Raw genomic sequence first — 55826 nt, forward strand, 5'->3', positions numbered from 1 at the left:
TCGGCGATCTTGTCCTGCTTGAGATTGACCAGCTGGCCCTTCCGGGCGATCACCACGTCACCGCGCCAGATCTGGCTGATGAGCTCGGTCCCGCTCTTCCGGATCCGCGCTCTGATCACGCCGGTGTCGACGTCGACGTACGTCGTCTCGTCCTTCACCGCCACGGCTTGCGCGGGTGCGGCCGGCGTACCCGGACCGAGGCTGTAGGACTCCGCCGGTGTGTCCACCGCGATGGCGTGCGCACTCCACTTGAGCGACCCGTCCGGCCAGTACGCGGTCGGCCAGCTCTGCAGCGGTACGGCGCTGCCGTCGGCAGCCTTCAGCGCAAAGGACTGGTTCGCCGGTACGGCGCCCTTCGGCCACGGCGTACCCCAGGTGGTGACGGCCGCAGTGGTCGGCTTGCCTTCCAGCCAGGTGAGCTTCACTTCGTTGACGTCAGCCTGCTGCGTGAATGCCGCAGCGGCGGGGGAGTCCAGCAGGGACACCGCCGGTACGGCGGCCAAACCTGCTAGGACTGTTCTCCGCGAGACCTCCATGCCGTTCCACCTCTGTCATTTCGGTGTTCGGGGATCAGGGACAGGTTCTGGATCGCCGCGAGCGCGTACTGCGCCGCGTCGTTGGTGCTGACGAAGACGGCCTCGTCGACCGGCATGAGCGCGCCGTCGACGGCAGTCGTCTTCCACTCGGCCTCACGCTGCAAGGCGTTGCGGTTGAGCTGGTCGCCCTCGTCGAGGAAGAACTTGCGCCAGGCCAGCCGGGCCAGTTCCGCGTCGCCTGTACGTGCGGCGGCGTACGCGGCGAGCCGGCTGTGGGCCTGGACGAGTGAGATGCCTTCAAGGGCCTGCCCGACCTCTGCAGCCTGCTGCTCGGGCGGGAGAAGGTACAGCCGGCAGTAGTCCAGCCAAGCCTTCTCGAACCCTGGTACGTCCAGGTCCAGGTCGATGAGCTCAGAACAGATCTCCGGCAGGCCGAACACCGCGGACAGGTGTGACACCGACACACGGCTCCGGCTGGTGTCGAAGCGGCCGGTGGACAGATCCAGCAACGCCTCACCGGTCAGGAAGCCGTAGGGGAGGGCAGCGATGTCGGTCATCGTGCCGACCAGCCGCGCACGCGCCCGCTCGTCCCCGTGCCGCTCCCACCGGGTCAGCCAGGCCGCAGCGAGTGCACCCCAGTCCACGCCCAGACCAACGCCGAGCGCCTGCGGATCGGGAGTGTAGACATCGGTGCGTACCTTGCGCAGCGGGTCAACCGCCAGGAACGTCTCTTCGGCCGTTGCCAGCTCGTCCAGCAGGTCACCGGTCCGGTCGTCGGCGGTCAGGTAGTAGTAGAAGCGCCGGTAGATCGCGCTGGAGATGCGCAACTGCTTGCAGCTGCAACCCCAGTGCTGCACGTTGTGCCGCGATCCGAGCCCTTTCCACCGACCGAGGTGATAGACGTCGACCTCACCGGTATGGCGTGTCATCGCCTCGGCGAACCGGAACACGTCGGCCCGGCCGGTCCGGAGGTACTGGTACCACAGCCACAGATCGGGAGACAGCTCGGAATTGTCCCAGGCGTAGCCGCCGACGTCGTACCGCCAGGTGTGCCGGTCACGGTCGTAGGCATGCATGACGTCGCCGTAGTCCCAGAACCCGTACCAGCGACGTTGCTCGCGTTGACCGACGTAGTACTGGAACAGGAAGTTCAGCCGGGCCTCGATGTCCTGGTCGTCCGCGGTAGGCAGACTCCAGCTGCCGAACACGCCTGCCTCCAGGAGCCGGGCAGGTGAGACAGCCAGCAGGCCGGGAGAGTTGAGCAGGCCCGCGTGCTCTGCCAGCTCCTCTGCCGACGGTGTGGCGTCGTGGACCCTCAACGTCAGCTCGTGCGTCCGGGCGATGCCGTGAGGATTGCCGAAGCCTGGTTCGTAGTCCTCATAGGTGATCTCGAGGCCTTCGAGCTGTTCGGCGTGGCTGTCCTGGTCCATGCCGTCATGCCAGTAGCGCACGTCCATTGCCGGCGCACTCGGCGACCACATCCACACCGTGGCGGTGGCCAGGTCGGTGGCCGCGTTGCGGATGTCCAAGCGTGTCGGGTGCAGTTTCCAGAAGTCGCGCAGGCCGAACCCCAGTCCGCCGGCCGCACCGCCGACGTACCCGTACCCGGGCGACCTGGTGCCGGCGGGAATGGTCACCCAGGCGTGGCCGGGGCCGGTGCGTTTGCGCAGGGTGAAGCCGTCCGCGCTGGTCTGGTCGAGGGTGTAGTCGTTCCACTGTGGGATCAGGTGCAGGCGGTTCGACACCTCGGAGTTGGGGATCTCCTCGACCGCACGGCCGGCGACCTGCGCACGCCGTACCTCTTCACCTGGATCGCGACGCAGACCGGTGAGGCCGCGGACCGCCTCGGTGAGGAAGCCGGCTGGGCCGGCCAGGCGGATGTGCCGGTTGTGCGGCTCGTCGCGCATCACCACGTCGGCACTGAGCCCGAGCCCGGCGAGGAAGTCGCGATCCGGGTCGCCGTCCCAGACGAAGCTGTGCACGACCCGTACGTCGGTCCCACCGGCGTAGAAGTAGAGCCGGACACTGAACGGCAGCCAGTCACCGTGCTTGCCGTCCAGCTTCACCACGGCCCGCACCGGCCCGTCCTGCTCGACGGTGATCGTCTCCACGGTCGCAGTCGTCTGCTGCCGGGTCCGGTCGAGATCCTCGTCAGGAGCGTTTTGCCGCAGACTCACCAGTCGGACGTCACGCACGACCTCCTGGCCGCCGTACTCGATGGACGCGATCAGCCGCGGTGCCTTGAGAATCCAGGCGACGTCGCCGGTCGTCACCCGGATCTGGTCACCGACCTGTTCGACCCGCACCGGTTGCGCAGGCGTGGCAGGTGTCCCGGGGACCAGTTCGTACGACGATTCCGGTTGCGCCGACGGGCCGATCGCGTGGGCGGACCACTTGATCGAGCCGTCCGGCCAGGTCGCCGTCGTCCAGCTCTGCACCGGCGTACCGCCGGCCAGTGCGAAGCTGGTGCCTTCGGCAACGGTCCCGCGCGGCCAGGGGACACCCCAGGTGACGCCTTGCCGGCATGGTGTCTCGAGCCAGTGGACAGTCGTCATGCGGTGCTCACTCCTTCACCGATCCGATCAGCACGCCCTTCGCGAAGTGCTTCTGCAGGAACGGGTAGAAGAACAGGATCGGCAGCGTCGCGACCACCACGACCGCGAACTTCAGGCCCTGCTCCGGGAACGTCACCGTCTCCAGTTGCTGCAGCACGTTCGCCGAGTCGGCGTTCGCCGCGGTCAGCTGACGGACGATCACCTGCAGCGTCCACTTCTTGCTGTCGTCGATGTAGAGCAATGGCGACATGTAGTCGTTCCAGATCGCGACCGCATAGAACAGCGAGAACGTCGCGATGATCGGCTTCGACAACGGCAGCACGATCCGCAGGAACACGTTGAGCTCGTTGCAGCCGTCGATCCGGGCCGCCTCCTCGAGGGCCTCGGGCAGCTCCTGGAAGAAGCTCTTCACCACGATCAGGTAGAACGGGTTGATCGCCAGCGGCAGGATCAGCGCCCAGTAGCTGTTCAGCAGGCCGAGGTCACGCACGACCAGGTACGTCGGGATCATGCCGCCACTGAACACCAGCGTGAACACCACCAGGTTCAGCACCAGCGCACGGCCCGGCAGGAACCGCTTGGCCAGCGGATACGCCATCGTCAACGTGAGCAGCAACTGTACGGCCGTGCCGACCGCGGTGACACAGATCGTGGTCAGCAGCGCCCGGACGAACGTGTCGGTGGAGAAGATGTACTGGTACGTGTCGAGGATGAACTTCTCCGGCCACAGGAAGAACGGCCGTGAGCTGATCTCCGACTCGGTCGCGAACGACCCGGCCAGCACGTACACCAGCGGCAGCACCGTGACGATCGCGAGCCCGGTCAGCAGCACGATGTTCAGTACGTCGAATGCCTTGCTGCCGGCGGAGTCGTAGTACCGGACCGACTGCTTGCGAGGCTTTGTCAAAGTCATAGCCATGGTCGATCCCTTTCAGAACAGGCCGCGCTGGCCGAGGCGCTTCGCCAGCCAGTTCGAGCCGAAGATCAGCAGGACGCCGACGAGGCCCTTGAACAGGCCGACGGCGGTCGCGTAGCTGAACGCGCCCTGCGTGATGCCGATGTAGTAGACGAACGTGTCGAACACATCCGCGACGTCCCGATTCAGCGAGGTGGTCATCAGCCAGATCTGCTCGAATCCGGAGTCCATCAGGTTTCCGGAGGTGAGGATGGCCATCACCACCACGGTCGGCGCGATCGAGGGCAGGGTGATGTGCCAGAACTGCCGCCAGCGTCCGGCGCCGTCCACCCGGGCCGCCTCGTACAGCTGCGAGTCGACTCCGGCCAGCGCGGCCAGGTAGATGATCGTGCCCCAACCGGTCTGCTTCCACAGCAACTGCAGCACGATCAGCGGGCGGAACCAGTCCGCCTGCGCGACGTAGTCGGTCTTCTGCCCGCCGACCAGGCCGTGGATCCAGTTCGCGATCACACCGAAGTCGACCGAGAACAGCAGGTAGGTCAGCGACGCGACGATCGTCCAGGACAGGAAGTGCGGGATGTAGATCAGTGACTGCACCGACCGCTTCAGCACGTTGATCCGCAGCTCGTTCAGCATCAGCGCGACGACGATCGGCGCCGGGAAGACGAACACGACCGTGAGCAGCGCGAGCAGCAGGGTGTTGCCCATCAGCCGGCCGAAGTCCGGCCCGGTGAACAACGCCTCGAAGTGCTTGAGTCCGACCCACTCACTGCCCGAGTAGCCGAGGAACGGCACATAGTCCTTGAACGCGATGGTCAGGCCGTACATCGGCAGGTACTTGAAGATGGCGAAGTACACGAGGCCGGGCAGCAGCAACAGGTACAGCCACCGGTAGCGCATCAGGTCGCGCCACAGCGGCAGTCTCCGGGCGCGGCGCTTGGGTTTCGGGGCCGGTGGCGCAGCCTCGACGGCTGGGGGTACCACCTGGTTCGGCACCAGATCGGTGGCCACGGCGGCCTCCCTTCGGGCTGGGCGTGGGCCCGGGACAGCCCCGGGCCCACGCGCGTGGACTGGGGGTCAGCCGCCGGCCTTGGCGACGAGATCGTTGACCTCCTGGGCGATCTGCGTGCCGCCGCTGTCGTACCAGCGCTTGATCTGCGCCTTCAGCTGGTCCTCGGTGATCGCGCCGGACAGGTACTTGATCCGGGCGTCCGGGATGATCGTGTCGATCGTCTGGCCCTTCGACACCGCGGTCGGTGCGATCACGCCGAGGGCCGGGTTGAAGACCGCCGTCTTCAGGTCCTCGTTCATCAGCACGTCGAACTTCTCCCGCATCGCCCGGCTGGCCTCGTCGTTCGGCTTCAGCTTGTAGGCGCCGAGACCGACGCTGGCGCGGGTGCCCAGCTGGATGAACGCCTTGTCGACGTCGTTCTGGACCGTCTTGACCTTCGGGTCGTCCTGGTTGATCGGAACGGCGTACTCGCCTTCGACCTTGAAGTTGCGGCCCTCGATGCCGTTGGTGAGCAGGATCGAGCCTTCCTTCGACTGCAGTTTGTTCAGCGTCTGCAGCAGGTCGTCGAGCTGCTCCTCGGTCCGGATGCGCTGCTTGGAGATCGCCATCACCGAGTGGTAACCGGTGAACGGGTAGGAGAACTTCTGGCCGTCGGGGCGCTTCAGGTTGCCGACCAGGGTGACCTTGTCGAAGTCCTTCGGGTTCTTCTCCTTGAACATGTCGAGCAGCTGCGTCGCCCGCACGTTCACGTCGATGATCATGCCGCCCTTGCCCTGGACGAACGGGTCGTTCCAGTTCGCGGTGTCCAGGGTGGCGAAGTCGGGGTTGATCAGGCCCTCCGTGACCCATTTGCGCAGCCAGCGGTTGGCTTCCAGGAACTCCGGGGTGTCGAAGCCGGGAACCAGCTTGCCGTCGCGTTCGCCCCAGCCGTTCGGTGCGCCGAACCAGGTCTCGACGACGTCATAGGGGCTGGCGCTGGCGTAGTTGCCGGGCCACTTCGGGATGATCAGGCCGTAGGTGTCCTTCTTGCCGTTGCCGTCCGGGTCCCGCTCGGTGAACGCCTTGGCGACGGCGTAGAGGTCCTCGGTGGTCTGCGGCTCCTTCAGGCCGAGCTTGGCCAGCCAGTCCTTGCGGATCACGATGCCGGAGCGCAGCAGCGGCCGGACCCGGTAGATGCCGTAGGTCTTGCCGTTGACCATCGAGTTCTTGGCGGTCTGTTCGTTGGCGGGCTTGAGGTTCTCGTACTTGTCCAGCTTGCCGGTCAGGTCCCAGAACGCTCCGGCCTCGGCCGCCTTGACGAAGCCGGGGCTCTTCTCGTTGACCACCATCACGTCGGGAATGTTGTCGGAGGCAAGGACGACGTTGGTCTTGTCGCCGTACTCGGCGTTCGGCACCCAGGTGATCTTGAGCTTCTTGCCGATCAGCTTCTCGACGGCCTGCTGCATCTCACCGTTCGGATCCGGCGCGGTGCCGAACAGGTGTGCCATCACCGATATCTCGTTGCTGGTGGCCTGGCCTCCGTCGTTGCCGTCACCACCCGAACAGGCGGAGGCGAGCAGTGCCGTCGACGCAGCGACGGCGACGGCGATACGCCGTCGGGAGAAGATGGTCATGAGTTCCCTTTCAGGTGCAGGCGCGCCTCGTTCTCGGCGAAGAAGCGCAGGCAGAGCCAGGTGTCGATCTGAATCCAGCCGCCGGTGGCCAGCACGATCCCGAGGACCGGGAACTTGCCGGAGACATAGGCGATGGACACCGCGACGAAGAGCAGGACAAGGGACGACGCGGGCCGCGCCAGCGCGACCAACGATGCCTTGGGCAACAACTCGCGGACCCGCAGGTCGTAGTGCACGGCCATCGGGAGCAGGTAGGCGGCGATCACTCCGAGGGCGACCAGTGCGACGAGGCTGGCCAGCCGGAAGACCGACGCACTCGCGCCGAGCGACGCGAAGAACAGGTAGTTGCCGACCAGGACCACGGCCGGCACCGCCAGCGGCAGGACGACGAGCGAGCCGCGACGGAACTCGCGGCGGAACGCGGCCCGGAAGGCAGGCAGAGCATGAAACGATTCACCGAACGACCGACGTCTGGCCAGTGAATATGCTGCGAGCGTGGCCGGGCCGATACCCAGCGCGACACCGCCGAGAAGGGTGAAGACGATCCACAGGGCGTTCAGCTTGATCGCCCAGACGACTTCGTCCGCGGCGTCGTACAGCTTGATCGACCAACCTGGGGACGCCATCAGCGGCCTTCGATCGGCCGGCGGAGCGTGGGGGAGTGGCAGTGTTTCACGGTTGTCCCTGCCTTGTGACAGATGCGTTTCGGGCGAAAAGTGATGTGACCGTATGGTTGAATCGTCTCAATGTCAAGGCTTCGGAAAGCGTTTGTCAGAGACCGGTCACGAACTGCGGCCCGCCCGTTAGCGGACTGTCCGAAGTCGCGTCTACGGGTGTGAAATTCGCAGATTCGCGTACTCGCCGATGAGCGGCGCCATCTGGCGGAACCCGACCTTGCCGCCCGTCAGCGGCCGGTCGTCGGACCACTCGAAACTGGTCACGTCGTTGATCGCGAAGCTGATCCGGCCGTGGTCGACCGTGAGCCTGAGTTTGTAAGGACCTTGTGCGTCCATCACCGAGGGGAGCGGGTCGGGTCCTTGCGCGACGAGGTGGAAGCCGTAGCTCTTGCGCAGGTTGCAGGTGTGGAACGCGCGCTCGGCCGGCCACCGGCGGCGGAAGTAGGAGACGTGGTAGGTGTCCAGGTCGCCGTGGTGGTACTGCTCGTAGGGCCCGGTCCGCGGCGCGAGGTCGAAGAGGTCCTCACCCGCGCGGCCCTTGGCATGGAAGAACAGGATGCACAGGCCCGGCTCGCGGATCGGCCAGAAGTCCCACTCGACGGTGATGTCGGGCGGGAAGTCCTCCGGGCACCACAACACGACGTTGGCGTCCTGGCCGTCCTCGGGCGGGCGAACACTCTCGAGCCGGAGCCGCCCGAGCGGGAACGAGACGGCGCCGTCGCCTTCGAGGCGGAAGCCGTCGAGGTCGTCGGAGCACGAGAGCGGGTTCTCGTACAGCGTCTCGGCGGCTTCCTCAGGAGCGTTGATAGGCACTGGACTCCCTGACGATCAGGTCCGGCTGGAAGATGACCTGGCGGTGTCGATGCCGGTCGGCCGCCTCGACCTCCTCCTGCAGCAACTCCATCGCGGACCGGCCGAGCAGTTCGGCCGGCTGCCGCACCGACGACAGTGGTACGGCGGCCGCGCGGGCGAAGTCGATGTCGTCGTACCCGACGATCGCCATGTCGCGTGGAACCCGCAGCCCGGCCACGGCCATCGCCTGCAGGAAGCCCAGCGCCAGCAGGTCGTTCGCGATGAACGCTGCGGTCGGCCGGGAGCGTGGCGGCATGGCGGCGATCGTCTCGCCGACCGCGCGGCCGGCATTCACGCCCATCACGTCCACCTCGTACAACTGCAGTTCGACGTCGCCGGCCTGCTCGACGACCGTGGTGATCCCGGCCATCCGGTCGGAGACCTGCTGCATGCCGAACGGCCCGCCGATGAAGGCGATCCGGCGATGACCGGACTCGATCAGGTGGGTGCCGGCCATCCGCCCGCCGAGCTGGTCGTCGACGGACACCGAGCAGAATCCGCGGTCCGCGGCGCGGTCGACCAGGACGACCGGAGTACCGCGCTCGACCAGGGCGGACAGCCGTGGATCGTTGCTGTCGAACGGCGTGATCAGGATGCCGAGAACGCGTTGCTGCTCGAGCTGGTCGAGGTGGTGACCCTCGCGGACCGGGTCGGTCTTGCTGTTGCAGAGCATCACCACGGTGTCGTGCTCGTAGGCCAGCGCCTCCGCGCCCTCGGCGAGGTCGGTGAAGAACGGGTTCGCGACGTCGAGGACGACCAGGCCGACGGTCCGGCTGCGCCCGGCGCGCAGGTGCCGGGCGGCCTCGTTGCGGACGAAGCCGAGCGCGCGAATGCTGTCCTGCACGCGCTGCCGGGTGGCGGGGGCGACGATCCACGGCCGGTTGAGCACGTTGCTGACCGTGCCGACCGAGACGCCGGCGCGGTGCGCGACCTCTTTGATGCTGGGGGTTGCCATCGTCCTCGTGAAGCGGTCGCGGGCCGTCAAGGGACCGCCAGTCTATCGGCGCCGGATTGAATCGTCTAAATACGCCCGACACCGACGCGAGCCGTCGGGCGTGAAGGGCGGATTGCGGTGGCCGAAGGTGCTTCGGGAGGATGTCCGCCGTTCGCCGGTCTCACCGCGGCCTTCTGGCACATGACCATCGCTGCTGGGATCGCGTTCCTGGCCGCCGGCGTCGTGGCGCTGGGAGTGCACTCCTCGGGCTATGTGCACCTCGAGTACGACTCGAAATTCCGCCCGAAGTTCCTTCGCCGCAAGGGCCCCGAGGCCTGACCCACCCCGCCGCCCGGCGGGTCGTGGCTCCGCCGGGCGAGGTCTTCAGTGTTCCGCGCGGTCGAGGGCGGCGACTCGCGGACGGCGTCGGCGACGGCGCGGAAGTCCTTGCGCAGGATCGCGCCGTGGTTGCCGGCGACCTTCGCGCTCACCTCGATGTTCGGATTGCGCGTCGTTGCGGCCGGCCACTCGACGGGTATGTGACTGGCGGGTAACATCAGGGTATGGCGAGTCAGGTGCTGGGGTTGTGGGAGCGGCTGCGGGTGGTTCCGGGTGGGGACCGGGTGTTCTCGCGCGGGTTTACGTGGAAGGCGCCGTACTTCCGGTCGATCCGGCCGCGCTTCGTCCAGGTCAGCCCGAACTACGCGGCGCTGGTGCTGCCGAAGCGACGAGCCGTGCAGAACCACATCGGCACGGTGCATGCGATTGCCGTGTGCAACGGCCTGGAGGCGGCCATGGGCGCGTTGGCGGAGGCAACCATTCCGCCCGGGAAACGCTGGCTGCCCAAGGGGATGGAGGTCGCGTACCTGGCCAAATCCACCTCCGACCTCACCTGTTCGGCCGAGACCGACCCGGACGACTGGACCGCCGGCCCGGACGTCCCGGTCCGGGTCAAAGCCACCCGGTCCGACGGCACCACCGTCGTCGAGGGCACCATCCACCTCTGGGTGACCGAGAAGAAGTAGTTCGACCCCGTGCCGGGTGACCGGCCGGAAGTCGTTCGCGTGGTCGATCCGGGAGGACGTAGGGTCAGCCGCGTGAGTGACGCGTTGCGGTTTGTGGACATCACCGAGGACCAGCTGGACGCAGTGATCCGGGTGCGGGCGCGGTCGTTCGGTGTGATGGCGGCCGGCGACCGGGAGCAGTGGCTCAAGGACGCCAGGGTGTTCATCCAGGACGGCCGGTACGTCGGTGTGGCCGACGGTGACGAGGTGGTCGCGGCGGCCCGGTTCTGGGACTTCGAGCAGTGGTGGAGCGGTCGGCGTGTGCGGGTCGCCGGCGTCGCCGGAGTGGTCGTGTCACCGGAGTACCGGGGCCGTGGAGTGGGCAGCAAGCTCATGCGGGGTGTGCTGCAACGTGCGGTGGACAAGGGCTTCACGCTGACGGCGCTGTATCCGGCGACCACGGTGATCTACCGGCACCTCGGCTACGAGTTCGGCGGCGGGCGCTACCGGTTCTCGTTCCCCGCGGCGGATCTGCGTGCCCTGGGTGGGAGGGAGGTCGCCGTACGGCGTGCCCGTCCGGAGGACGCCGAGCGGATCCTGGAACTGGTCGGGCGATCGCACGAGCGGCTGCGGACGAACGGGCCGCTGGTGTGGCCGGTCAAGGAGATCACGGAGTGGCTCGCGGACGAGAGCAACTTCGCATACCTCGCTGACGACGGTTTCGTCGTCTACAACTGGTCCGGCTCCGACCTGTGCGTGGACGAGATCGTGGCCGGTTCAGAGGCGACCGCCCGCGCCCTGTGGTCCACTGTCGGCTCTGGTTCGTCAATAGCCGACACAGTGCAGGCGTACATCTCTCCGGACGACCCGGTTCACCTCCTGGTCGAGCACGAGGCTGCCAAGGACGTGCAGCATCAGCGGTGGATGCTGCGGCTGCTCGATGCACCTGCTGCCATCGCTGCCCGTGGGTTCGCTCCCGGCGCCGCTGTGGAGATCGACGTGCGGCTCGAGGATCCCGACGTACCTGCGAACAGTGGTGACTGGCATCTGTCCGTTGCCGATGGCGCCGGAGAGCTCACGCCGACCCAGGCGTCCGGTGACGTCCTGCAACTCGGCCCACGCGGCCTCGCCGGGCTGTACTCCGGTACGCCGCTCGCCACGCTGCGCGCATCGGGTCTGGCCTCGGGCGGATCGACGGAGGCAGATGCCGCCGTCGACACGGCCTTCGCAGGCGCCACGCCGTACATGCTCGACTACTTCTGATCGGGGAGCAGACCGACGCAGAACTCGTTGGATTCGGGGTCGGCGAGGACGGACCACCGGGTGCCGTACTCGGCGTGATCTTCGAGGCGGCGGGCGCCGAGTGACTCCAGTCTGCTGACCTCGGCCTCGACGTCCTCGACGAGGAGGTCGAGGTGTAGGCGGTTCTTGGTCGACTTCGGTTCCGGGACGCGTTGCAGCGTGAGCGGGATGCCTTCTGTGGAAGGCGGTTCGAGGAAGACGTAGCCTTCGATCGCGGACGCCCTCCGGCGGTAGTTCAGCGCCGCCGACCAGAACGCCGCCAGCGTCTCCAGGTCGTTGCAGTCCAGCGTCAGCTCCATCCGCATGACAGTCCATCATTCCTTTCCCCCCACCGCGCCGGTCTGTGTGCGCCGTGCGGCGCGTCGATTTCGGGCTGTCGGGACCGGCCGTTAGGGTTGTCGAACAAACGTTCGGAGGTGGTCCATGCGGGTGCTCGGCGTCGACCCGGGGCTGACCCGGTGCGGCCTCGGCATCGTCGAGGGGTCACCGGGCAAGCCGCCGTCGCTGGTCGCCGTGGGCGTGATCCGGACGCCGGCCGACTTGGACGTGTCCAAGCGGCTGGTCCGGATCGAGGCCGAGTTGGAGCAGTGGATCACCGAGCACCGGCCGGACTCGGTCGCGGTGGAGCGGGTCTTCGCGCAGCACAACGTGCGGACGGTGATGGGCACGGCCCAGGCCTCCGGTGTGGCGATGGTTGTCGCCGCCCGCCGGGGACTGCCGGTCGCACTGCACACACCGAGTGAGGTGAAGGCCGCGGTCACCGGCTCCGGCCGGGCGGGCAAGGAGCAGGTCACCACGATGGTCACCCGGATCCTGAAGCTGGCCGAGCGGCCGACCCCCGCCGACGCGGCGGACGCGCTGGCGCTGGCGATCTGCCAGGTCTGGCGCGGAGGTACGGCGTCTCGCCTGCAAGAGGCGGCCGGGAGCCGGGCGAACCTCGAGGCGCTGGCGCAGGCACAGTCCCGCCTGCAGGTGGCCCGGCTGCGTGCGGCGGTGGCAGCACAGGAGAGCAAGCGATGAGGGCGCCGCGGTGAAACGAGGAGGTTGGCGATGATCGCGTTCGTGCGGGGGCCGGTGGCGGCCATCGGGGTCGACAGTGCGGTGATCGAGGTCGGGGGAGTGGGCCTGCAGGTGTTCTGCCATCCCGGCACGCTGGCCGGTCTGCGCCCCGGGCACGAGACGCGGATCGCCACCTCGATGGTGGTGCGTGAGGACTCGCTGACGCTGTACGGGTTCGCCGACGACGACGAGAAGACCCTGTTCGAGCTGCTCCAGACCGCGTCCGGTGTCGGACCGAAGCTGGCCCAGGCGGCACTCGCCGTACTGAGTCCTGATCAGTTGCGGCAGGCGGTCGCCACCGAGGATCTGGCGATGCTCGTGAAGGTTCCGGGCATCGGTAAGAAAGGTGCGCAGCGGATCGTGCTGGAGCTGAAGGACAAGATCGGGGCGCCGTCCAAGACGGTGACCGGCCGGCCGCTGCAGAGCCAGGAGGCCTGGCGGGACCAGGTGCACGCCGGCCTGGTCGGGCTCGGCTGGTCCGCCCGCGACGCGGACGACGCGGTCACCGCGGTGTCGCCGCTCGCCGCCGACAGCCCGAACCCGTCCGTCCCCGACCTGCTCCGCGCCGCGCTGCGCGTGCTCTCGAAGGCGTAACCCATGGAGGACAACGTCCGGCCGCTGGTGTCCGCGGACGCGGTCGACCTCGAGGAACGCAAGATCGAGTCGGCGCTCCGGCCGCGCACGCTGGCCGAGTTCGGCGGTCAGCGACGGGTCAGCGAGCAGCTCGAGCTCGTTCTGCACGCTGCTCGCGGCCGCAACCGGGCGCCCGACCACGTGCTGCTGTCGGGCCCGCCCGGCCTGGGCAAGACCACGCTGGCGATGATCATCGCCAGCGAGTTGTCGGCGCCGCTGCGGGTGACCAGCGGCCCGGCGATCCAGCACGCCGGCGACCTCGCCGCGATCCTGTCCGGGCTGAGCGAGGGCGAGGTGCTGTTCCTCGACGAGATCCACCGGATGTCCCGGCCGGCCGAGGAACTGCTCTACATGGCGATGGAGGACTTCCGGGTCGACGTGATCGTCGGCAAGGGGCCCGGTGCGACCGCGATCCCGCTGGAGATCCCGCCGTTCACGCTCGTCGGCGCGACCACCCGGGCCGGCCTGCTGCCGGGGCCGCTGCGGGACCGGTTCGGCTTCACCGGTCACCTGGAGTTCTACGAGGCCGCCGAGCTGGAGAAGATCGTGAACCGGTCGGCCGCGCTGCTCGAGGTCGACATCACCCCCGAGGGTGCGGCCGAGATCGCCTCCCGCTCCCGCGGTACGCCGCGGATCGCGAACCGGCTGCTGCGCCGGGTCCGCGACTACGCCGAGGTCCGGGCCGACGGGATCATCACGCTCGCGCTGGCCAAGGCGGCGCTGGAGCTGTACGAGGTGGACAAGATGGGACTGGACCGGCTGGACCGGTCCGTCCTGGACGCGCTGTGCCGCCGTTTCGGCGGGGGACCGGTGGGACTTTCGACGTTGGCCGTTGCGGTCGGCGAAGAACGTGAGACCGTGGAGGAAGTGGCCGAGCCATTCCTGGTCCGGTCCGGCTATCTGGCTCGTACGCCGCGCGGCCGCGTCGCGACTCCCGCGGCCTGGCGGCACATCGGCCTGAAAGTCCCGAAGGGCGCCACGTTCGCGGACACGCTCTTCGACACAGATTGAACAAGGCCGCGGCGGCGGGTCGAGTAACGCAAACGTGACCCGGCGTCATGAGGTGATTCTTGCCACCCAGGGTTAGACTCCCCGGTGGCCTGACCTCAGGTCGATCCGCCGCGATCTGCACGCTGGGCAGAGCGTGCCGGACGCCCCGTACTCTCGATGACAAAGGATTCTGAGTCCCGATGCAACTGATCGCCGTACCGATGGCCTCTTCCGGGGGCGGCTCCGGCTTCACGCTGCTGCTGCCGCTGATCCTGATCGTCGGGATGATCTGGTTCATGAGCCGCACGCAGCGCAAGCAGCGCGAGCGGCAGGCCGCCACCGTCGCGGCACTCACCCCGGGCACCAAGGTGATCACCACCAGTGGCCTGGTCGGCATCGTCGAGGAGGTCGACGACGAGTACGTGACGCTGGAGATCTCCGAAGGTGTCCTGGTGCAGGTGGTCAAGCCCGCGATCGGCCGGGTCATCCCGGACGAGGACGGCGACAGCGCCGCGACCGAGCCCGTGACCACCGGCTCCGCCGACGACCAGGCCGACGCCGCCGAGCCGGCCGCGGAGCCCGCGAAGGACCCGGTCGACGTCCCGGACGCGGGGAAGGACAAGGCCACCGACAAGGCCGACGGCAAGGCGCAGGACAAGCTGCCGCCGACGCACTCCGAGAACTGACCCACCCGTCCTAACGGCCTGCGGCGCGCCGACCGGCGTCCATCAGACGATGCGGCGCGCCCAGAAGCACAGAGGTTGAATCTGACGTGGCAACGACGACGACATCCCGCCCCGGGCGGTTACTGATCGTCTTGGCGGTCATCCTGGTCCTGCTGTTCGGGATCATGGCGCTCACCAAGACGTGGGGACCCAAGCTCGGCCTGGACCTGCGCGGCGGCACGACCATCACGCTGACCGCGAAGTCCCTGGCCGGCGGCGGTTCGGTGACCGCCGAGCAGCTGGACGAGGCGAAGAACATCATCTCCCAGCGGGTCAACGGCGCGGGTGTCGCGGAGGCCGACATCACCACCTCCGGGTCGAACCACATCAACGTCGCGGTCCCCGGTGCCACGCGGGACAGCCTGGTGCAGCAGGTCGGCCAGACCGCGCTGCTCTACTTCCGGATCGTGTACGACGCCCAGGCCGCGGCACCGGTGGCAGCACCGTCGCCGACGCCGACCGGGACACCGAAGCCGAGTGCGACGCCGAAGCCCAGCACCACGGTCAAGCCGAGCACCACGCCCAGCGCGACGGTCAAGCCGAGCGCGACGCCGAACGGCCGGGCCTGGAGCAGCGTCCTCGGCCAGGCCGACCCGACGCCGACCCCGACGCCGAAGCCCAGCACTCCGGCGGCGACCACCCCGAAGCCGAGCACGCCGGCCGCGACGCCGTCGACTCCGGCCGCTTCGTCGGATCCGCTGCAGTACGTGCCGGACGCGGCCACCCAGACCGCGTTCGCGGCGTACAAGTGCGACGACAACCAGCAGGTCGACGACCCGAACAAGCCGCTGTTCGCCTGCGACCGCGAGGGGACGTACAAGTACCTGCTGGGCCCGGCGATCCTCAAGGGCACGGACCTGTCCGACGCCAGCGCGGGCATTCCGCAAGGCGGGTTCCAGTGGCAGGTCAACCTGCAGTTCACCGGCGAGGGCGGCGACAAGTTCCTCAAGGCGACCCAGAACATCGCCGCCCGGGGCCAGGGCCAGAACCTGTTCGCGATCGTGCTGGACGGCGAGGTCATCTCGACGCCGAGCGTGGAGCAGGCGATCCCCGGCGGTCAGGCGCAGATCACCGGAACGTTCACCGAGGCCGAGGCGCGCGACCTGGCGAACGTGCTGAAGTACGGCGCGCTGCCCGTCTCGTTCGACATCTCGTCGGTGGAGACGGTGTCGCCGCAACTCGGCGGTGACCAACTGTCCGCGGGGATCTGGGCCGGTATCGCCGGTCTGGCCCTGGTCGTGCTGTTCTCGTTCCTGTACTACCGCGGCCTGGGCATCGTCGTGGTGCTGTCCCTCGCGGCGGCGGCCGCGCTGACGTACGCGAGCGTCGTACTGCTCGGCAAGGCGATCGGGTTCACCCTGACGCTGGCCGGTATCGCCGGTCTGATCGTCGCGATCGGTATCACCGCCGACTCGTTCGTCGTCTACTTCGAGCGACTCCGCGACGAGGTTCGGGAGGGGCGCAGCCTGCGGTCGTCCGTGGAGACCGGCTGGGCCCGCGCGAAACACACGATCATCGCCGCCGACTCGATCTCGCTGCTCGCCGCGATCGTGCTCTACATTCTCGCGATCGGCAGCGTCCGGGGCTTCGCGTTCACCCTCGGCCTGACCACCCTGATCGACCTGGTCGTCGTGTTCATCTTCACCAAACCGCTCGTCACGCTGCTGGCCCGGACCGACTTCTTCGGCCACGGCCACAAGCTCTCCGGGCTGGATCCTGAGCACCTCGGCGTCGAGCGCCTGCCCGGGCAGATGAAGCCGTCGGCTCGTCCGGCCAAGCCGTCGACGCGCAAGCCGGTCGGAGGGGAGGTCTGATGTCGAAGCTCGGGACACTGGGCGCCAAGCTCCACAGCGGTGAGATCTCCTACGACTTCATCGGCAAGCGCAAGTTCTGGTTCGTGGTGTCGCTGATCCTGGTCGCCATCTCGCTGGCGGGTCTGTTCACCCGTGGCCTGGCACTCGGCATCGAGTTCAAGGGCGGCGTCGAGTACCAGGCGAACGTCCACGTCACCGGCAACACGGTCCAGGACTTCAGCGACGTCGTGAAGGCGACCAACGCGAAGGACCTCGGCGACCCGGTCGTCACCACCGTCGGCGCCGACAAGGTGCGGGTGCAGACCAAGCCGCTGGCCCAGGACGACATCACCAAGGTCCGGACCGCGATCGCCCAGGAGGCCGGCGTACCGGTCGACCAGGTGACCTCGCAGCAGATCGGCGCCTCCTGGGGTCAGCAGATCGCGAACAAGGCGATCATGGCGCTGGTCGTGTTCCTGGTCCTGGTCTTCGGTGTCATCTGGGCCTACTTCCGGGAACCCAAGGCCTCGATGGCCGCCATCATCGCGCTGGTGCACGACGTCCTGATCACGGTCGGCGTGTACGCGCTGGTCGGTTTCGACGTCACCCCGGCCACCGTGATCGGCGTACTGACGATCCTCGGTTACTCGCTGTACGACACGGTCGTGGTGTTCGACAAGGTGCGGGAGAACACCCGGGGGATCACCGGATCCAACCGGTTCACCTACTCCGACGCGACCAACCTCGCCGTCAACCAGACCGTCGTACGGTCGATCAACACCACGCTCATCGCGTTGCTGCCGGTCGGCTCGATCCTCGTCGTCGGCACCGTCGTCCTCGGGACCGGGCCGCTGAAGGACCTGTCGCTGGCGCTGTTCGTCGGTATCGCGGTCGGTGCGTACTCCTCGGTGTTCATCGCGCCGGCGCTGCTCGCGGCGTTCAAGGAGCGCGAGCCCGGTATGCAGGCGCTGAACCGCCGGGTGACGGCCAGGCGGGCCGCGTCCGCGGCCGCGTCGAGCCCGGGGGCGGCCGCCGGTACGCCGGTCGCGGTGGGAGCCGGTGCCGGTACGGCGACCAAGGCTCCGGCCGCGCCGCGCAAGCCGGACCGCGCGACGGGTACGGCGCCGACGCCGGCCGCCCGTCCGATGAAGGCGACCGGGGCCGGACGACCACAGCCGACGCGCAAGCCGCGATCGAAGCGTGGTAAGTGATGCGCTCGCTCGAGCAGGTGCTGAAGGACGGGATCCGCGACGTCCCGGACTACCCGCAGGCGGGGGTGGTGTTCAAGGACATCACGCCGCTGCTGGCCGACCACAACGGCTTCGCCCAGGTGGTCGAGGCGCTGGCCGCGTCCGGAACCGACGACGACGGCAGACCGGTCGTTGACAAGGTGGTCGGGATCGAGGCGCGCGGGTTCATCCTCGCCGCCCCGGTCGCGCTCGCGCTGGGCGCCGGTTTCGTGCCGGTGCGGAAGAAGGGGAAGTTGCCGGCGGCGACGTACGAGGAGTCGTACGCGCTGGAGTACGGCGAGGCGACCATCGAGGTGCACCAGGACGCCTTCGAGCCGGGTGACCGGGTCCTGGTCATCGACGACGTCCTCGCCACCGGCGGCACGGTCGAGGCCTGCCTCCGCCTGATCCGCCGCTGCGGCGCCGAAGTCACCGGCACCACGGTCCTCCTCGAACTCTCCTTCCTCCCCGGCCGCACCCGCCTGGCCAACGAACACGTCACCTCCCTCCTCACCGTCTGACCCGATTTCGGGCAAACCCTGCGCGACGGTGCGCTCACCCGGCGTGTTGTCCACAGGGGGTTTCAACGGGGCTGGGGGGTTCCCCCTAGACTGGTGGTCTGTCGGCGGAGGGACACAAACGTGGGCGAAGACCCGGCGATGACGTCAGCGGTGCCGAACGTTGTACCGCAGGAGCCCCCGCGCGCCCCGGTGCGCCCGGCTCCGTCACCGCCGCCTGCCGCCCAACCGCCCCGGATCGCGCCGGCCCGGGTCCGGGCTCGCCTCGCCCGCCTCGGCGGCACCCGGCACCCGAACCGGGCTCCCATGCTCGAGCCCTTGTTCCGCGTCGTCCGGGCGACCCACCCGAAGGCCGACCTCGGCCTGATCGAGCGCGCGTACCGGACCGCGGAGAAGTACCACAGCGGCCAGTTGCGCAAGAGCGGCGACGCGTACATCACCCACCCGCTCGCCGTCGCCACCATCCTGGCCGAGCTCGGTATGACCGCCCCGACCCTGTGTGCCGCCTTGCTCCACGACACCGTCGAGGACACGCCGTACACGGTCGAGGAGCTGACCCGCGACTTCGGCGAAGAGATCGCCATGCTGGTCGACGGCGTGACCAAGCTGGACAAGGTCAAGTACGGCGAGTCCGCGCAGGCCGAGACGATCCGCAAGATGGTCGTCGCGATGGCCAAGGACATCCGGGTGCTGGTGATCAAACTCGCCGACCGGCTGCACAACATGCGCACGCTCGGGTTCCTGCGCCAGGAGAAGCAGGAGCGGATCGCCCGCGAGACGCTGGAGATCTACGCCCCGCTGGCCCACCGGCTCGGTATGAACACGATCAAGTGGGAGCTCGAGGACCTGTCGTTCTCGACCCTGCACCCCAAGGTGTACGACGAGATCGTCCGGCTGGTCGCCGAGCGGGCGCCGTCCCGGGACGAGTACCTGGCGTCCGTGATCGACCAGGTGCACGAGGACCTGCGCGCGGCCAAGGTGAAGGCGACCGTCACCGGCCGGCCGAAGCACTACTACTCGATCTACCAGAAGATGATCGTCCGCGGCCGCGAGTTCGGCGACATCTACGACCTGGTCGGCATCCGGGTCCTGGTCGAGTCGGTCCGCGACTGTTACGCGGCGCTCGGCATCCTGCACGCGCGCTGGAATCCGGTGCCCGGCCGGTTCAAGGACTACATCGCGATGCCGAAGTTCAACATGTACCAGTCGCTGCACACCACCGTGATCGGCCCGCAGGGCAAGCCGGTGGAGCTGCAGATCCGGTCGTTCGCGATGCACCGCCGGGCGGAGTACGGCATCGCCGCGCACTGGAAGTACAAGGAGGACCCGACCTCGGCCGCGCCCGAGGTGGCCGGACCGCCCAGCACCGAGATCGGCGGGCCGAACGAGATGCCGTGGGTCCGGCAGCTGGTCGACTGGCAGCGGGAGACCTCCGACCCGTCGGAGTTCCTCGACTCGCTGCGGTTCGAGATCAACAACTCCGAGGTCTACGTCTTCACCCCGCGCGGTGACGTGATGTCGCTGCCGGCCGGGTCGTCACCGGTCGACTTCGCGTACGCGATCCACACCGAGGTCGGGCACCGCTGCATCGGCGCCCGGGTCAACGGCCGGCTCGTCCCGCTGGAGAGCACGCTCGAGAACGGCGACGTGGTCGAGGTCTTCACCTCGAAGGCGCAGGGCGCAGGGCCGTCGCGCGACTGGCTGTCGTTCGTGAAGAGCCCGCGGGCGCGCAACAAGATCAAGCACTGGTTCTCCAAGGAGCGCCGCGACGAGGCGATCGAGCACGGCAAGGACGCGATCGCCAAGCAGTTGCGCAAGGAGGGCCTGCCGCTGCAGCGCCTGCTGTCGCACGAGACGTTGACCGCGGTCGCGAACTCGCTGCGCTACCCGGATGTGACCGCTCTGTACGCCGCCGTCGGCGAGAGCCACGTGAGCGCGCAGGCCGTCGTACGGCGGCTGATCGAGACGTACGGCGGTGAGGAAGGCGCGGCCGAGGACCTGGCCGAGGGCCTGCGCCTGCCGGCGACCCGGGAGCGCCGGAAGCGGACCGCCCGCGGCGACGCCGGTGTCATCGTCAAGGGCGCGACGGACGTCCTGTCGAAGCTGGCGCGATGTTGTACGCCGGTGCCGGGCGACGAGATCATCGGCTGGGTCACGCGCGGCGCGGGCGTCTCGGTGCACCGGTCCGACTGCGCGAACGTCGAGAACCTGCAGAACCAGCCGGAGCGCATCGTCGAGGTCGAGTGGGCGCCGACCGCGCAGTCCGTCTTCCTGGTCGCGATCCAGGTGGAGGCGCTCGATCGGGCCCGGCTGCTGTCGGACATCACCCGCGTGCTCTCGGACTATCACGTGAACATCCTGTCCGCGGCCCTGACCACCACCCGGGACCGGATCGCCAAGTCCCGCTTCACCTTCGAGATGGGCGACCCGACCCACCTCGGCCACGTCCTCAAAGCCGTCCGCTCGGTCGAAGGCGTCTTCGACGTCTACCGCGTCACCCAGTAGTTGCCGTGGGTAACTGGTTCGGTGGCTCAGCCTCCGGGCCGGGCCTGAAGCTGTCCAACGGCGGGTCGGAAGTGTTCCTGGACGTGCTCGCGTTGGCCGCGTGTGAGCTGGCGGAGACGCCGTTCGAGCGCGGGTTCGCTTTGCTGCTGTGCAACTCGCGGATCGGCTTGGGCAACGAGGGCTTCGATCTGGACGAGCTACCGTGGTCGGCCGACTGGGAGGCCGAGCGCGCGTTCCTGCTCCGGGTGATCGAGCTGGCCCAGTCCCATTTCCACTGGGACTTCCTGAGCTACGATCCGCCGTACGCCGATCGGTACCTTGCCGAGTACGCCACACTGGTGCGGGAGTATCGGCCGCCTGAGGAGCCGGTGGAGCTGCCGCGCATGTGGGATCCGAGCCCGGTCGAGGCGGCGTTCAATCGTTGCCTGAAGCACGGGTTGTTCCTCGGTGACTACACAGACTGTCGGGTCTGCCCGTGAGCCGAGGGACATCAGTCGTCCCAGACGGTCGGCCGGCACCAGCGGTGTCACTCAGTCGAGGCTCTTACGGCGGACGCGGAGGGTGTAGATCAGGCCTTGGCGTTCGCCGTCGGGGGAGGGGCGGACAGACCTGCGCAGACCGCCGGTGGTCGCGACGTCCCAGCCCAGTTGGTCGCGGACCTGGCGGGCAAAGACTTTGAGGTCTTTGATCTCGCAGCCGCACTCCAGCGTCGTGTCGACGAAGACGTACGACGACGTCGGCTTCTGCTCGTCCGCACTGAGCTGCCAGCTGATCTGATGATCGTGGTCGGCCAATCCGGTGCGGATGGGGTCGTGCTGGATGCCGAGCGCCTTCTCGTAGTCGTCGAGGTCGTCGATGAGGAACAGGTCACTGCGGTACTTACCCGGCCATACGGCGTACAGACGGCTCTCGGACGCGCGGACACGAGCCTCGACACCGTCGGGTGGAGGCGAGTGAACCGAGCCGTCGGAGCGGACCTCGATGTAGCAGACGGTCGGCAAGGTGTACGGGAAGTCCGGCGAGTGACTGGCGTACCGCAAGGCGTCCCCTTTCCCCGGGTCCACCAGCTTATTCACCAGCGGCGGGGGAGGCGCGGCTGCTGGCAGAGGAAGGCGCCGACGGCGAGTTCGAGCGCGGGGTAGGACCCCCACAGGTCCGGCCGCCGAACCGGGATGATGTGCCACCCCAACGCTTCGAGTTCGGTACGCCGGTTCTCGTCGCGAAGCTCGGCCTTGTCGCCCGAGTGCCACCGGTCACTGTCGTACTCCAGCCCCAGCCACCGCCCATCCACCGCCCGATCCGGATACCCAAGATCGAGCAAGTACGTGCGCTTCGGTCCGTGCACGCGGACCTGCAGATCCGGCCGGCCGAAACCGGCATCGATCAGCCGAAGACGCAGCCAGGACTCGCCGGGGGACGCCGCCCGGCGATCGGCGTAGCGGAGGATCTCTTGGCCCTGGCGGAAGCCGCGCCGGCCTTCGTAGGCCGCGGACGCGGCCCGGAGGATCCATCGGTCGGCCCGGCCTGAGCGGAGGAACGCATCGACAGCCGACAGCGCGAACGGCCGCGGCAGATGCATTGCCAACTCGATGGCGGTGGCAATCGGGCTGGTGACCCAAACGTCGCGAACCTGGACCACGTCGGTGGCCTCGCGGGTCCAGCGCGCCTCGATGAGCTCCTCCGGCCCCAGTGCGGTGGTGTCGATGCCGTGAATCCACGCGGCGGTTCGCCCGCAGGCGGCCGCACCCGGCGGTATCAGCAGACTCGCGGCATCGGCTCGGAGTTCAGGCGAGTCGGGCACACGCACGTCGACGTACACGCCCTTCAGGACCTCGCGAACGATGCCGCGGGCGAGCAGCCAGGCGAGCTTGCGCGGTACTTGCCGGCGGGTGAAAGGAATGCCGCAGAAGTAGTAGGGCTGGTCGTAGGGCAGCATCCCAGCAGGATGGCCGATGGAGGGCTAGTCGTGCCGGGGGTTGTCCACAGGCGCTCCGAGGAGCTGCTGGTAGTGGTCGAGGAACGGATGGAAGGCGGTCAGGTGGGCGAAGGTTGTGCGGGCGGTGGTCAGGCGGCGGTGGGACTCGGAGTCGCCGATGGACTCGGGCCACTGCCACTGCAGACCGAGCAGCGGCAGGGCGGCGTTGACGGCTGAGAGGGCGCGGAGGGGTTCGGGCCAGTCGGGGAGGTGGTTGCCGTAGATTTCGGTGAAGTACGGCGAGGTGTATGGCGCGGCCGCGTGGGGAGTGCCGATTTCGACGGTGGCGTCCCAGGCGCCTTGGGAGATGAGGGCGTAGGCGAGGCCGCGGTTGTCCAGGTGGCAGGCGTGCCGGCCGCTCAGCTCGAGGGCGACGTGGTTCTCGTGAGCCAGTTCCTGGAAGCTGTCGGCGAGGTGGATCTTCGTCTGGTCGAGGTCGAGGCGGCCTGAGCGGAGGCAGCGGATGACGAAGTCGTCCAGCAGGGTGACGAGTTCGTACGGCACCGTGTCGATGCCGCCGTAGTAGTCGTACGACCCGTGAATGGGCAGGGCGAACGGGTGGTAGCCGGCGCCGGGCTGTTCCAGCAGGGGGATCAGGTACGCATCGAGTTCGCGGAGGTCCAGGCCTGTCACCATGCACGCCGCGGGATAGAAGCCCACTGTGGAACCTCCTGCTGCATCGTCGTGGCCAACAGGCTTACGATGCGCCGGCGGTGGGCCGCTGGGCGGGGGATGTCAGGTTGAGGTCAGTTGCTGAAGTCGGAGAGCGCCTTCTGGGCTTGGGCTAGCCATTCGCGGCGGGCGGCGATGGCTTCGCGGGCCTCGGTGGCCTTGCGGGTGTTGCCTTGGGACTCGGCCTTCGCCGCCTGCTTCTCCAGGTCCGCGATGAGGGACTGGAGTTGCTTGACCGTGGCTTCGGCGCGGGCGCGGGCCTCGGGGTTGCTGCGGTTCCAGACCTCGTCCTCGGCGGCCTTGACGGCCTGCTCGACGGCGCGCAGCCGGGAGTCGATGGCCCGCATCGAGTCGCGCGGGACCTTGCCGATCTGGTCCCAGCGGTCGAGGAGTTCGCGCAGCTGCTCGCGGGCGACCTTCGGGTCCTCGACCGGCAGGATCGCCTCGATCTCGACCAGCAGGGCCTCCTTGGCCCGCAGGTTCTCGATCTGCTCGGCGTTCTCCTCGGCCTGAACGGCGTCCCGCGCCCCGAAGAACTGGTCCTGGGCGGCCCGGAAGCGCGCCCACAGCTTGTCGTCGACCTCGCGCGGCGCCGGGCCGGCGGCCTTCCACTGCCGCATCAGGTCGCGGAACCGCCCGGACGTCGGACCCCAGTCGGTCGAGGACGCGAGCGACTCCGCCTCGGCCGCGAGGCGCTCCTTCACCACGGCGGCCTCCTCGCGCTTGGAGGACAGCTCGGCGAAGTGCTGCTTGCGGTGCCGCGTGTACGTCGTACGTGCCGAGGAGAACCGGTGCCACAGTTCGTCGTCGCTGGCCTTGTCCAGCCGCGGCAGCGCCTTCCACTCCTCCAGCAGTTCACGCAACCGGGTGACGCCGTGGCGCCAGTCCGTGCCGGCCGCGATGCTCTCGGCCTCGGTCGCGATCTTGGTCTTGGCGGCGCGGGCCTCCTCGACCTTCGCGGCCCGCTCGGCCTTGCGCTTCTCGCGCTGCTGGGCGACCAGTGGGCCGAGCGCCTCGAGCCGGGCGCGCAGACCGTCGAGGTCGCCGACCGCCTGGGCCTCGTCGATGGCGGCGGTGACCTTCTTCACCGCGGCTCGCGCGTCGTCGGGTGACACGGTGCCCGCCTGGACCCGCTTCTCCAGCAGGTCGACCTCGAACGCCAGTGCGTCGTACCGGCGGGTGTAGAAGGCGAGGGCCTCCTCCGGGTTCGCGTCCGGCCACTGGCCGACCGCCCGTTCACCGTCCTTGGTCCGTACGAAGACCGTTCCGTCCTCAGCTACCCGGCCCCAGCTCTCTCCGGCCACAACTCGCCCCTTCCGGCGGTATGCACTGCGCTCGTCGCCCATTGTGGTCAGTCCCCGGTCCAACCGCGTGAACAGGGCCCGCCCGGGCGCGTCGAGTCGCGGTCTCGACGCTTATCCCTGAACAATCACAAACTCCCAGCCGTGACGCAACGGGGTTGAGTCACAATCCGGTTCGTTCTGTCCCCGCGGTCACCGGTAGCCTTGGGTGGTCCGGAACCGTTCCAGGAAGGTCTGTCGTGCTCATCGCCGGGTTCCCCGCGGGATCGTGGGGTACGAACTGCTACGTCGTCGCCACCGGCCAGGGCGCGGAATGCCTCGTCATCGACCCCGGCCAGGACGCGACCGCGGGCGTGGAGCAGGTGGTCCGGGAGAACAAGCTGAAGCCGGTCGCGGTGTTGCTCACCCACGGTCACATCGACCACATGTTCTCGGTGCTCCCGGTCTGCGGGACGTACGACGCGACGGCCTGGATCCACCCGGACGACCGGTACCTACTCAGCGACCCGATGGCCGGGATCAGCCCGGAGTCGGCGCGGATGCTGCTCGGCGGCACGCACGAGTTCGCCGAGCCCGACGACGTCGCCGAGCTGAAGGACGGCCTGAGCGTGGAGCTGGCCGGCCTGACCTTCACCGTCGACCACACCCCTGGGCACACCCGGGGCTCGGTCACGTTCACCACGCCGTACGACGGGCCGGAAGACGTGCCCGCAATCCTTTTCTCCGGTGACGTGTTGTTCGCCGGGTCGATCGGCCGGACGGATCTGCCAGGCGGCGACCATTCGGCCATGCTGCATACCCTGGCCACCAAGATCCTGCCGATGCGCGACGAGATCGTCGTCCTGCCGGGTCATGGTGGCCAGACCACGATCGGCCGGGAGAAGGCGACCAACCCCTATTTGCAGGACCTGGAGATACCAGAATCATGAGCAAGGTGACCCCGCTGAGTGGGTTCCCCGAATTCCTTCCGCAGGACCGGATCGTCGAGCTGGCGTTCCTCGACGTGATCCGGGAGACGTTCGAGCTGCACGGGTTCGCGTCGATCGAGACGCGCGCGGTGGAGCCGGTCGAGCGGCTGTCCAACCAGGGCGAGGACGCCGACAAGGAGATCTACGGCGTACGCCGGCTGGCCGCGGACAGCGACGAGGACGCCGCACTGGGTCTGCACTTCGACCTGACCGTGCCGTTCGCCCGTTACGTGCTCGAGCACAGCGGCAAGCTGGTGTTCCCGTTCCGCCGCTACCAGATCCAGAAGGTGTGGCGGGGCGAGCGCCCGCAGGAGGGCCGGTACCGCGAGTTCACCCAGGCGGACATCGACATCGTCGACAGCGGTGAGCTGCCGACGCACTACGAGGTCGAGCTGCCGCTGGTGATCGCGGACGCGCTCCGCAAGCTGCCGGTGCCCGAGTTCGTGATCAAGGTCAACAACCGCAAGATCCCGGAGGGGTTCTACCGCGGTCTCGGCCTGGACGACGTCACCACGGTGCTGCGGATCGTCGACAAGATCGACAAGATCGGCCCGGACAAGGTGATCGAGCGGCTGGTCGAGGCGGGTGCCACCGACAAGCAGGCAAAGCTCGCGGTGCAGTTGGCGGACATCTCCAGCACGGACACCTCGTTCGTGGAGAAGGTCCGGGCGCTGGGTGTGGAGCACGAGATCCTCGACGAGGGGCTCGAGCAGCTCAGCCAGGTGATGGCCGCGGCCGCCGAGCACGCGCCCGGGCTGCTGATGGCCGACCTGCGGATCGCGCGCGGCCTCGACTACTACACCGGCGCGGTCTACGAGATTTACCTGGTCGGCCAGGAGTCGTTCGGGTCGGTCGGTGGTGGCGGCCGGTACGACTCGCTCGCGTCCGACGGCAAGACGACGTACCCGGGTGTCGGGATCTCGATCGGTGTCTCGCGGCTGGTGCACCGGTTGGTCAGCCAGGGTCTGCTCAAGGGCTCCCGTCGTACGCCGACCGCCGTACTCGTGGCGCTCACCGCCGAAGAGGACCGGGCCGAGGCCATGCGGACCGCCGCTCAGCTACGCAGCCGGGGGATCCCGGTGGAGGTGGCACCGGCGGCGGCGAAGTTCGGGAAGCAGATCCGGTTCGCGGACCGGCGGGGCATCCCGTTCGTGTGGTTCAGCACCGAGGGCGGACCCGAGGTGAAGGACATCCGCAGCGGTGAGCAGGTGCCCGCCGATCCGGCCACCTGGACGCCGCCGGCGGCCGACGTACGACCCCAGATCGAAACCCCTCAGGAGAACTCGTGATCCGTACCCATTCCGCAGGCTCGTTGCGCGCAGAGCACACCGGGCAGACCGTCACCCTGGCCGGCTGGGTGGCGCGGCGGCGTGATCACGGCGGCGTGGCGTTCATCGACCTGCGCGACTCCAGCGGCACCGTGCAGGTGGTCATCCGGGACGAGGAGGTCGCGCACCCGCTGCGGGCCGAGTTCTGCCTGAAGGTCACCGGCGAGGTGAGCGCGCGGCCGGAGGGCAACGCGAACCCGAACCTGCCGACCGGCGAGATCGAGGTGATCGCGTCCCAGGTCGAGGTGCTGAACGAGGCCGCGCCGCTGCCGTTCCCGGTCGAGGAGCACCACGCGACCCCGGTGAACGAGGAGGTCCGGCTCAAGTACCGGTACCTCGACCTGCGCCGGCCGGGCCCGGGTGCGGCGATCCGGCTGCGCAGCGAGGTCAACAAGACGGCACGGGCCGTCCTCGCGCAGCACGATTTCGTCGAGATCGAGACGCCGACGCTGACCCGGTCGACGCCGGAGGGCGCCCGCGACTTCCTGGTGCCGGCCCGGCTGCAGCCCGGCTCGTGGTACGCGCTGCCGCAGTCGCCGCAGCTGTTCAAGCAGCTGCTGATGGTGGCCGGGATGGAACGGTACTACCAGATCGCCCGCTGCTACCGCGACGAGGACTTCCGCGCCGACCGGCAGCCGGAGTTCACCCAGCTCGACATCGAGATGAGCTTCGTCGACCAGGACGACGTGATCGCCCTGTCCGAGGAGATCCTGTCGGCGCTCTGGAAGCTCGTCGGGTACGACGTGCAGACCCCGATCCCGCGGATGACGTACGCCGAGGCGATGGCCCGGTTCGGCACCGACAAGCCGGATCTGCGGATGGGTCTCGAGCTGGTCGAGTGCACCGAGTACTTCAAGAACACGCCGTTCCGGGTGTTCCAGGCGCCGTACGTCGGCGCGGTCGTGATGCCGGGTGGAGCGGACCAGCCGCGCAAGCAGCTGGACGCGTGGCAGGAGTGGGCCAAGCAGCGCGGAGCGAAGGGCCTCGCGTACGTGCTGGTCGGCCAGGACGGCGAGCTGGGTGGCCCGGTCGCGAAGAACCTGTCCGAGGAAGAGCGCGCCGGGATCGCCGACCACGTCGGCGCCAAGCCCGGTGACTGCATCTTCTTCGCCGCCGGTCCGGTCAAGCCTTCGCGGGCGCTGCTCGGCGCGGCGCGGCTGGAGATCGGCCGTCGTGGCGGGCTGATCGACGAGTCGGCGTGGTCGTTCGTGTGGGTCGTCGACGCGCCGCTGTTCGAGCCGGCCGACGAGGCGACCGCCGCGGGTGACGTCGCGGTCGGTTCGGGTGCGTGGACCGCCGTACACCATGCCTTCACGTCGCCGAAGCCGGACTCGCTGGACACGTTCGACACCGATCCGGGCTCGGCGCTGGCGTACGCGTACGACATCGTCTGCAACGGCAACGAGATCGGCGGCGGGTCGATCCGTATCCACCGCGAGGACGTGCAGAAGCGCGTCTTCAAGGTGATGGGCCTGAGCGACGAGGAGGCGAGCGAGAAGTTCGGCTTCCTGCTGGAGGCGTTCAAGTACGGCGCTCCGCCGCACGGCGGGATCGCGTTCGGCTGGGACCGGATCACCGCGCTGCTGGCCGGGACCGAGTCGATCCGGGACGTGATCGCGTTCCCGAAGTCCGGCGGCGGGTTCGACCCGCTGACGTCCGCGCCGGCGCCGATCACGCCGGAACAGCGCAAGGAGGCCGGCGTCGACGCCACGCCGGAGAAGAAGGGCGAGTAGCCACTGCGCCGGCCGGACCCCCGACGGTCCGGCCGGCCGCACGTGGTGCGCGCAGGTCCGGAGCAGCCGCAGTCGCTCCTCCTCGTCGGCGACGTTGATCAGGTACGACATCATCAGGACGACGTCGAAGCGCCGCTCCAGCCGGAGGTCACCGATCGCCGAGCAGATCGTCTCCGTCTCGGGGATCCGGGCGACCATCTCCGGCGACTCGTCGACAGCGACCACCTGGTGGCCTAGGGCAAGTAACGGCCGACTCTCATCCCGGCAGCTTGGCCCACGGGTCTCAGCGGTCGCCAATCTTTCGGTCCGGACCGAAAGAAGCGGCGGGTGCGCCCAGTTCTCGAAGGACGCGGTCGGCGTGTTCCCGGACGGCGACGAAGTCGGCGGGCTGGACGATCGCGCGCTCGGCGTCCGCCATCAGCAGGTTGACCTGCTCGACCACGAGTCGCCGGCCGTTGCCGTCCCGGCAGAACTGCCCGGTGCTGTGCAGGATCCGGAGTTGCGCACGGACGACCCGCGGCTCGGCTTTGCCATAGCGCCGTACCTGACCACAAGCCAGGTCGAGGTAGTACTGGAGATCCCGGCCCGGTACGACGACCCGCAGTACGCCGGCCTGGTCACGCAGCAACTGGCTGCCGAGATCGCGTCCGGCCAGTGCGGCGAGGACCACGGACAGGTGCTCGATCGCCTGGATCGAGGTGTAGGGGTCGTTGATGGCGGCCGACAGCGCCTTGACCGCGATGTCCGCGAGTTGCCGGACGCCGAACGCGACGTCCTGCTCGGCGGTCCGCTCGAAACCGATCCGGATGGAGTCCCGCGCGGCCGTCGCGAGCCGGTCCAGCGCGGGCGGCGGACCAGGCGAGTCCTGCCACACCTGGACTAGCGCCGAGCCGGCGATGACATGTTCACCGACCATGCGCGTCACGGAGGCGGTCACCCCGGTGGCGGTGGCGGCGGCGAGCAAGGCCTCGGGGTGGATCGTCTGGATGTAGCCGGAGCGGTATGCGGGTATGTCGACAGCCCACCCGGGAGGCACCGGGCGGGGCTCGGTGGTCACGCCGACGGTCGGCAGGTCGCGGTCGATGACGTGGAGCGTGGTGCGCTCGACCTTGCGCATGACCTCGTCGATCTGGATCGAATGGGTCAGGTGGTGGACGAAGAACACCAGCATCAGCAGGCTGACGAACAGCAGCACCAGTGCGACGGTGACGGCGAGCCGCGGGTACTCGTCGGTCCGCTGACCGGCCTTCACGCCGACCGTGTACAGGCCGGCGCTGCTGTACACGAACGTCGCGACGAAGATGCTCAACACGAACTGGTTGACCCGGTCGCGGAGGAAGTTGCGCAGCAGCCGGGGGGAGAATTGGGTCGAGGCGAGCTGAAGCGCCACGACGGTGAGGCCGAGCACCAGGGCGATCACGGTCGCCATCGTGCTGGTGACCGCGATGAGCAGGGTGCGGGCGTCGTCCGCGGTCCCCTGGAACAGGAAGCGGTCCCGCCACGAGCCCGGTGCCACCTCGACGAACGACAGGCCCGACCCCGCGATCAGCGCGAGCACCACCGCCAGCGACGGCATCGCCCAGAGGGCTCCGCGCAGGTACTCGGTCGCCGCATCCCGCCGCACGCTGAACCTCCCTCCCTGTGGTCAGGGTCGCGCCCGGCCCGGCGCCGGTCAACGGTCTAGGCTCGGAGGGTGGCGGGAAGCGTACCGGTGGAGTTGCTGGTGCATCTGCGGCGAGCGCGTGACGTTGCTGATCGCAACTATGCGGAGCCGCTGGACCTGGCTGGGCTGGCGGCGGCGGCCGGCGTGTCGAAGTACCACTTCCTGCGGTGCTTCGCGGCGGAGTACGGCGAGACGCCGATGCAGTACGTGACCCGGCGGCGGATCGAGCGGGCCACCGACCTGCTGCGGGCGACGAACCTGACCGTCACCGAGGTGTGCGGGCTGGTCGGGTACAGCAGCCTCGGGTCGTTCTCGCAGCGGTTCACCGAACTGGTCGGGATGAGTCCGTCGGAATACCAGCGCACCCAGACGGGCGCGCGGATCCCCGGGTGCTTCGTGTTCATGCTCGGGCTGAACTCAGCAATTCCGGAGAAGCCGGCCGAGCCGTCCGCGGCCTACCGTCGTACCGACGACGACATATTGGAGGGGTCATGATCACCAACGTCAGCCTGGTCACCGTTTACGTCAGCGACATCGACGAGGCCAAGGCGTTCTACACCGACAAGCTGGGGTTCGTGCTGAAGGAGGACATCAACCTCGGCGACTTCCGCTGGTGCACCGTGTACCAGGCCGACCACCCCGAACTGCGGCTCGCGCTGATGCTGCCCGGCCCGCCGCTGGACGAGGAGGCCGCGGACGTGATCCGGCGCAGCCTGGCGAAGGGCTCGATGCACGGCTTCGGCATCGCCACCGACGACTGCCGCAAGACCTTCCAGGAACTGGTCGCCAAGGGCGTCGACTACATCCAGGAGCCGTCCGACCGCCCGTACGGCGTCGAGGCCGTCCTGAGAGACAACTCCGGCAACTGGCTCGTCCTGGTCGAGGAAAGGCCGTACAGCCCAGAAGACTTCGCCGGAGCCGAGGACTTGGCTTGACCCAAGGACGCGTGGCCTGAGCCGACGGCACGGTTCGGCTCAGGCGACGGGCTCGCTCATGGGTCGCGTATCCGTGGAGCTTGCGGTTGGGGGAGCTGAGGTTCGGCGAGGGTCGCGGTCAGGCGGTCGCGTATCCGTGGAGCTTGCGGTTGGGGGAGCTGAGGTTCGGCGAGGGTCGCGGTCAGGCGGTCGCGTATCCGTGGAGCTTGCGGTTGGGGAAGCTGAGGTTCGGCGAGGGTCGCGGTCAGGCGGTCGCGTATCCGTGGAGCTTGCCGTTGGGGATGCCGAGGTACGGCGAGCGTCGCGACGATGCCGGCGTGGTTGATCCTGCAGTCCCGCGCGGCACGTCACCGAAGGGTCACGGTGGTTGTTCGCCGACCCGCTGGTCCGGCATGGTGACCGGATGGACATCACGGTCGATCCGGTCGGGATCACGCCGCCGTACGAGCAGGTGCGGGCGCAGATCGAGGCGTTGATCCGGGCCGGCGAACTCGCCAAGGGGACGCGCCTGCCGACGGTCCGGCAACTGTCGCTGGACCTCGGGCTCGCGGTCAACACGGTGGCGCGCGCCTACAAGGAACTGGAGGCCGACCGGCTGGTCGAGACCCGCGGCCGGAACGGGACGTTCGTCCTCGCATCACGCAGCACAGGTCGACGACGAGGCCACCCGGCAAGCCGCCGTCACCCTGGCCCGAACCGCCCGCCGCGCCGGCCTCAGCCTCCCCGAAGCCACCGAAATCCTCCGCCAAGCCTGGTAACTACGGCCCGCCCACGCGTGCTACGCAGCCACTCCTCGTCGCTCCGCTCCTCGTCCCGCCCGCTACGCCCGCTCCCACCCACCCCCCGGCTGACGCCGGTATTTCCCTTGCCGGCTACCGCCGGCCATTGCGGGCTATCGCCGCAATCAACCGCCGCGCCTGCTCGGATGAGTGAGCCGGAGCGCAAGCAGTAGGTGCGCTCCCAGCATGGTCAACCGCGCCACAGCAGCGTCAGAGTCGTGTCAGACGGGACGCTGAGTGGTGCAGCCTGAGCCTTCTCTGCACTTCGAGATCGAACGCTGGGCCCGTGGCTCGTTCAGAACACGTCGTCGAGCACTTGGATGCCGCAGTGTTCGGTGCCCGCGTGGCCGGTGAGAGCTTGGATCACCATGTCGTGGCAGACGGCGATGAAGGGCTCGGCGTGGCCGGTGGCTTGTCTCCGTAGTGCGCCGAGTGCTCGGTTGCGTAGGCAGGTGAGGGGTTCCCAGCGGCGGGTCTCTCCAGCCGGCCACTCGCCTTGGCATTGTTCGAAGTCGCGGCTGAGGGCTTGGACGTCGCTGAATGATCGCCAGGACAGCGTGGAGTCCGGCAGCCATTCGCGGAGGTCGAATTCGACGGCCGTGAGCGGGAGGCGGGCCTCTGCAGCGATGAGACTCGCTGTTTGGAGTGCCCGTGTCATTGGCGAGGACACGACGCGGCGGGCCCCCACATGTCTGAGCTCTTGGCCGGCGGCCTTGGCCTGCTCGATGCCTTTCGCTGTGAGTGGCGCCAGGTCGCGGATGGGACCCCACCAGCCTTCCGCCTCGATCTGGGTGCCGTCGGGTTCGCCGTGGCGAACGAGGAAGACGCTGGGCATGCCTGCATTGATACCGCACGTCGACGCGTCGGCAGCCCTGGTCTTTTGAAAATGTTCCGGTTCGCCCATACGACCAGCCGAGACGGCGACGCGGTCGATTGCGGCGACAAGCCCGCAAATGGCCGGCGGTAGCCGGCAAGGGAAGTACCGGCGATTAGCCGGGGGGTGGGTGGGAGCGGGCGTAGCGGGCGGGACGAGGAGCGGAGCGACGAGGACTGGCTGCGTAGCACGCGTGGGCTTATCCGCCGCCCGCTCCCACCCCTGTCTGTCACCAACAACCCCCGCCTCTCGGAAACGATTCCAATTTTTTCGGTCAACGTTGTAACGAGCTATGTACACGCTCTCTCGGCGTTGCTAATGTCCCCGCTGATTTGACATCGATGTCAACGACAGGGGAGTGGTCCGATGGTCTCGAGACGAACGTTCCTGGCGGGCAGTGGTGCGGTGACGGTGGGTGGGTTCGGGGTCTTCCAGGCCCTGCCCGCGGCCGCGGCCGACAACGCTGCCAATGCTCCGGCCGGTGCCGCCCGGCTGCTGCCCGGCTTCGGTCGGCCGGAGCGCCTGCACTACGGCGATGTCAGCAAGCTCAGCGGCGGGGATCAGACGCTGCTGACCACCTTGCAGGGCATCGTCAACCGCACCAAGCCCGAGCTCTACTTCCTCTACGCACCCGGTACGCCGAACGGTCCCGACGCCAAGTGGCTGAAGGACATGCGGCTGCCGACTGTGCGATACGACAACCCGCTCGACCTGGTGGCCAAGTTCCGGCACCGCATCCGGGGCGCGATCGTCCACGACCCCGCCGTACCTGACTCGCTCAACATCGCCACGACCCTGGCCGGTCTGGAAAACGCGGTCGTCGCGGATGCCGAGCAGGCCAAGGCGCACGGTCTGCGGATCCTGAAGGACCTGCGCGGTGTCTTCGACGACGACCGGGTGAAGACCTACCGCTGGCAGTTGGACAATCTGTTCCCGCGCTGCAACCAGAAGCTGCTCACCGGCCTCCCGCCGACGATGGTGGTGCAGGCCGAGAACGTGCAGTGGCAGGAGATCGCCCGCGAGACCCGGCAGCTCCGCGACTCCTCGAACCGCGGCACCTACGACCTTGACGTCTCGGCCAAGCTCGGCAAGGAGGCGGTGTACGTCCGGTTCGGCGACTCGTTCGGCGACGACGGCTGGGGTGCGTCGGTTCTGTCGGTGTCGGTCAAGGCCAACGGCACCGAGATCGCCCGGTTCCTGCCGGACACACCGGAGGAGGCGCCGTACCTGTTCGAGGGTGCGAACTCGTCGATCGGTGGCGAGGGCAACCGGTTCGCCGACGGCGGGAACTACTGGATCTACCGGTTCGCCCCGCCGGCCGGGACGACCAGCCTGGTCGTGACGGTCGAGATGTGGAACCAGTACCTGGTCACCGCCACCGACACCGCGCCGACCCGGATCGAGCCGTTCCCGTACTTCCGCGACTACGTGGTGGCCAGCAAGGCCCTGGTGAGCTGGCTGCCCCCGAACGGCCCGACCGGCGAACTCCTGACCGAGCACTTCGGCAAGGTCGGCCCGACGGTGCCGTACGCCGGCTGGTTCTCCAACGACGTCGCCGGCGAGTGGAGCGGCGTCGACCTGGCGTCCCAGGGCGGTTCGCCGGTGATCCCCGCGGACTTCTACATGAACGGCACGGTGCATTCCGGGTTCACCGCGCCGATCTCGGAGAAGGTACGGCGGGTACGGCGCCTGGAGCCGAAGAACAAGGTCTACGTCACGCTGACCTTCGGCGAGGGCGACAACGTGCAGTACTGCCAGCGGCGGATGCGCGACATGTGGGACGACCCGCGGCGCGGCGAGGCGATGGTCAACTGGACGATCAGCCCGTTGCTCGCCGAGATCGGGCCGGGCCTGTTCAGCTACTACCAGCGGACCGCGACGGCCAACGACCTGCTGATCTGCGGACCGTCCGGCGCCGGTTACACCTACCCCGGCTCGTGGCCGGCCGACCAGTTGCCCGCGTACCTCAAGCTGTCCGGCGAGTTCATGCGCCGTACGGGCCTGGACCTCGTCTACGCCTACAACCACCGGAACGAGAACGGCTGGGTCGCGTTCCCGGAGGAGATCGCGCAGGGGTACGCCGACCACACCCCGCTGAAGGGCATCATCCAGTCCTGGGAGGGCGGTGATCTCCTGGTACGGCGAGGCGGCCTGCCGATCATCGGGAACTTCGGCGCACCCGGGAAAGCCGCCGAGTACAAGGCCGCCCTGGACAGGCACATCGCGGACTGGGACGGCGCGAGCCCGCGCTTCATCGCCTGCGGTATCAACGCCTGGGGCTGGACGCCGTCCGACATCGCCGACCTGGCGCCGTTGCTGACGGATCCGTACGAACTGGTCCTCGGCGACACCTTCTTCGACCTGCTGAATCGCGTTCTGTAGCGAGCCTTGCTCCGGCGGGCGGACCGCCCGTCGCCCGCCGGAGCATGGGTTCACTGGAACAGCGTGTCGGCGTTGCGCAGGGCGTGGGCCGCGACCTGCTTGCCCAGGGTCACTCCGACGGTGTTCGCCGTACGGGTGTGGATGCCGGACCAGACCCGGGCGTCGACGTTCTCCAGGGTCAGTTGGCGCCAGTCGCCGTACGTGCGGGTCACGCCTGGTGCTGACGGGCTCCCGATCGTGTACGCCTTGGCGGTGCGCGCCCCGACCAGAGTGGTCAGCACCTGCTCGGCTGCACCGGAGTACGTGTTGTGCCCGCTCGGGTAGTCCGGGTGAGCCGGAGTGTTGTGCAGCGGCGTCCAGTCCGGGTCGGTGGTCGCACGAAGTGCAGTCACCGGACGCCAACGTTGGTAGGCGTACTTGGTGTCAGAGGTGGCGATCTGCGTGTCCACCGTGGCCACGTGGAACAGCGCGACCAACTTGGCCCGCTCGGACAGTGGTCGCACCGCGGTTTCTGCCAGCGCCACCCGCAGCGGAGCGGTGTAGAGCACGTACGACGACCCGAGCCAGAAGGTGGCTGTGTCGGTCTGGGCCTGGGTGCGGGTGCTGCTGTTGAGGGCGCCGTCGGCGCGGACCTCGGCCAGATCTCGGTTGTACTTCGGTGAGCCCAGAGCGGGCGGTGGAGCCGGCCGGAACTGGCCGGCAGTCTTCAGCAGGAACGGCTTTGCCAAGCGGTTCCCGTACTGCGTTGCAGGGCTGTAGGCCGGCGGTGTGGGCCGCCAGACACCAGGGTCGGGCGAGGACGGGGTGAATGGCGCGTTCACCGAGGCGGGATCCAATCCGTCGTTGGCGCGGGAGGCCAGGACTGCCTTTGCCTGTTGGCGTCCCGCGGTCAGACCGGCGGTCTCGGCATCGCCGTCCGCGATGCGCGCCAGTGTGGTGGCCAGCGACTGATCCAGTTCGGTCTTGCGAGCCGGGATGAGGGTGACCAGGGTCTCGTGGACCGCGCCGGCCAGAGCCGCTTCCTGATATGGCGCCGAGCCGGCCGAGGACCGCAGGAGGGCGCGACTGGCGGCAAGCCAGCCGATCGCCCAGGTGCGGTTGTTGGTCACCTGTGTCGGCGCACCGGCAGCGGTGATGGTGTCAGCGGTGACGTCGTACCACTCGAGTGCGACATCCACCCGCTGTTGGGTAGTGGTCGTCGAGGCAGCCGTGGGCACAGCGAGTGCGGCGGACAGGGCGAGGGCGGGTGCGAGCCCCAGGACAAGGGGTCTGCGTAAGGTCTTCACCCCAGGATGGTGACAGTTCGCAACGGGTTGTCACCGGGTGTATTACTACCTGGACACTAGACATTGAAGGTCACTGACCTGCGGTAGGGCGGTCGCCCGGCGGGGGAGCCGGGCGACCGCGGGGTGGGGATCGTCACCAACGGTGGGCGACGTCGACGACCAGGCGCGAGTTCGAGCCCGGTCCCGCGAGGGTGAAGACGCGGAACGGCAGCCGGGCGCGGACGCCGAGGCCGATGGTGGTCTGGCCCTCGAAGCTTCCGGCGTACGCGACCTGGCGGAAGGTGCTGTAGCCGGAGACGTTGGACAGCTCACGCTTGTTCGCGGGCCGGTACGTCGGCCGGCCGGCCGAGTCGTACGCCGGAGCGCGGACGATGACCTGCAACTTGGCGCCGCCGCGGAGCGGAACCACGAAGCCGGAGCCGTCCTGGGTGACGTTGGTGACGTAGCGGACGTCGTACCCGGGAGCGCGTCCGCGGATGTCGACGACGAGCCGGTCGAAGCAGGCGTGCCTGCCGGTGCGAACGTCCGTCACCGGCGCCTGCGTCATCCGGCTGTTTGCCTCAGGCAACGAGCCCCAGCCGGTCGGGCAGGCGGTGGCGGCCGATGCCGTCGAGGCGGTGCGGGGGGCGGAGGTGGACCCGGCCACGGCCGGGGCGGCGATCGCGGCGGCCGGGACCGCCATGACGGCGAGGGCGGCGACGATCGTCTTGCGGGTGATGCGGTGGATGAACATGATGTCCCCCCTTTCAGGAACACTGACTTGGACGACACCAGTGGCGGACTGGTTTGCCTTTTATTCCGGTGATTTCTGGTAGCCACTCGGGCACGATGTGCAGATGACCCCTGACGAACTGCTCGAGGTGTTCCACCGCCGGATCCGGCTGCCCGACGCCGACACCATCCCCGGCTGGAAGACCGAACACGACGGCCCGGTGCATCGCTCCTACGTCGAGGGACCGGACGGTGCCGGATTCGTCGAGACGCCGCGCGGGCTGGGCGACGACGCGGACGCGGTGATCGCCCGAGAGGTCGCCTTCTTCCGCGACCGCGGGCTGCCGTTCGAGTGGAAGACCTACGCGTACGACGAGCCGGCCGACCTCGGTGAGCGGCTGGTCCGGGCGGGGTTCACCGCGGGGGAGCCGGAGACGCTGATCCTCGGCGAGGTCGACGCTGTGCTCGCGCGGCCGTCCGCGCTGCCGTCGAAGGTGCGGTTGCGGGAGGCCGACGGCCCGGCCGACTTCCAGCGGATCGCCGTACTGATGGACACGCTGTGGCACAACGGGCTGGAGCGGATCGAGGAGCGGCTGGCGGCCGAGGCGCGGATGTTCCCGGACCGGTTGTCGGTGTTCCTGGTCGAGGACGCGCTGAAGGGTCCGGACGGGCCGGCGCTGACCGCCGCCTGGGTGCGGTTCCACCCGGGGACCGGGTTCGCCAGCCTGTGGGGTGGCGGGACGCTGCCGGAGTGGCGGCGGCAGGGGCTGTACAGCGCGGTGCTGGCGCATCGGGCCCGGCTCGCGAAGGAACGCGGGTACGAGTATCTCCGGGTGGACGCCTCCGAGGACTCCCGCCCGATTCTGCAGAAGTTGGGGCTCCACGCGGTCACGACCACGACGCCGTACGAGTGGACGCCGTGAGACCCAGGGACACGCTGACCTGATGCACGGAACGACTCCGTGAGGCTGTACGTTGCGGAAGCATGGCCCTGAAGATCGCGTCTCGTTTCCGCCGGCTGCTGCAGCGCCCCGGTTCGATCGACCTCGGCCCGTACGAGCGGCTCACCCAGCTGGTCGGCGAGGCGGAGGAGTCGGTCCTGACCCTGACCGACGAAGAGCTCACCGAGGCGGTCGCCGAGCTACGCACCACCGGCGGCCTGCACGAGGACGATCAGATCGAGTTCCTCGCGCTCGCCCGGGAGGCGGGCCGGCGGGCGATCGGCGAGCGTGCCTTCGACGGCCAGGTCGTCGGCGCGCTGGCGATGCTGCAGGGCCGGATCGTGGAGATGGCCACCGGTGAGGGCAAGACGCTCGCCGGGGCGTTCGCCGCGGCCGGTTACGCGATCGGCGGCCGCAGGGTCCAGGTCCTCGCGGTCAACGACTACCTGGCCCGCCGCGACGCCGAGTGGATGGGCCCCGTCTACGAGTTGCTCGGCGTCTCCGTGTCGCACGTCGGCCAGGCGTCCACGCCGGAGGAACGACGTACGGCGTACCAGGCCGAGGTCTGCTACGTGCCGGTGAGCGAGGTCGGGTTCGACGTACTGCGGGACCGGCTCGTCACCGACGTGGCCGACCGGGTCACGGTGGAGCCGGACGTGGCGCTGGTGGACGAGGCCGATTCGGTGCTGATCGACGAGGCCCGGGTGCCGCTGGTGCTGGCCGGTGCGACCCGGTCCGAGGCGCTGGACGACGACGTGGTCCAGCTGGTCCGGACGCTGCGGGCCGGAGTCGACTACGAGATCGACGGCGACGGCCGGACCGTCGCGCTGACCGACAAGGGCACCGACAAGGTCGAGGAAGCCCTCGGCGGCATCAACCTGTACGAGGACGACCACCTCGACCGGCTGACCCAGATCAACGTCGCCCTGCACGCCGAGGTGCTGCTGCGCAAGGACGTCGACTACCTGGTCCGCGACGGCAAGGTCAGCCTGATCAACAACAACCGCGGCCGGATCGCCAAACTGCAGCGCTGGCCCGACGGCCTGCAGGCCGCGGTCGAGGCGAAGGAAGCGGTGCCGGTCAGCGACTCCGGCGAGGTGCTCGACAGCATCACCGTGCAGGCGCTGATCAAGCAGTACAAGACGCTGTGCGGCATGACCGGTACGGCGGTCGTCGTCGGCGAGTCGCTGCAGGAGTTCTACGACGTCGAGGTGGCCGTCGTACCGCCGAACAAGCCGAACATCCGGATCGACGAGCCGGACCGGCTGTACCTGACCGTCGAACAGAAGAACGCCGCGCTGGTCGAGCACGTCGCCGAGGTGCACGAGACCGGCCGGCCGATCCTGATCGGGACCCACAGCGTCGAGGAGTCGGAGCAGCTCAGCGACCGGCTCGAGGAGGCCGGGATCCCGCACGTCGTACTGAACGCGAAGAACGACGCCGAGGAGGCCGCGATCATCGCCGAAGCCGGTGTGCCGGGGACGGTGACCGTGTCGACGCAGATGGCCGGTCGCGGTACGGACATCCGGCTCGGTGGGCGCGACGAGTCCCACGACAAGGAGAAGGCCATCGAGCTCGGCGGCCTCTACGTGATCGGGACGGGTCTGCACGCCTCGCGGCGGCTCGACGACCAGTTGCGTGGCCGCGCCGGACGCCAGGGCGACCCGGGTGGGTCGCTGTTCTTCGCCAGCCTCGGCGACGAGCTGGTCACCCGGTACTCCGTCTCGTCGGGGCTGCGGCCGCACCCGGACGAGACCGGCCGGCTCACCGACCGGAAGTCGCTCGGCGTCCTCGAACACGCCCAGCGGGTCGCGGACGGTGCCAACGCGGAGCTGCACCGGACCACCTGGCAATACCACCGCCTGACCGGTCAGCAGCGGGCGATCCTGCTCGACACCCGCGAGAAGGTGCTGACCGAGGACCTGGCCGCCGAGCAGCTGGCCGAGAAGGCCAAGGAGCGGTACGACGAACTGGTCGAGGAGCTCGGCGAGGACGTGGTGAAGGACGCCGCCCGGCGGATCGCGCTGCACCACCTCGACCGGCGCTGGACCGACCACCTGGCGTACCTGGCGGATCTGCGCGAGGGCATCCACCTGCGCTCGCTGGCCGGCGGCATCGTGCACCTCAAGCCGATCGACGAGTTCAACAAGTCCGCGATCGCGTCCTTCGACACCCTGATCGACGACGCGTGGAAGGACGCGGTCGAGACGTTCAAGACCGCCGAGATCACCGCGGACGGCCTGGACGAGGAGGCCAGCGGGGTGCCGCGGCCGACGGCGACCTGGACCTACCTGGTCAACGACAACCCGTTCGGCACCGAGGCCGACCGGATCCTCGGCCGCCTCCGCAGCGCCATCAAACCGGAGTCCGGCGCCCAGTCCGAGGAGATCCCACCCGAGCAATTCGACCAGGACGACCTCCCCGACGAACTCCGCGACCTGGACGACGAAGACCTCCCAGAAGAACTCCGCGCCCTCGACGACGACCTCCCCGAGGAACTCCGCGACGCGGACGACGAGGACCTCCCGGAAGAGCTCCGACACGCAGACGACGAGGACGACCCTGACCGCAAGAAGTGACAGCCGTCCCCTGGGGGCCGCACTCGGCGGGCGTGCGCGGGGGAGTGTCGGTGGGGGTGGTTAGGCTGCTGGTGTGAGTGACGGGTTGTTCGAGATTCCGGGGGCTGCGGCGCCTGCTCGGGGTGGCGGGAGTCTGGCGGATGTCGACCACACGGCGGCTCCGCTGGCCGTGCGGATGCGGCCGCGGAGTCTGGACGAGTTGGTCGGTCAGCAGCACCTGCTCGCCCCGGGCTCACCACTGCGGCGGCTGGTCGAGGGAGACCAGCCGATGTCGTTGCTCCTGTGGGGACCTCCCGGCACCGGCAAAACCACGATCGCGGCAGTGGTTTCTCACCAGACCAACCGGCGGTTCGTCGAGCTGTCGGCCGTGACCGCCGGCGTCAAGGACGTGCGGCAGGTGATCGACGCCGCCCGGCGGGACCTGTCCCGGGCGACCGGTGCGGTCGAGACCGTGCTGTTCATCGACGAGGTGCACCGCTTCACCAAGGCCCAGCAGGACGCCCTGCTCCCGGGCGTGGAGAACCGCTGGGTCACCCTCGTGGCGGCGACCACCGAGAACCCGTTCTTCTCGGTCATCTCGCCACTCCTGTCCCGCAGCCTCCTGCTCACGCTCGAATCGCTCACCGACGACGACATCGCCGTACTGCTGGATCGGGCACTCACCGACGAGCGCGGGCTGAACGGCGAGTTCGAGCTCGCGGACGACGCGCGCGACCACCTGCTCCGGATGGCCGGGGGTGACGCCCGGCGGGCACTGACCTACCTGGAAGCCGCCGCCGGTGGCGCCCGGGCCAAGGAAGCCCGGGTCATCGACCTGAAGACGCTCGAGACCGCGGTCGACCGGGCGGCCGTGCGGTACGACCGGGCCGGGGATCAGCACTACGACGTGGCGTCGGCGCTGATCAAGTCGATCAGGGGTTCGGACGTGGACGCCGCGATGCACTACCTGGCCCGGATGATCGAGGCCGGCGAGGACCCGCGGTTCATCGCCCGGCGGCTGGTGATCTCGGCGAGCGAGGACATCGGCATGGGCGACCCGACCGCGCTCGGCGTCGCGGTGGCGGCGGCCGAGGCGGTGCAGCTGATCGGCATGCCGGAGGCCCGGATCAACCTGGCCCAGGCGGTCGTCGCGCTCGCGCTGGCGCCGAAGTCCAACGCGGTGATCATGGCGATCGACAGTGCCATCGCCGACGTCAAAGCCGGCAAGGTCGGTCCGGTGCCACCCCATCTGCGCGACGCGCACTACGCCGGCGCCAAGAAGCTCGGGCACGGAGCGTCGTACCAGTACTCCCACAACGACCCCCGGGGCGTCGTCCCGCAGCAGTACGCCCCGGACGTGGTCGACGGCACCGACTACTACAAGCCGACCCGCCGCGGTGGCGAGGCCGCGTACGCCGATCGCGTCGCCGCCATCCGCAAGATCCTTCGAGGCCGCACATGACCCGAACGAAAGAGCATGTGGACGCCTTCAACGAAGCAGTCACCACCGGCGACTGGGACGCGTTCGCCCAGCGCTTCGCCGAGGACGCGCAGCTGATCTTCATCGGCATCCCGGTCGGGCCGTTCGAGGGCCGCCCCGCGATCGCCGCCGCCTACCGGGCCGACCCACCCGACGAAACGATGACGCTGGTCTCCACCGAGCCGTCCGGGCCGGCGACCGACATCGTTCGCTTCCGCTGGGCGGGTGGCGGCACCGGCACGATGCACCTCACCTGGGCACCCGACGGCGCGGTCCGGACACTCACGGTCAGCTTCGACTGAGTACGGCGGGGGCCTGCCTTGAGCCGTGGGGGCGAGTCGGTAGGCTTCCAGTCGGCCTGGGGGTGAAAGGTTCGGAGTATTGAGGCAGTTCAACCCGCCCCCCGGATGGCCGGAACCGCCGAACGCGCGCTGGCGGCCACCGAAAAACTGGAAACCTGAACGCTCCTGGCCGAAACCTCCGGCCGGCTGGGCCTTCTGGGTCGACGAGAACGGGCAACCGGTTCGTGGACCCCTCGGCCGGTACGGCGGGCCACCGGTGCTCAAGCTGGCCGCGTTGGCAGCGGTCGTGCTCGCGCTCGCCGGCCTGCTGATCGCCGTACCGTTCAATGCCCACGAGTCCGCGACCACCACACCGCCCGTGACGGGATCCCAGGACACCACCCCGTCCGAGACGACCGAGCCCTCCGCCGCCAACCCGCCGGGTACCTCGCCGGGTGACCTGCCTGGAGTACCGCCGCGGGAGCCGTCGAGCCCGCCCTCAAAGCCGCCCTCGAGCCCGCCGTCCGGCTCGGCTCGACGGAACGTGAAGGCGCCGGGACCGGCGACGAGTTGGTTCCCGTCGACGCAGCCGTCGTCCACGCCGACCGCCCCGACGCCGCCCTGGTCAGCGTCCGCGTCGCCCAAGCAGACCTCGACGCAGTCGTCGCCCTCCTCACCGCGGTCGCAGACCCCGGCGGAGACCGGCACAACGCAGCCGCCGAGCACGACGCCAGGCGAACGGAGCACCACCCCAGCGGCGCCAACCACCCCAGCCGCACCGAACACCACCCCGACTGAACCGAGCCCAACCCCAGGCGAACCGAGTACGACGCCAACGGACCCGAGTACGACGCCAACGGACCCGAGCATCACGCCGACGCCACCGACCACCTCGCCAACGGACCCAAGCACCACGCCGACGGTGGTGTACCGGAACTGTGCCGAGGCCCGCGCAGCCGGCCAGGCGCCCTTGTACCGCGGTGATCCCGGCTACTCGCCCGCGCTGGACCGCAACGGCGACGGCGTGGCCTGCGAACGCGGCAGCTCCTGACCGTAACCCGCGGTTGACGGTGTGCAGTCCTGGTTTGGTGGGGGACTGTGATGTGGGGGATGGTGTCCTGGAGCGGAGTGTGATGGTGCCGCGCGATAAGGTCGGGCGGTCCACGAGGTCGCAACGGAAGGTGGATCGTTTCCCATGAGCGTCGGTGAAGTGGCGGGGCTGATAGCCGCCTGTGCGCTGCTCATTCTGGTGGGCCTGCTGGCCTATCCGATCCTGAAGCTGGGCAAGGTCCTGGACGAGACCCGGATCATGGTGAAGGGCGTCTCCGATTCCAGCGTGCCGCTGCTCGGCGAGGTGACCAGTACCGTGGCTACTACCAACGCGCAGCTCGCCAAGGTCGACACGATCACCGACAACGCGACCACGGTGACCACCAACGCGGCCGCACTGATGTCGTTGTTCTCGGCGACCGCGGGCGGTCCGCTGGTGAAGGCGGCGGCGTTCACGTACGGCGTCCGCAAGGCGCTCGGCGACAGCCAGCGCAAGGACGTGACCCGGCGGGTGAAGGAAGAGATGAAGGCCGAGCGCAAGGCACGGAAGCGGGGTGACGTCCGGTGAGGCGGATCTTCTGGCTGGTCGTCGGCATCGCGGTCGGTGTGTACGCCGTGACCCGGCTGAAGAAGCGCGCCCAGGTGCTCGCCCCGGAGAGCCTGCAGGAGTCCGCGGCCAAGGTGGCCGCCGCGATCCGGCACTTCGGCGACGAGGTGCGCGCCGGCATGGCCGAGCGGGAGACCGAGCTCCGCGACGCCCTCGGCATCGACACAAACACGAACACGCGTGAGGACTACCGGTAACACCCATGGAAACCAGTGAGATCAGGCGGCGGTTCCTGCAGTACTTCGAGGACCGCGGCCACACCGTGGTGCCGAGCGCGCCACTGCCGTCGCCGGACCCGAACCTGCTGTTCAACGTGGCCGGCATGGCCCAGTTCGTGCCCTACTTCGTCGGGCAGCAGACACCGCCGTACACGCGGGCGACCAGTGTGCAGAAGTGTGTGCGGACCCTCGACATCGACGAGGTCGGCAAGACCACCCGGCACGGCACGTTCTTCCAGATGAACGGCAACTTCTCCTTCGGCGACTACTTCAAGGAGAAGGCGATCGAGTACGCCTGGGACCTGGTCACCAGGCCGCAGAGCGACGGCGGCTACGGCTTCGACGAGTCGGTGCTGTACGCCTCGGTGTACTACGAGGACGACGAGGCGATCGCGCTGTGGAAGCGGGTCGCCGGCCTGCCCGATGACCGGATCGTCCGGCTCGGCATGAAGGACAACTTCTGGTCGATGGGCATCCCCGGCCCGTGCGGCCCGTGCTCGGAGATCCTGATCGACCGCGGCCCGGAGTTCGGCGCGGACCGGGACTGGGAGGCGGGCGACCGCTACCTGGAGTTCTGGAACCTGGTCTTCATGCAGAACATCCGCGGCGAGGGTGGCGGCAAGGAGGGCTACCCGATCCTCGGCGAGCTGCCGAAGAAGAACATCGACACCGGTCTCGGCCTGGAGCGGGTGGCGTACCTGCTGCAGGGCGTCGACAACATGTACGAGATCGACGAGATCTACCCGGTGATCGAGCGGGCGTCGGAGCTGAGCGGCCGCAAGTACGGCGCCGAGCACGTCGACGACGTGCGGTTCCGGGTGGTCGCCGACCACGTCCGCAGCGCGCTGATGCTGATCGGCGACGGCGTCACCCCGAGCAACGAGCAGGGCGGTTACGTCCTGCGCCGGCTGCTCCGCCGCGCGATCCGGTCGATGCGCCTGCTCGGCTACGAGGACCCGAGCCTGGTCGAGCTGCTCCCGGTCAGCCTGGAGCAGATGAAGAAGTCGTACCCGGAGCTGGAGTCCGACTTCGGCCGGATCAGCCAGGTCGCGTACGCCGAGGAGGAGGCGTTCCGCCGGACCCTGACGGCCGGGACGAGCATCTTCGACGTCGCCGTCCGCGAGACCAAGGCCGGCGGTGCGCACCAGCTGGAGGGCGCGAAGGCGTTCCAGCTGCACGACACGTACGGCTTCCCGATCGACCTGACCATCGAGATGGCGGCCGAGCAGGGCCTGAACGTGGACACCGAGGGCTTCAAGTCCCTGATGAAGGAGCAGCGCGACCGGGCCAAGGCGGACGCGCGCGCGAAGAAGGCCGGGCACGCGGACACCTCGGGCTACCGGGAGCTGCGGGAGAAGGGCGTCACCGAGTTCACCGGGTACCAGGAGCTCGCCACCGACTCGCAGGTCCGGGGTCTGCTGCGGGAAGGCGTCGTCGCGCCGGCCGCCGAGCAGGGCGAGACCGTCGAGGTGGTGCTGGAGAAGACCCCGTTCTATGCGGAGTCCGGCGGCCAGATCGCCGACGAGGGCCTGATCGTCGCGGACGGCGTCAAGTTGCAGGTGCTCGACGTACAGAAGCCGGTCAAGGGCCTGATCGTGCACAGGGTCAAGGTGCTCGAGGGTGTTCTCACGCCGGGCCTGGACGTGCACGCCGAGGTCGACCACGAGTGGCGGGTGTCGGCCTGCCAGGCGCACTCCGGCACGCACGTCGTCCACGCGGCGCTGCGGCAGGTGCTCGGCCCGAACGCGCTGCAGAGCGGTTCGTACAACAAGCCCGGTTACCTGCGGCTCGACTTCGCCTGGTCGTCGGCGCTGGACCAGGCGACCCGGTCCGAGATCGAAGAGGTCGCGAACCTCGCGGTCCGGCAGGACCTGCGGGTGTCGGCGAAGTACATGACGCTGCCGGAGGCCCGGGAGTGGGGTGCGCTGGCGCTGTTCGGCGAGACGTACGACGAGCAGGTCCGGGTCGTCGAGATCGGCGGGCCCTGGTCGCGTGAGCTCTGTGGTGGCACGCACGTGAAGCACTCGTCGCAGATCGGCGCGCTGACCGTCACCGGCGAGTCGTCGGTGGGTGCCGGTGTCCGCCGGCTCGAGGCGTTCGTCGGCATGGAGGCGCTGCGTTACCTCGGCAAGGAGCGCGCGCTGGTCCGGCTGCTGAGCGAGAACCTGAAGACCCGGCCGGAGGAGTTGCCGGCCAAGGTCGCCGATCTGGCCGAGCGGCTGCGGGCCGCGGAGAAGGAACTCGAGCGGCTGAAGGCCGGCCAGGTGCTGGCGGCGGCGGCCGAGCTGGCCGCGAAGCCGAAGGACGTCTTCGGCGTCCAGTACGTCGGTCATCGCGCACCCGACGGTGTGAACGGCGGGGACCTGCGCAAGCTGGCCCTGGACGTGCGCGGCCGGATGCCGGCCGACAAGCCGGCCGTGGTCGCCGTCCTGAGTGTGAACGACGGCAAGCCCGGCGTGGTGATCGCGCTCAACGACACCGCCCGCGAGTGGCGGTTGAAGGCCGGCGACCTGGTCCGGGTGGCGGCCGAGAAGCTGGGCGGCCGCGGCGGCGGCAAGGACGACGTCGCGCAGGGCGGCGGCACCGACCCGTCCGGCGCCGACGACGCGCTGGCCGCGGTCGAGCACACCATCGGCCAGCTCGTCACGGGCTGACCGACGGCACCGGCCGATGAGGCACTGATGCGGAGAGGCGTGCGGCTCGCGCTGGACATCGGCGACGTCCGGATCGGCGTCGCCAGCAGCGACCCGCACGGAATCCTGGCCACCCCGGTGGAGACGATCCGCCGGGGGCCGGGTGATCTGGATAGGATCGCCGCACTCGCCGCCGAACTGGAGGCGGTCGAGATCGTGGTCGGTCTGCCGCGGTCGCTGTCCGGTGGCGAAGGGCCGGCCGCGGTGAAGATCCGGGAAACGGCGGAGCAGGTGCGGGCGAAGGTGCAGGAGGGCAACTCGGGGACCGCGGTGCGGCTGGTGGACGAGCGGTTCACCACGGTGACCGCCGAGCGGATCCTGCGGGAACGGGGAAAGAAGGGCTCCAAGCGGCGGGCCGTGGTCGATCAGGCCGCGGCGGTCGTGATTCTGCAACACGCGCTCGATGTCGAGCGTGAGACTGGGAACCCACCCGGGAGGCCCCTGTGAACAGAACATCGGTGGACGACGACGTGACTGACGGCGACGATCTCAGCGCCGGGCTCGGGCTGCGTCCGGAGAGCCGGGTCGAGCGCCGGGCGAACCGCCGCAAGGCCCGCGCGCGGCGCGGGTTCGGCTGCCTGGCGGGCCTGATCTCCCTGGTCGTCGTCGGTGCGCTGATCGCCGGGGCCGTGGTCGGCTTCGGCAAGGGCAAGGACGCGCTCGAGCAGATGTTCGCCGCACCCGACTACCAGGGCAGCGGCACCGGCACCGTCGTGGTCGAGATCACCCAGGGGCAGAGCGCGCAGTCGATCGCCGACACGCTGGAGAAGAAGGGCGTGGTGAAGAGCGCCCGGGCGTTCGAGCGGGCCGCCCGGGACGACCCGCGCTCGCGGCAGTTGCAGGCCGGCACCTACACCCTGCACAAGGAGATGTCGGCCAAGGCCGCGCTCGAGCTGATGCTGGACACCGGCAAGTCGATCCTGGTCAACCGGATCGGGTTCCGGGCCGGGTTGACCAAGGCGGAGGTCAGCGAGACGCTGCAGAAGTCGCCGAAGCTGAAACTACCGGCCGGCGCCGCCGCGGCCGCGCTGGCGAAACCGGCCGCACTGGGCCTGCCGCCGTACGCGAAGAACAACGCCGAAGGCTTCCTGTACCCGGGGACGTACGACGTGCCGAAGGGCGCGACGGCGTACACGATCCTCAAGCTGATGACGGCGCAGTACGCGAAGACGGCGGCCGAGCTGGACCTGGTGAAGACCGCGCAGCGCAAGAAGCTGGACCCGTACCAGGCGGTGATCGTGGCCAGCATCATCGGCGCGGAGACGAACCGGCCGCAGGACTACGCCAAGGTGTCCCGGGTGATCTACAACCGGCTCCGGGTCGGCATGCGGCTGCAGATGGACTCCACCATCCACTACGTGGTCGGCCGGGACGGCGGGGTGTTCACCACGCCGGAGCAGCGTGACATGGACTCGCCGTACAACACCTACAAGAACAAGGGCCTGCCGCCGACGCCGATCAACTCGCCGACCAAGGAGACCCTGCGGGCGGCGCTGAACCCGGCGCAGGGCAACTGGCTGTACTTCACCCTGGTCAACCTCGACACCGGTGAGACGGCGTTCGCGAGTACGTCGGACGAGCACCTGCAGAACGTGAAGAAGCTCCAGGCCTGGTGCGCCGCTCACAAGGGCCGCTGCTGATGGGGAGGCGCGGATGAGGTGCGCTGTTCTGGGTTCGCCGATTGCGCATTCGCTGTCGCCGGCGATGCACCGGGCCGCGTACGCCGCTCTCGGCCTGGACTGGACGTACGACGCCTTCGAGGTCGGCGAGGACGAGTTGCGCGGGTTCGTCGCGTCGCTCGGTGACGACGTCCGCGGACTGTCGTTGACGATGCCGCTGAAGCGGGTCGCGCTCGACCTGGTGGACACCGTTGACCCGGTCGCGGAGCTGATCGGTGCGGCGAACACGATGCTGTTCGAGCCGGACGGGTCCCGCTCGGCGCACAACACCGACGTACCGGGGCTGGTCAACGCCTTCGCCGAGCGCGGCATCTCCGCGGCCGACACCGCCGTGGTCCTGGGCGGCGGGGCCACCGCAGCGTCCACGCTGGCGGCGTTGCGCGGACTGAAGGTCAGCGAGGTGACCGTCGTCGTCCGGGACGTCTCCAAGGCCGAGCGGCTGCTGGACCTGGCCGCCGAACTCGGGCTGAAGACGTCGGTCGCGGACTTCTCGCAGGTCGAGCAGATCGGTGGGTTCGACCTGTGCGTGTCGACGCTGCCCGGCGGTGCCGTCGACCCGTGGGCCGAGCACTTCGCGGCGGTCGCGCCAGTGGTGTTCGACGTGGCCTATCACCCGTGGCCGACCGGGCTGGCCGTCGCGGCTCGCCGGATCGGTACAGAGCTGTTGAACGGACTTGATCTGCTCGTGCATCAGGCCACTCTCCAGGTGGAGATGATGACGGGTAGGTCGCCGGCTCCTCTGGCGGCCATGAGAGCCGCCGCCCGTGAGGAGCTCGAGGATCGTGAGCCAGCCTGACCGCCGGACGTTACTGAGGGCAGGCGGCGTCGCCGCCGCCGCCGCGTTGACCGGCTGCACCGACACCAAGCCGGCCACCACTGGGACAACGGAAGCCCTGACCGCGGCCGCACCGAACTGGAACAGCTTCGCGCGGTCGCTCAAGGGCCGGCTGTTCATGCCGTCGACGTCCGGCTACCCGGCCGCGCACCAGCTGTTCAACCCACGGTGGGACTCCGTTCAGCCGGCCGCCGTGGTCAAGGCCGCGAACGCCACCGACGTGCAGCGGTCGATCAACTTCGCGCGCGCGAACAGGCTCGTGACGGTTCCGAAGGGCGGTGGGCACTCTTACGTCGGTGCGTCCACGGTCAGCCGGGGCCTGATGGTCGACCTGGGCGCGATCCGCGGCATGAGTTACTCGAACGGCGTCCTCACCGTCGGTGCCGGTGCACGGCTGTACGACGTCCACGTCTTCCTGGACAAGTACGGGCGCTCGCTGCCGACCGGTACCTGTCCGACGGTCGGAGTCGCGGGGCTCGCTCTCGGCGGTGGGATGGGCATCCACACGCGGGCGTTCGGACTCACCAGCGACCGGATCCTGTCGATGGGCGTGATCACCGCCGACGGCGTCGCGCGGAACGTCAGTGCCGCGTCCGACCCGGACCTGTTCTGGGCGCTCCGGGGCTGCGGCGGCGGGAATCTCGGGGTGGTCACGTCGTTCCGGTTCGCCACCATCCCGGCGACGAAGATCGGGTTCTTCCGGCTGACCTGGCCGGAATCGAAGGCGGCGGCCGTCGTCCGCGGCTGGCAGAGGTTCGCCCAGTCGGCGCCGATCACCTCCTGGGGCAACCTGCACATCGATGCCCGCAGCAACGGAACGCTGTCGGTCCACGTGCTCGGGATCTCCACCACCGGGAACGCCGCCGCCGCGGCCGCGCAACTGGAGTCGTTCGTCGGGTCGCGGGCCTCGGTGCGGTCGATCACGGTGAAGACGCACCTCGAGGCGGTCCGGTACGTCGGCGGCGGGACGACCAGCCCGCGCACCGGGTTCCTCGCCGGCTCCGACGTACTCAAGGGCCCGATGAACGCGGCCACGATCACCGCGCTGCTCGGTGCGGTGAAGGCGGCGGCGCGGGCCAGGACACCGGCGTCGGCGATCATCGACCCGCTCGGCGGGCAGGCCGCGAAACAGCCGGCCGGTGGCTCGTCCTGGGCCTGGCGGTCAGCCCTCGGCGTGATCCAGTGGTACGCCGGTACGCCCGCGCGCCCGACCTCGGCGCAGCTGAAGGTCGCCCAGACCTTCGTCACCAACGGACATCGCGCGGTCCGCACGTACTCGGCCGGCGGTTACGTGAACTACGTCGAGAACCGCCGCTCGGTCAGCACCTACTACGGCGCAAGCCTGGCCCGCCTGCGCACGATCAAGCAAAAATACGACCCCGCCAACTTCTTCCGCACGCCGTACACCCTCGTCTAGCTCCTCCACAGCCACGAAGGTCTGGGGGTCGTCCACAAGGCGCGCGTGGCGGTGGTGCGGATCGTCTAGGCTGCTGGATCGTGCCGGCTGACAATGCGTTGCTCACCGCAGGGGTCGGTGTGGCCTTCTGCGGACCGGCGGCGTACCTGCTGGGTCCCTGGCTGATGCGGCGCATCCCGGAGCCGTCCCTGGAGGATGGCGAGACCAAGATCCCGTACGCAGAGCTGGCCGGTGCGCGGGCGGCGTACTGGTGTGGTCTCCTCGCGGCCGTGTCCGGGGGACTGCTCGGCTGGATGCTCGGCACGACGCCGGTGCTGGTGGCGTGGCTGCTGCTGGCCGTGGCCGGTGCCGTGCTCGGCTACATCGACGCGCGGACCCGGTATCTGCCGTCGGCGATCATCTGGCCGTCGTACGTCGTGGTCGGGGTGGCGCTGCTCGGCGCGGCCGTGGTGTCGGGGGAGTGGGGGTCGTTCCGCCGCGCGGTGCTCGCGGGTTTGATCGGGTTCGCGGTGTTCTACGTGTTGTGGTTCGTGTTCCCGCGGGGTGTCGGTTTCGGCGACGTCCGGCTGTCGGGGTTGCTCGGGATGGCGCTCGGCTGGCTCGGGTGGGGCGAGTTCATCAGCGGGTTGTACGGCGGCTTCTTCCTCGGCGCGATCGTGGGGATCGGGTTGATCGCGGCGAAGGTGATGACCCGCAAGCAGATGGTCCCGTTCGGGCCTTTCATGCTTGTCGGCGCCCTGGCCGGCGTCGCGCTCGGCGGACCACTGGCGAGGTTGTACGCCGGATAGGGGATCCGACGAAGGTCACCAGCCGGGGTAGCGGGCCTGGCCCCACGCGGTGTGGGGACCGTAGTCGCCGTGGAGACGCGTGGGCCTGGTGAACTCCAGGGCGAAGTCGTCCGCCAGTTCGAGGATGACCGCACGGCCCTCGACGGTGAAGACGAGCTCAGGAGGCAGAGCGGTCTCACCGTGGAGGGCTCCCAGGATGTTGCCGCAGATGGCGCCGGTGGAGTCGCTGTCGCCGGAGTGCGTGACCGACAAGGCCAGCGCGTCCAGGAACTGCTCGGGCTCGGGGTAGGCGAGTGCTGCGTAGACCGCGATGGCCAGAGCCTCCTCCGCCACCCAGCCGCCACCCAGCTTCTCCACGGTGACCGGCCCGTGCTCCGGCGCGGTGGCCGCGAGTTCGCGTGCGGCCGCGAGCGCCGTACTGGTCTCCTCATGGTCCGGCCGTCGGGCCAGTACGTCGGCCGTCGTGTCCAGGGCCGCGTTGAGGTCGGCGCCGGCGCAGATCTCGTGGATGATCACGGCCAACGCACCAGAGGCGAGCTTGCCGGTCGGGTGCCCATGGGTGTAGCCGGCTGCCTGGGCGGCCGCGTCGAACACCCACTCGCGGTCGAACCACTTCGACGGCAGCAGCCCGAACGGCGCCACCCGCATCACGCCGCCGCACCCCTTCGAGTCGTTCTCAGCCTGCGCACCGAACTGCTCGATCTTCGCGCTGCCCTTGCGGGCTTGCGTCAACGCGCTGAGACAGGTGTTGCCAGGAGCGCGCCGCGCGTAGAGCCACTGCTGCCCCTGCAGCCAGCCGCTGCGCTCACCGCTCGGAACCGGCAGGAGTTGCGTGTCCAGCCAGCGGTCGTAGGCGTGATGGACCACGGCGACCGTGAACCCCAACCCACGGTCGGTCCGCACCCCGGCCCGGATCAGTCCCTCGACCGTGAACAACGTCATCTGGGTGTCGTCGGTGATCGTTCCGGGCGGCCAGCCGGCGGAACCGGAGACGAAGGTGCGCAACCCGTCTGGGTGCGCGGCAACGATCGACCGGCCGCTCTCGAACTCGACCGGCGCGCCCAACGCGTCCCCGATCGCTCCACCCAGCAGACAGCCGCGCACCCGTGACCGCCACGTCTCTTCAGCACCCCGATCCATGCCCCAAACCCTATCGACGGTGGTGCCAGCGCTACCCCGAAGTCGGGCCCGAAGGCCAGTTCGGCTGAGGCCCACCACTCCTACGGTCGTTGGTAGACCGCAAAGGAGCCCCCCGATGACCACCGCACTCCGCCGCACCACCGCCCGCCTGACCGTTACAGTCGCCGCCACTCTCACCCTCACCGGCGCCGCCCTATCCGGCGCCCAAGCAGCCCAAGCCTCCACCAGCTGCCCCAACACCCCCCTCAACAAAACCGTCGACATCCTCCTGACCTTCCGGGACCCGTTGTCCGCGGACGGCCTCCGTACGCCGACGTGCCGCTGATTTACCGATTCTGTCTAGTCAGACTAGACTGAATCGGGGACGAATGAGGGAGTGGTGAGGATGGGCGGGCAGTGGCAGGTGCAAGAAGCCAAGCAGCACTTCAGTGAGTTGATTCGGGCCGTCCAGGCGGACGGGCCGCAGTTCGTCACGAAGCACGGAGAGCAGGTGGCCGTCGTACTGAACATCCGCGACTACCGGCGTCTGCGGGGTGAGGAGACCGACTTCAAGGACTTCCTCGCCGAGGCGCCCGATCTGACAGTGCTGGAGATCGATCGCTCGGCGGCCCCCGCGCGGGTGGTGGAGTTCGAGTGAGTTACCTGCTCGACACCAACGTCGTGTCGGAGTTCCGGCGGCGAACGCCCGATGCGGGTGCCTCGAGTTGGGTCGGATCGGTGCGCTCCAGCGAGTTGTACCTGAGCGTCCTGGTCGTCGGCGAAATCCGGCAGGGGATCGAACGCCTTGCCGTGCGAGACCCGAAGCAAGCGGCCGCCATCGACAGTTGGAGTCGGCGCCTGGTCGATGGATACGGCGACCGGATCATCCCGGTGACTCTGGAGATCGCCGAGACCTGGGGGCGGTTGAACGCAGGCTCGCCGCTGCCTGTGGTCGACGGACTGCTTGCGGCGACCGCGCTGGTGCACGACTGGACGCTCGTCACCCGCAACACGGCTGACGTCGAGCGGACCGGAGCGCGGGTGCTCAATCCGATCGAGAACTGAGCCGGCGCGGGGCGTGAGACCGGCGTCGGGTGGGTGGGGGGCGCGTGGAAGAATCGGGGCATGCTGCGCTGGCTTACCGCCGGCGAGTCGCACGGACAAGCGCTCGTCGCCGTACTCGAAGGTCTTCCCGCAGGCGTCCAGGTCACCACGGACAACGTGGCCGACGCCCTCGCCCGTCGTCGGCTCGGCTACGGCCGCGGCGCCCGGATGAAGTTCGAGCGGGACGAGGTGACGTTCATCGGCGGGTTCCGGCACGGTGTCTCGCTGGGTAGCCCGATCGCCATCCAGGTCGGCAACACCGAGTGGCCGAAGTGGGAGCAGGTGATGTCACCCAACCCGGTCGACCCGGCAGCGCTGGCCGACCTGGCCCGGAACGCACCGCTGACCCGGCCGCGGCCCGGCCACGCGGACCTGGCCGGCATGCAGAAGTACGGCTTCGACGAGGCTCGTCCGGTGCTCGAACGGGCCAGCGCCCGCGAGACCGCCGCCCGCGTCGCGCTGGGCGAGGTCGCGGCCCGCTTCCTCCACCAGGCGTACGGCGTGACGATCGTCAGCCACGTGGTCGAGCTCGGCACGGTCAAGGCGCCGTACGGCGTGATCCCGTCGTACGACGACGTCGCGAAGCTGGACGCGGACCCGGTGCGCTGCCTGGACGCGGACGCGAGCAAGGCGATGGTGGCCGAGATCGACGCCGCGCAGAAGGCCGGTGACACGCTCGGCGGTGTGGTCGAGGTGGTCGTGGACGGCCTCCCGCCGGGTCTCGGCAGCTACGTGCACTGGGACCGGCGGCTCGACGCGAAGCTGGCCGGCGCGCTGATGGGCATCCAGGCGATCAAGGGAGTGGAACTCGGCGACGGGTTCGAGCTGGCCCGGACGCCGGGGTCGAAGGCGCACGACGAGATCGTCGCCGAGGACGGCATGATCCGGCGGGCCTCCGCCCGCTCGGGCGGCACCGAGGGCGGGATGAGCACCGGCGAGACGCTGCGGGTGCGGGCCGCGATGAAGCCGATCGCGACCGTGCCGCGGGCACTGCGCACGATCGACACCACCACCGGCGAGGCGGCGTCGGCGCACCACCAGCGGTCGGACGTCTGCGCCGTACCGGCTGCGGGCATCGTGGCCGAGGCGATGGTGGCGCTCGTGCTGGCCGACGCGTCGCTGGAGAAGTTCGGCGGCGACTCGGTGGCGGAGACCTCGCGCAACCACAAGGCGTACCTGGCCGGTCTGCCGGCCACCATCGCACCGCGGGAGTGGGCGGAGCTGTGAGCCCGGTCGTCGTACTGGTAGGGCCGCCGGGATCGGGGAAGTCGACCATCGCGGCGGTGCTGGCCGAGCGGCTCGGCGTAAACCACCGCGACACCGACGCCGACGTCGAGGCCGGAGCGGGGCAGCCGATCCCGGACATCTTCGTCGACCACGGCGAGCCGCACTTCCGGGCGCTCGAACGGGCCGCGATCGTCGCTTCACTGGCGCAGGACGGTGAGGTGCTGTCGCTCGGCGGCGGCGCGATCCTGGATCCCGATACCCGGGCCGATCTGGCCGGTCACAACGTTGTCTTCCTCGACGTCAGCCTCGGGGAGGCGGTCAAGCGGGTCGGTCTCGGGGTCGCCCGGCCGCTGCTGCTCGGCAACGTCC

The 55826-nt window shown here is 69.1% G+C and carries 57 protein-coding genes and 1 pseudogene (2 of these 58 cut by a window edge); 39 read left to right on the forward strand and 19 right to left on the reverse strand.

What is annotated here, in order from left to right:
• From ACYVOK_RS12895 to ACYVOK_RS12930, 8 genes are all read right to left on the reverse strand, one after another.
• On the reverse strand, nt 1–536 hold the 5' end (the start) of the coding sequence (locus tag ACYVOK_RS12895; protein ID WP_460662590.1) for an exo-rhamnogalacturonan lyase family protein. It extends 2167 nt beyond the left edge of the window; only the first 536 of its 2703 coding nucleotides appear in the window; the start codon lies at nt 534–536; its stop codon lies off the left edge, out of view.
• The gene (locus ACYVOK_RS12900) at nt 509–3091 is read right to left on the reverse strand and encodes an exo-rhamnogalacturonan lyase family protein (protein WP_460662591.1); all 2583 of its coding nucleotides are present in this window, start codon (nt 3089–3091) and stop codon (nt 509–511) included. Before ACYVOK_RS12900 ends, ACYVOK_RS12895 begins: the two co-directional genes overlap by 28 nt.
• A gap of 7 nt (nt 3092–3098) precedes the next feature.
• Nucleotides 3099–4004 (reverse strand): carbohydrate ABC transporter permease, encoded by a 906-nt coding sequence (locus ACYVOK_RS12905; RefSeq protein WP_460662592.1) that lies wholly within the window; start codon nt 4002–4004, stop codon nt 3099–3101.
• 18 nt (nt 4005–4022) lie between these two features.
• Nucleotides 4023–5018, reverse strand: coding sequence for an ABC transporter permease (locus ACYVOK_RS12910; protein WP_460662593.1), 996 nt, complete (start codon nt 5016–5018; stop codon nt 4023–4025).
• A 66-nt stretch (nt 5019–5084) separates the two neighbouring features.
• On the reverse strand, nt 5085–6632 hold the full coding sequence (locus ACYVOK_RS12915; RefSeq protein WP_460662594.1) for an extracellular solute-binding protein: 1548 nt from the start codon (nt 6630–6632) through the stop codon (nt 5085–5087).
• Nucleotides 6629–7258 carry a YesL family protein gene (locus tag ACYVOK_RS12920; RefSeq protein WP_460662595.1) on the reverse strand — a complete coding sequence of 210 codons (630 nt, stop codon included), beginning with the start codon at nt 7256–7258 and terminating at the stop codon, nt 6629–6631. The genes ACYVOK_RS12915 and ACYVOK_RS12920 overlap by 4 nt, the downstream gene beginning before the upstream one ends.
• Before the next feature lie 201 nt (nt 7259–7459).
• Nucleotides 7460–8122: a DUF1961 family protein gene (locus tag ACYVOK_RS12925; RefSeq protein WP_460662596.1), complete on the reverse strand. Its 663-nt coding sequence runs from the start codon at nt 8120–8122 to the stop codon at nt 7460–7462.
• On the reverse strand, nt 8103–9116 hold the full coding sequence (locus ACYVOK_RS12930; protein ID WP_460662597.1) for a LacI family DNA-binding transcriptional regulator: 1014 nt from the start codon (nt 9114–9116) through the stop codon (nt 8103–8105). The genes ACYVOK_RS12925 and ACYVOK_RS12930 overlap by 20 nt, the downstream gene beginning before the upstream one ends.
• 180 nt (nt 9117–9296) lie before the next feature.
• On the opposite strand from ACYVOK_RS12930, the gene ACYVOK_RS12935 reads away from it, so the two are divergent.
• From ACYVOK_RS12935 to ACYVOK_RS12950, 4 genes are all read left to right on the forward strand, one after another.
• Nucleotides 9297–9434, forward strand: coding sequence for a hypothetical protein (locus ACYVOK_RS12935; protein WP_460662598.1), 138 nt, complete (start codon nt 9297–9299; stop codon nt 9432–9434).
• 48 nt (nt 9435–9482) lie between these two features.
• Nucleotides 9483–9638, forward strand: coding sequence for a hypothetical protein (locus tag ACYVOK_RS12940; RefSeq protein ID WP_460662599.1), 156 nt, complete (start codon nt 9483–9485; stop codon nt 9636–9638).
• Nucleotides 9639–9658: 20 nt separating this feature from the next.
• A complete protein-coding gene (locus ACYVOK_RS12945; RefSeq protein WP_460662600.1) occupies nt 9659–10120 on the forward strand; it encodes a hotdog fold domain-containing protein in 462 nt (153 codons plus the stop codon).
• A gap of 72 nt (nt 10121–10192) precedes the next feature.
• A complete protein-coding gene (locus ACYVOK_RS12950; protein WP_460662601.1) occupies nt 10193–11362 on the forward strand; it encodes a GNAT family N-acetyltransferase in 1170 nt (389 codons plus the stop codon).
• On the opposite strand, the gene ACYVOK_RS12955 is transcribed toward ACYVOK_RS12950, so the two are convergent.
• Nucleotides 11353–11700 carry a VOC family protein gene (locus ACYVOK_RS12955; RefSeq protein WP_460662602.1) on the reverse strand — a complete coding sequence of 116 codons (348 nt, stop codon included), beginning with the start codon at nt 11698–11700 and terminating at the stop codon, nt 11353–11355. The genes ACYVOK_RS12950 and ACYVOK_RS12955 overlap by 10 nt on opposite strands.
• Nucleotides 11701–11824: 124 nt before the next feature.
• Between ACYVOK_RS12955 and ruvC the strand changes: the two genes are divergently transcribed.
• From ruvC to ACYVOK_RS13000, 9 genes are all read left to right on the forward strand, one after another.
• A complete protein-coding gene (gene ruvC, locus ACYVOK_RS12960) occupies nt 11825–12421 on the forward strand; it encodes a crossover junction endodeoxyribonuclease RuvC (protein WP_460662603.1) in 597 nt (198 codons plus the stop codon).
• Between the two features lie 30 nt (nt 12422–12451).
• Nucleotides 12452–13054, forward strand: a complete 603-nt coding sequence (gene ruvA / locus ACYVOK_RS12965) for a Holliday junction branch migration protein RuvA (protein WP_460662604.1) — start codon at nt 12452–12454, stop codon at nt 13052–13054.
• A gap of 3 nt (nt 13055–13057) precedes the next feature.
• A complete protein-coding gene (ruvB, locus tag ACYVOK_RS12970; protein WP_460662605.1) occupies nt 13058–14104 on the forward strand; it encodes a Holliday junction branch migration DNA helicase RuvB in 1047 nt (348 codons plus the stop codon).
• Between the two features lie 179 nt (nt 14105–14283).
• Nucleotides 14284–14769 carry a preprotein translocase subunit YajC gene (gene yajC / locus ACYVOK_RS12975; protein ID WP_460662606.1) on the forward strand — a complete coding sequence of 162 codons (486 nt, stop codon included), beginning with the start codon at nt 14284–14286 and terminating at the stop codon, nt 14767–14769.
• Nucleotides 14770–14855: 86 nt separating this feature from the next.
• Nucleotides 14856–16622: a protein translocase subunit SecD gene (gene secD, locus ACYVOK_RS12980; RefSeq protein WP_460662607.1), complete on the forward strand. Its 1767-nt coding sequence runs from the start codon at nt 14856–14858 to the stop codon at nt 16620–16622.
• A complete protein-coding gene (secF, locus tag ACYVOK_RS12985) occupies nt 16622–17812 on the forward strand; it encodes a protein translocase subunit SecF (protein WP_460662608.1) in 1191 nt (396 codons plus the stop codon). The genes secD and secF overlap by 1 nt, the downstream gene beginning before the upstream one ends.
• Complete coding sequence (locus tag ACYVOK_RS12990) at nt 17812–18351, forward strand: adenine phosphoribosyltransferase (RefSeq protein ID WP_460662609.1); 540 nt, start codon at nt 17812–17814, stop codon at nt 18349–18351. Before secF ends, ACYVOK_RS12990 begins: the two co-directional genes overlap by 1 nt.
• 138 nt (nt 18352–18489) lie before the next feature.
• On the forward strand, nt 18490–20853 hold the full coding sequence (locus ACYVOK_RS12995; RefSeq protein WP_460662610.1) for a RelA/SpoT family protein: 2364 nt from the start codon (nt 18490–18492) through the stop codon (nt 20851–20853).
• 5 nt (nt 20854–20858) lie between these two features.
• A complete protein-coding gene (locus ACYVOK_RS13000; protein ID WP_460662611.1) occupies nt 20859–21332 on the forward strand; it encodes a hypothetical protein in 474 nt (157 codons plus the stop codon).
• A 51-nt stretch (nt 21333–21383) separates the two neighbouring features.
• Here ACYVOK_RS13000 and ACYVOK_RS13005 read toward each other — a convergent pair whose 3' ends face one another.
• The 4 genes from ACYVOK_RS13005 to ACYVOK_RS13020 form a co-directional block, all read right to left on the reverse strand.
• On the reverse strand, nt 21384–21893 hold the full coding sequence (locus ACYVOK_RS13005; RefSeq protein ID WP_460662612.1) for a hypothetical protein: 510 nt from the start codon (nt 21891–21893) through the stop codon (nt 21384–21386).
• 32 nt (nt 21894–21925) lie between these two features.
• Nucleotides 21926–22789 (reverse strand): hypothetical protein, encoded by an 864-nt coding sequence (locus tag ACYVOK_RS13010; RefSeq protein ID WP_460662613.1) that lies wholly within the window; start codon nt 22787–22789, stop codon nt 21926–21928.
• Nucleotides 22790–22813: 24 nt separating this feature from the next.
• The gene (locus ACYVOK_RS13015) at nt 22814–23488 is read right to left on the reverse strand and encodes a hypothetical protein (protein ID WP_460662614.1); all 675 of its coding nucleotides are present in this window, start codon (nt 23486–23488) and stop codon (nt 22814–22816) included.
• A gap of 86 nt (nt 23489–23574) precedes the next feature.
• Nucleotides 23575–24846 (reverse strand): DUF349 domain-containing protein, encoded by a 1272-nt coding sequence (locus ACYVOK_RS13020; protein WP_460662615.1) that lies wholly within the window; start codon nt 24844–24846, stop codon nt 23575–23577.
• Between the two features lie 194 nt (nt 24847–25040).
• Between ACYVOK_RS13020 and ACYVOK_RS13025 the strand changes: the two genes are divergently transcribed.
• From ACYVOK_RS13025 to aspS, 3 genes are read left to right on the forward strand one after another with little or no spacing between them, the layout of a single operon-like run.
• Nucleotides 25041–25730 carry an MBL fold metallo-hydrolase gene (locus ACYVOK_RS13025; protein ID WP_460662616.1) on the forward strand — a complete coding sequence of 230 codons (690 nt, stop codon included), beginning with the start codon at nt 25041–25043 and terminating at the stop codon, nt 25728–25730.
• A complete protein-coding gene (gene hisS / locus ACYVOK_RS13030; protein ID WP_460662617.1) occupies nt 25727–27058 on the forward strand; it encodes a histidine--tRNA ligase in 1332 nt (443 codons plus the stop codon). The genes ACYVOK_RS13025 and hisS overlap by 4 nt, the downstream gene beginning before the upstream one ends.
• Nucleotides 27055–28830, forward strand: a complete 1776-nt coding sequence (gene aspS / locus ACYVOK_RS13035) for an aspartate--tRNA ligase (RefSeq protein WP_460662618.1) — start codon at nt 27055–27057, stop codon at nt 28828–28830. The genes hisS and aspS overlap by 4 nt, the downstream gene beginning before the upstream one ends.
• Nucleotides 28831–28869: 39 nt before the next feature.
• Here the strand turns inward: aspS and ACYVOK_RS13040 are convergent.
• Both ACYVOK_RS13040 and ACYVOK_RS13045 read right to left on the reverse strand, forming a co-directional pair.
• Nucleotides 28870–29127, reverse strand: a pseudogene (locus ACYVOK_RS13040) (methyltransferase domain-containing protein); the annotation flags it as partial.
• Nucleotides 29114–30454, reverse strand: coding sequence for a DUF2254 domain-containing protein (locus tag ACYVOK_RS13045; RefSeq protein ID WP_460662619.1), 1341 nt, complete (start codon nt 30452–30454; stop codon nt 29114–29116). The gene ACYVOK_RS13045 and the pseudogene ACYVOK_RS13040, both read right to left, overlap by 14 nt.
• Before the next feature lie 69 nt (nt 30455–30523).
• On the opposite strand from ACYVOK_RS13045, the gene ACYVOK_RS13050 reads away from it, so the two are divergent.
• The 3 genes from ACYVOK_RS13050 (at nt 30524) to ACYVOK_RS13060 (ending at nt 32380) form a co-directional block, all read left to right on the forward strand.
• Nucleotides 30524–30988 (forward strand): helix-turn-helix transcriptional regulator, encoded by a 465-nt coding sequence (locus ACYVOK_RS13050; RefSeq protein ID WP_460662620.1) that lies wholly within the window; start codon nt 30524–30526, stop codon nt 30986–30988.
• Entirely contained in the window at nt 30985–31428 is a 444-nt protein-coding gene (locus tag ACYVOK_RS13055) for a VOC family protein (RefSeq protein WP_460662621.1), read from the forward strand. The genes ACYVOK_RS13050 and ACYVOK_RS13055 overlap by 4 nt, the downstream gene beginning before the upstream one ends.
• 403 nt (nt 31429–31831) lie before the next feature.
• Nucleotides 31832–32380, forward strand: coding sequence for a GntR family transcriptional regulator (locus ACYVOK_RS13060; protein ID WP_460662622.1), 549 nt, complete (start codon nt 31832–31834; stop codon nt 32378–32380).
• Nucleotides 32381–32502: 122 nt separating this feature from the next.
• On the opposite strand, the gene ACYVOK_RS13065 is transcribed toward ACYVOK_RS13060, so the two are convergent.
• Entirely contained in the window at nt 32503–33111 is a 609-nt protein-coding gene (locus ACYVOK_RS13065; protein ID WP_460662623.1) for a histidine phosphatase family protein, read from the reverse strand.
• 336 nt (nt 33112–33447) lie between these two features.
• Between ACYVOK_RS13065 and ACYVOK_RS13070 the strand changes: the two genes are divergently transcribed.
• Nucleotides 33448–35463 (forward strand): GxGYxYP domain-containing protein, encoded by a 2016-nt coding sequence (locus ACYVOK_RS13070; RefSeq protein ID WP_460662624.1) that lies wholly within the window; start codon nt 33448–33450, stop codon nt 35461–35463.
• A gap of 50 nt (nt 35464–35513) precedes the next feature.
• On the opposite strand, the gene ACYVOK_RS13075 is transcribed toward ACYVOK_RS13070, so the two are convergent.
• Together ACYVOK_RS13075 and ACYVOK_RS13080 are read right to left on the reverse strand one after the other, a co-directional pair.
• Nucleotides 35514–36641: a vanadium-dependent haloperoxidase gene (locus ACYVOK_RS13075; RefSeq protein WP_460662625.1), complete on the reverse strand. Its 1128-nt coding sequence runs from the start codon at nt 36639–36641 to the stop codon at nt 35514–35516.
• A 241-nt stretch (nt 36642–36882) separates the two neighbouring features.
• Nucleotides 36883–37482 (reverse strand): AMIN-like domain-containing (lipo)protein, encoded by a 600-nt coding sequence (locus ACYVOK_RS13080; RefSeq protein ID WP_460662626.1) that lies wholly within the window; start codon nt 37480–37482, stop codon nt 36883–36885.
• 103 nt (nt 37483–37585) lie between these two features.
• Between ACYVOK_RS13080 and ACYVOK_RS13085 the strand changes: the two genes are divergently transcribed.
• From ACYVOK_RS13085 to ACYVOK_RS13150, 14 genes are all read left to right on the forward strand, one after another.
• Complete coding sequence (locus ACYVOK_RS13085) at nt 37586–38383, forward strand: GNAT family N-acetyltransferase (RefSeq protein WP_460662627.1); 798 nt, start codon at nt 37586–37588, stop codon at nt 38381–38383.
• Nucleotides 38384–38445: 62 nt separating this feature from the next.
• A complete protein-coding gene (gene secA2 / locus ACYVOK_RS13090; protein WP_460662628.1) occupies nt 38446–40980 on the forward strand; it encodes an accessory Sec system translocase SecA2 in 2535 nt (844 codons plus the stop codon).
• 73 nt (nt 40981–41053) lie between these two features.
• The gene (locus ACYVOK_RS13095) at nt 41054–42421 is read left to right on the forward strand and encodes a replication-associated recombination protein A (RefSeq protein WP_460662629.1); all 1368 of its coding nucleotides are present in this window, start codon (nt 41054–41056) and stop codon (nt 42419–42421) included.
• Nucleotides 42418–42741 (forward strand): nuclear transport factor 2 family protein, encoded by a 324-nt coding sequence (locus ACYVOK_RS13100; protein ID WP_460662630.1) that lies wholly within the window; start codon nt 42418–42420, stop codon nt 42739–42741. Before ACYVOK_RS13095 ends, ACYVOK_RS13100 begins: the two co-directional genes overlap by 4 nt.
• A gap of 549 nt (nt 42742–43290) precedes the next feature.
• Nucleotides 43291–43518 (forward strand): hypothetical protein, encoded by a 228-nt coding sequence (locus ACYVOK_RS13105; RefSeq protein WP_460662631.1) that lies wholly within the window; start codon nt 43291–43293, stop codon nt 43516–43518.
• Between the two features lie 127 nt (nt 43519–43645).
• Complete coding sequence (locus ACYVOK_RS13110) at nt 43646–43771, forward strand: excalibur calcium-binding domain-containing protein (RefSeq protein ID WP_460663069.1); 126 nt, start codon at nt 43646–43648, stop codon at nt 43769–43771.
• Between the two features lie 144 nt (nt 43772–43915).
• Nucleotides 43916–44338, forward strand: a complete 423-nt coding sequence (locus tag ACYVOK_RS13115; RefSeq protein ID WP_460662632.1) for a DUF948 domain-containing protein — start codon at nt 43916–43918, stop codon at nt 44336–44338.
• Nucleotides 44335–44574, forward strand: a complete 240-nt coding sequence (locus tag ACYVOK_RS13120) for a DUF6167 family protein (protein WP_460662633.1) — start codon at nt 44335–44337, stop codon at nt 44572–44574. The genes ACYVOK_RS13115 and ACYVOK_RS13120 overlap by 4 nt, the downstream gene beginning before the upstream one ends.
• A 5-nt stretch (nt 44575–44579) precedes the next feature.
• Nucleotides 44580–47249, forward strand: a complete 2670-nt coding sequence (gene alaS, locus ACYVOK_RS13125; protein WP_460662634.1) for an alanine--tRNA ligase — start codon at nt 44580–44582, stop codon at nt 47247–47249.
• 27 nt (nt 47250–47276) lie between these two features.
• On the forward strand, nt 47277–47735 hold the full coding sequence (gene ruvX / locus ACYVOK_RS13130; RefSeq protein ID WP_460662635.1) for a Holliday junction resolvase RuvX: 459 nt from the start codon (nt 47277–47279) through the stop codon (nt 47733–47735).
• Nucleotides 47732–48928, forward strand: coding sequence for an endolytic transglycosylase MltG (mltG, locus tag ACYVOK_RS13135; protein ID WP_460662636.1), 1197 nt, complete (start codon nt 47732–47734; stop codon nt 48926–48928). Before ruvX ends, mltG begins: the two co-directional genes overlap by 4 nt.
• A 13-nt stretch (nt 48929–48941) precedes the next feature.
• Nucleotides 48942–49763 (forward strand): shikimate dehydrogenase, encoded by an 822-nt coding sequence (locus ACYVOK_RS13140; protein WP_460662637.1) that lies wholly within the window; start codon nt 48942–48944, stop codon nt 49761–49763.
• Nucleotides 49750–51219: an FAD-binding oxidoreductase gene (locus ACYVOK_RS13145; protein WP_460662638.1), complete on the forward strand. Its 1470-nt coding sequence runs from the start codon at nt 49750–49752 to the stop codon at nt 51217–51219. The genes ACYVOK_RS13140 and ACYVOK_RS13145 overlap by 14 nt, the downstream gene beginning before the upstream one ends.
• 80 nt (nt 51220–51299) lie before the next feature.
• Nucleotides 51300–52007 (forward strand): prepilin peptidase, encoded by a 708-nt coding sequence (locus ACYVOK_RS13150; protein ID WP_460662639.1) that lies wholly within the window; start codon nt 51300–51302, stop codon nt 52005–52007.
• A 15-nt stretch (nt 52008–52022) separates the two neighbouring features.
• Here ACYVOK_RS13150 and ACYVOK_RS13155 read toward each other — a convergent pair whose 3' ends face one another.
• Entirely contained in the window at nt 52023–53147 is a 1125-nt protein-coding gene (locus ACYVOK_RS13155; RefSeq protein WP_460662640.1) for an ADP-ribosylglycohydrolase family protein, read from the reverse strand.
• A gap of 115 nt (nt 53148–53262) precedes the next feature.
• Between ACYVOK_RS13155 and ACYVOK_RS13160 the strand changes: the two genes are divergently transcribed.
• The 5 genes in view from ACYVOK_RS13160 to ACYVOK_RS13180 are tightly spaced (at most 60 nt apart) and all read left to right on the forward strand, a layout consistent with a single transcriptional unit that may run on beyond the window.
• A complete protein-coding gene (locus tag ACYVOK_RS13160) occupies nt 53263–53472 on the forward strand; it encodes a hypothetical protein (RefSeq protein ID WP_460662641.1) in 210 nt (69 codons plus the stop codon).
• Between the two features lie 60 nt (nt 53473–53532).
• On the forward strand, nt 53533–53784 hold the full coding sequence (locus tag ACYVOK_RS13165; protein ID WP_460662642.1) for a type II toxin-antitoxin system Phd/YefM family antitoxin: 252 nt from the start codon (nt 53533–53535) through the stop codon (nt 53782–53784).
• Complete coding sequence (locus ACYVOK_RS13170) at nt 53781–54191, forward strand: PIN domain-containing protein (protein ID WP_460662643.1); 411 nt, start codon at nt 53781–53783, stop codon at nt 54189–54191. Before ACYVOK_RS13165 ends, ACYVOK_RS13170 begins: the two co-directional genes overlap by 4 nt.
• 60 nt (nt 54192–54251) lie before the next feature.
• A complete protein-coding gene (gene aroC / locus ACYVOK_RS13175) occupies nt 54252–55457 on the forward strand; it encodes a chorismate synthase (protein ID WP_460662644.1) in 1206 nt (401 codons plus the stop codon).
• Nucleotides 55454–55826, forward strand: the 5' portion of a protein-coding gene (locus ACYVOK_RS13180; RefSeq protein WP_460662645.1) for a shikimate kinase. 128 nt of this gene lie beyond the right edge of the window; 373 of the gene's 501 nt are visible here — the first part of the coding sequence; it begins with the start codon at nt 55454–55456; the stop codon falls past the right edge of the window. Before aroC ends, ACYVOK_RS13180 begins: the two co-directional genes overlap by 4 nt.

The sequence above is a fragment of the Kribbella swartbergensis genome (genome assembly GCF_054784135.1).

What these genes read in the sequence shown, in the direction of transcription:
- alaS (WP_460662634.1), top strand. Translation starts at nt 44,580, where the DNA reads ATGGAAACCAGTGAGATCAGGCGGCGGTTCCTGCAGTACTTCGAGGAC.
- aroC (WP_460662644.1), top strand. Translation starts at nt 54,252, where the DNA reads ATGCTGCGCTGGCTTACCGCCGGCGAGTCGCACGGACAAGCGCTCGTC.
- ACYVOK_RS13055 (WP_460662621.1), top strand. Translation starts at nt 30,985, where the DNA reads ATGATCACCAACGTCAGCCTGGTCACCGTTTACGTCAGCGACATCGAC.
- ACYVOK_RS12955 (WP_460662602.1), bottom strand. Translation starts at nt 11,700, where the DNA reads ATGGAGCTGACGCTGGACTGCAACGACCTGGAGACGCTGGCGGCGTTC.
- ACYVOK_RS12900 (WP_460662591.1), bottom strand. Translation starts at nt 3,091, where the DNA reads ATGACGACTGTCCACTGGCTCGAGACACCATGCCGGCAAGGCGTCACC.
- ruvB (WP_460662605.1), top strand. Translation starts at nt 13,058, where the DNA reads ATGGAGGACAACGTCCGGCCGCTGGTGTCCGCGGACGCGGTCGACCTC.
- ACYVOK_RS13080 (WP_460662626.1), bottom strand. Translation starts at nt 37,482, where the DNA reads ATGTTCATCCACCGCATCACCCGCAAGACGATCGTCGCCGCCCTCGCC.
- secA2 (WP_460662628.1), top strand. Translation starts at nt 38,446, where the DNA reads ATGGCCCTGAAGATCGCGTCTCGTTTCCGCCGGCTGCTGCAGCGCCCC.
- ACYVOK_RS12920 (WP_460662595.1), bottom strand. Translation starts at nt 7,258, where the DNA reads ATGGCGTCCCCAGGTTGGTCGATCAAGCTGTACGACGCCGCGGACGAA.
- hisS (WP_460662617.1), top strand. Translation starts at nt 25,727, where the DNA reads ATGAGCAAGGTGACCCCGCTGAGTGGGTTCCCCGAATTCCTTCCGCAG.
- ACYVOK_RS12905 (WP_460662592.1), bottom strand. Translation starts at nt 4,004, where the DNA reads ATGACTTTGACAAAGCCTCGCAAGCAGTCGGTCCGGTACTACGACTCC.
- secF (WP_460662608.1), top strand. Translation starts at nt 16,622, where the DNA reads ATGTCGAAGCTCGGGACACTGGGCGCCAAGCTCCACAGCGGTGAGATC.
- ruvA (WP_460662604.1), top strand. Translation starts at nt 12,452, where the DNA reads ATGATCGCGTTCGTGCGGGGGCCGGTGGCGGCCATCGGGGTCGACAGT.
- ACYVOK_RS13140 (WP_460662637.1), top strand. Translation starts at nt 48,942, where the DNA reads ATGAGGTGCGCTGTTCTGGGTTCGCCGATTGCGCATTCGCTGTCGCCG.
- ruvC (WP_460662603.1), top strand. Translation starts at nt 11,825, where the DNA reads ATGCGGGTGCTCGGCGTCGACCCGGGGCTGACCCGGTGCGGCCTCGGC.
- ACYVOK_RS13160 (WP_460662641.1), top strand. Translation starts at nt 53,263, where the DNA reads ATGACCACCGCACTCCGCCGCACCACCGCCCGCCTGACCGTTACAGTC.
- ruvX (WP_460662635.1), top strand. Translation starts at nt 47,277, where the DNA reads ATGCGGAGAGGCGTGCGGCTCGCGCTGGACATCGGCGACGTCCGGATC.
- yajC (WP_460662606.1), top strand. Translation starts at nt 14,284, where the DNA reads ATGCAACTGATCGCCGTACCGATGGCCTCTTCCGGGGGCGGCTCCGGC.
- ACYVOK_RS12935 (WP_460662598.1), top strand. Translation starts at nt 9,297, where the DNA reads ATGACCATCGCTGCTGGGATCGCGTTCCTGGCCGCCGGCGTCGTGGCG.
- ACYVOK_RS13155 (WP_460662640.1), bottom strand. Translation starts at nt 53,147, where the DNA reads ATGGATCGGGGTGCTGAAGAGACGTGGCGGTCACGGGTGCGCGGCTGT.
- ACYVOK_RS13070 (WP_460662624.1), top strand. Translation starts at nt 33,448, where the DNA reads ATGGTCTCGAGACGAACGTTCCTGGCGGGCAGTGGTGCGGTGACGGTG.
- ACYVOK_RS12990 (WP_460662609.1), top strand. Translation starts at nt 17,812, where the DNA reads ATGCGCTCGCTCGAGCAGGTGCTGAAGGACGGGATCCGCGACGTCCCG.
- ACYVOK_RS12930 (WP_460662597.1), bottom strand. Translation starts at nt 9,116, where the DNA reads ATGGCAACCCCCAGCATCAAAGAGGTCGCGCACCGCGCCGGCGTCTCG.
- ACYVOK_RS13085 (WP_460662627.1), top strand. Translation starts at nt 37,586, where the DNA reads ATGACCCCTGACGAACTGCTCGAGGTGTTCCACCGCCGGATCCGGCTG.
- ACYVOK_RS12995 (WP_460662610.1), top strand. Translation starts at nt 18,490, where the DNA reads ATGACGTCAGCGGTGCCGAACGTTGTACCGCAGGAGCCCCCGCGCGCC.
- ACYVOK_RS13010 (WP_460662613.1), bottom strand. Translation starts at nt 22,789, where the DNA reads ATGCTGCCCTACGACCAGCCCTACTACTTCTGCGGCATTCCTTTCACC.
- ACYVOK_RS13020 (WP_460662615.1), bottom strand. Translation starts at nt 24,846, where the DNA reads ATGGGCGACGAGCGCAGTGCATACCGCCGGAAGGGGCGAGTTGTGGCC.
- ACYVOK_RS13060 (WP_460662622.1), top strand. Translation starts at nt 31,832, where the DNA reads ATGGACATCACGGTCGATCCGGTCGGGATCACGCCGCCGTACGAGCAG.
- ACYVOK_RS12945 (WP_460662600.1), top strand. Translation starts at nt 9,659, where the DNA reads ATGGCGAGTCAGGTGCTGGGGTTGTGGGAGCGGCTGCGGGTGGTTCCG.
- ACYVOK_RS13065 (WP_460662623.1), bottom strand. Translation starts at nt 33,111, where the DNA reads ATGGGCGAACCGGAACATTTTCAAAAGACCAGGGCTGCCGACGCGTCG.
- ACYVOK_RS12915 (WP_460662594.1), bottom strand. Translation starts at nt 6,632, where the DNA reads ATGACCATCTTCTCCCGACGGCGTATCGCCGTCGCCGTCGCTGCGTCG.
- ACYVOK_RS13115 (WP_460662632.1), top strand. Translation starts at nt 43,916, where the DNA reads ATGAGCGTCGGTGAAGTGGCGGGGCTGATAGCCGCCTGTGCGCTGCTC.
- ACYVOK_RS13100 (WP_460662630.1), top strand. Translation starts at nt 42,418, where the DNA reads ATGACCCGAACGAAAGAGCATGTGGACGCCTTCAACGAAGCAGTCACC.
- ACYVOK_RS13165 (WP_460662642.1), top strand. Translation starts at nt 53,533, where the DNA reads ATGGGCGGGCAGTGGCAGGTGCAAGAAGCCAAGCAGCACTTCAGTGAG.